The sequence below is a fragment of the Vitreimonas sp. genome, from assembly GCF_036392335.1.
Lineage (GTDB): Bacteria > Pseudomonadota > Alphaproteobacteria > Caulobacterales > Aquidulcibacteraceae > Vitreimonas.
This window is the reverse complement of record NZ_DASVYD010000046.1, coordinates 1-48,085: the sequence shown is the minus strand read 5'-3', so window position 1 is coordinate 48,085 and position 48,085 is coordinate 1. Positions and strand designations below refer to the sequence as shown.

Sequence of the window (48,085 nt, the reverse complement as noted above, 5' to 3'; positions counted from 1 at the left end):
CGCGGCCGGCGTCGGCGCAGGCGCTTGGGTCGCGGCCGGTCGCGGCGTCGCCGGCTGCGGCAGCGAACTGGGCGCTGCGGGGGCTGGCGCCATCGTTTCGCGGCCGATCACGGCCACGGACGAAGCGGCGTTGAGCGGCGGGCCCGCATCCTCTTCAGCCGCCGTCTCCTCTGGCGGCGCCACGCCAACGAAGGGGATCAAGCGCACGAAATCGATCGGCTGTTGCGCGGCGGCAAGCGCAACCCGCCAGGAGCCATCGCCCTGCCGACGCGCCACGCCGACCGGAATACCACGCGGATAAAGGCCGCCATCGCCGGAGGTGATGATCCGCTCGCCCTCGCGCAGGCTCTGCGCGCCGACGATGAAATCCAGGCGCGGCGCTTGCAGCTGGTAGGGGTACATCACCAATTCAGGCGGCCGGGTCGCTTGCCCCGCCAGAACCGCGCGTACGCGCGAAGCCTCGCCCATCACTGGGATGCGAGAATTATAATCATCGAGCATCAGCACGCGAGATGAGCGCTGGCCTACCGACACAACGCGGCCAATCAGACCGTTCTCGTTCAGTGCGATGTAGCCCGAGCGCACGCCGTGGTCGGCTCCGGCATTGGCGACCAGCGTCCGCGTGAACGGGCCGCCGCTGTCGAGCACCAATTGCGCGGCGATCGAACTCTCGATGTCGGCGCCCTGGCCAAACGCATCGTCTGGCATCCGCAACAGCGCCTCATAGCGAGCGTTGCGCTCCGCTAGACGCTCGGCCAATTCGCGCCACGCCTGCAATTCGCGGTTCTCGCGCTCCAACACTTCAATGCGGTCCGTGGCGCTCCACATGCCGCCAAGCCGCTGGAAGAAATTCTCGCCTGCGCGTGCAGGACCGGTGGCCACGCGCCCTGCAGCCGCGGCGCCATCGTCGACGGCTTGCTGCGCGCCGCCTTCGCCCGGCATCCGCCCATTCTGCACGGCGACGAGGACCACTGCGCCGACGCCAAGCGCCACCGCAAGCAAAACGCCCGCGGGAATGCGACGCCCGCCGCCCGCACGTCGCACACTGCTTCTGCGTCTAGCCACGAATGGACGCCCTTTGCTTCAGCGCGGGAGCTTTAGACTTCTTCGGTCAGCAACCGCCGCGCTTCGGACGAGTTTATGGTCTCCAGCGCGATTCCGCAGCCTTTGACCACACAGCGCAGCGGATCATCCGCAACCGAAACGCGGATCGAAATACGTTCCTGTAAAACCGTGTCGAGATTACGGAGCAGCGCACCGCCGCCCGTCAGCATCAGGCCGTGATCATAGATGTCGGCGGCCAATTCCGGCGGCATTTGCTCGAACGCTTGACGCACAGCGTCGACAATCCGGGTAACGGGTTCCGCGAGCGCATCGGCCACCATCGCCTCGGTGACGATGATCTCCTTCGGCACGCCTGAAAGATTGTCGCGGCCCTTGATCGGCATCGACATGCCCTGGCCGTGGTCCGGCGCCTTGGCGGTGCCGATTTCCTTCTTAATGCGCTCGGCCGTGCTGTCGCCGATCATCAGATTTTCCTGGCGGCGCAGATATTGGATGATCGCCTCATCCATCTTGTCGCCGGCTTCCCGCAGCGAGCGCGACCAGACCAGGCCGCCCAGCGAAAGCACGGCGATTTCCGTCGTGCCGCCGCCGATATCCACCACCATGCACCCCGACGGATCGTCGATTTGCAGGCCAGCGCCGAGCGCTGCGGCCACCGGTTCTTCGATCAGTTTCACGCGCCGCGCGCCCGAGGCCTGCGCGCTCTCCAGAATGGTACGGCGCTCAACCGGCGTCGCGCCCGTCGGCACGCAAATGACGATCTGCGGCGAAATCAGCGCCGGGCGCGGCAGCACCTTGCGGATGAATTGCTTGATCATCTCCTCGGCCACGTCGAAATCGGCGATGACGCCGTCGCGCAGCGGGCGGATGACTTCCATATTGCGGTGGGTCTTACCGAGCATGGTCTTCGCTTCGGAGCCCACGGCGTAAACCACCTTGCGGCCGCCTTCATTAACGTACGCCACCACCGACGGCTCGTCCAAAACGATGCCACGGCCCTTCACGTGGATCAGCGTGTTCGCGGTCCCGAGATCAATCGCCAAATCCGGCGCAACAAGACCGAACATATTGCCGAGCATGCCTATGAAACCCTCGCCGCTGAGTACCCGCCGAATCGGCCCTGAACAGGACTTAATGCGGCAAGCTTAACAATCTTGAGACGGCGGCAACCATGTGGCTGCAGTAGGGGCGATGGGGCGCAATACGCAGGGAACACACAACGTTCCCGCGTCCTGCCGCCGAACCGCCCCCGTCGCCGACGGATTGCACTTGCCGCGATGTTGAAGGCGATGCAAGGGCCACGCCGCGCGTCATCGCTTCGCCATGTTAATTGCGGCAAAGACACACTTGGCTGCCGGACTGGCGCGCGCGCTTGCGGCGACCGTTGCGGCGCCCGATTATTTGGAACGGGGCGGCGGAACCCGGGCGGGGATTTTCTTGGTCATCAAGGCGTTAAGACTCCTGGCTGCGGCCTTGTTCGTGGCCTTTGCGGTACCGGCGGCGGCGCAAACCAGCGTCGACGAAGCCGAACGCGGGATCGTGCGCGTTGTCGTCATCCTGCAAACCAGCGAAGGCCGTATGCTCTACGGGTCCGGTTCCGGCTTTGTGGTCGGCCCGAACCTGATCGTGACGAATGCGCACGTGGTCGCGCCCGCGCGCCAACGCGCGGAATACGGCGTCGCCATCGTCCCGCCTGAAGGCGACGGGCTCATTCCCGCGACGATCATTCGCTACTCGCCACTGTCCGAGCTGGCGCTGCTTGAGGTGCGGGGCGGTCCTGATCTGCCGGCCCTCACGATATCCACAGTCGAACCGCATCCCGGCGACGGCGTCGTGGCGCTCGGCTACCCGGATGTGGATTATCAGGGAACCTCCGGTTCGGACTTGCTGCGCCCGTCACCGCCGTCGCGCACCTCGGGCCAAATCGCGTCCTTGCGCGACCGCGCCCCCACGGGGGACGAAATCCCCACCATCAATCACCAGGCCGTCATCTCCTCGGGCTCTTCGGGCGGACCGCTTTTGGACGAATGCGGCCGCGTCATCGGCGTCAATTCCTGGCATGTCTCGGGACAGGACACGCGCGAGACGCGCGGCGTCTCCACCCGCGCCGTCCAATTGCTCCAATTCTTGGACGAAGCCGGCGTCAGCCCCACGCTGAGCGACGAGCGTTGCCTTTCCTTTACGGAGCGGATCGAAGCCGAGCGCGCCCAAACGATCCAGGCGTTGCAGGAGCAGAACGAAGAATTGGCCTCGAAACTCGAGACCGCCGACCGCCTGACTCGCATCGCTGTCGTCATTCTGATCGGCGGCACGTTGGCGCTGTTCGTGGCGGTGTGCGTCCTGGGCGCGTTCGTGCTCTCGACCCGCCGCCGCAACGGCCACGCCGCCGCTGCGCATCCCGACCATCCGCAGATCCACCACGATCCCGAACCGTTCGAGGCGCCGCATCGCAAGCGCCACGGCGTCCTGGCGATCATGGGCGCGGCGGCCATCGCCGTGATCTTGATCGTTGCGGTCGGAATCGCCCTCTTGCGCATGGGCAGTCAGGGCGGTGAGAGCGCGCAAATCGCGATCGCACCGGAATTCAGCGGCTCCATCGTCTGTACGCTCGATCGCGCCGCCAGCACCGGCGCGCAAGGCGTCTCCGATATGAGCTTCACCGCCAGCGGCAATCTGTGCGTCAACGAACGCACGCTCTACGCTCCACTCGACAATGGCGCCCGTTATCGCCGCGCCATCGTGCTCGGCGAAGCCCGCGCACTCGACATTCTCACGATTGATCCAAACACCGGCGAATTCCTGCGCGAGCGCTACCCGCTCGACGACCAAGCGTTCGCGGCCGCCAACGAAGCGGTATCGAGTTCAGCCGCGGGGCGCGGCTGCCAAGGCGATCCGCAGATCGTCGCCACCCGCAACGAGACGCTGATGCAATTCGCCCAAGGCGAACCTAGCCAGCGCCTCGTCTGGCATTGCGAAGCGCGCAATTAATTACGGCGTCGCGGCCGCCGGCGCGTCCGGATACGCGACGCGCCAGACGATGTTGCCGGCGTCATCAGCAACCAGCAGCGCACCGGTTTGATCCATCGCGACGCCGACAGGCCGGCCTTGCGCTTCGCCACGCGCATTGAGGAAACCGGTCAGGAAATCCTCCACCTGGCCACTCGGACGCCCATTCGCGAACGGCACGTACGCCACGCGATAACCAACGGGCTCGCTCCGATTCCAGGAGCCATGTTGGCCAATGAACGCGCCGTTCCAATAACGCTCCGGCAGCGCATCATGCTGGTAGAAGAACAGGCCGAGCGAGGCCGTGTGTGCGCCCAGCGCATAATCCGGCGTCAGCGGTTCGCGCAGGCGCACGTTCGCTGGAATCTCCACCCGCTCATCGCGGTTCGCACCCCAATAATAATACGGCCAGCCATAGAAGCCCCCATCCTGCACGCTGGTCATGTAGTCTGGCACAAGATTGTCACCGAGCATGTCACGCTCGTTAACCGCGACCCAAAGCGCGTTGGCGTCGCCGCCGCTCCAGCCCATGCCGACAGGATTGCGCAAGCCCGACGCGAACACGCGCGCTTCCGATCCATCCGGATTCATTTCCCAAATGGCGGCGCGGCCCTCTTCGATCTCCATGCCCTGGTCCGCGATGTTCGTCACCGAACCCACCGCGACATAAATCTTCGAGCCGTCCGCGTTGGCGATCAGATTGCGCGTCCAATGGCCGTTGCCGCCCGCGTGGTAGGGCAGCTCCAGCACCACTTCGCCGGCGCCTTCGACGCGCGTCGCGCCCTCAATGTAGGGGAAACGCACCACGGCGTTGGTGTTGCCAACATAGAAATAACCGCCCACCAGAACCATGCCGAAGGGCTGGTTCAGATCCTCGGCGAACACGTGCGTTTCGTCGACATCGCCATCCTTGTCGCTGTCGCGAAGCAGGGTGATACGATCGGCGCTAACTTCAGGCGCGCCACCGCGGCGCATCATCATGTTGGCGATCCAGCCCTGCAGACCGCCGCCGCGCGTCGGCGTGGTTGAACTCTCCGCGACCAGCACATCGCCATTCGGCAGCAGATAGATCCAGCGCGGGTGATCCAGTCCCTCAGCATAGCGTGTCACGACGAAGCCTTCCGGCGCCGTGGGCGCCGCGCCATCCGGCCAACCGACGGCGCGCGGGACATTGATGGTAGGCAGGCCGCCGCTCGCGGGCGGCGGCAATTGCGGATCAGAGCCATAGGCGAGATCGGCCGGCGGCGCGGGCTGCGCGCAAGCGGCGATCGACACAAGAAGGGCGGCGAGAACAAGCTGCTTCATGCGCGCCAATCTAGAGCGTTTCACGAGCAGGTCGAGCAACACCGCGCCAGACAGGCGTCTAATCAGCTGCCGCTCTGCGGACGCAGCCATTTGCGTACGATGACCGCCACCACGATCCACAGAGCAATCGCCACGGCGCCAGCGATCGCGGCCGAGCCCCATTCGCCTTCGAGCGCGTCCATGATGCCGTCGCCGGCGAACGCCACGATCGCGGTCTTCGGCAGCACGCCCAACGCCAAACCGCCGATAAAAGCCCAGAAACCGACCCGCGCCGCGCCAAACGCCATGTTCACGACCACGAACGGCGCAGTCGGCACGAAGCGCACGATTAAGCTCGCCAGAAAGCCGTTCTTGCCCATGAAACGGGTGAAGCGCCCGCCCGTCGCGCCGCCGAAGCGCCTCTGCGTCGCGCCGCTGGCGAACCGCCCCGTGTAATAGGTGGCCGCGCCTGACACGATCGTGGCGATCCAGGACCACCAGAAGCCCTCCTCGGGCCCGAACGCCACCACGCAAGCGCCGATCAGAACGATCTGCGGCGCGCCGACATAAGCAGTCAGCACAAACACCAGGATCGTGACCGGCAGGCCCAAATGGGTGCGGCGCGCTTCCCCCAGTGTGCTGTCGATAAAGGCCTCGATCTCGGCCCCATAATAGAGGCGACCGATCACGAGCATTGCCGCCACGATGACGACCATGCCGATAGACACCGCGACCGCCCGCCAGGCGCGCGCGTCCATGTTGTTCACAAAGTCCGCGAACCTCGCCGACAAACCTTGCGGCGCCGCAGGGGGCACCTCGGGCTCTATCTGGTCTTCAGGCGGCTCGGTCATTGGCCCCGCCTCTCGCCTGCCGGCGCGGCGGGGTCAAGCGGTCGCGCTCAGGCAGCGCGGCGCTTCAACAACGCCCCCATCGCGTCGGCCCGCACGGCTGCGGCGCGGCGCTTCGGCTTGGCGACCTCGGCTTGGGGGATTTCCATGTCATTCATGCGCGGTTTCAAGGACTTGATCAGATCCTCTTCGACGCGCCGACGATCCACCTCGTCGCGGATCGGCCCGAGCACGTAACGCTCGGTCGCGCCATAATACCAATAGGCCCTCCCCCACTTCTCGTGGCCTAGCAGCCGCGAGCGCAGGTCAGCGGCCTTGCCCACGTAGAGCGCTTCCAGGAAGAACACCCAGCGTCGGCGCACGAAAATGTAGATACCGCCCACACCTTCTGGCGGCAGACCCTTCTTCGTCAGCACGCATTTGAACCGGTAGCGTTGGCCGCTTTTGCCACGCCACGAATGCGCGCCGAATAGGAACATGGGCCTCTCCTTGTGAGGCGGCGACGCTCGGCCCCGAATCGTAAACGCGCGATTAACCGATTGCGGCAGGCCGGGGACGGTTTTGCGCCCGCGCAATTCCCGCCCCCGACGCGCTTGCTAGCCCGGGCGCCGTCGCCCGCTTGAGAGCGTCGGCATTCGGAGGCAAACACATGGCCATGGCCCTCGACGCACTGCCCACCCTCACGATGCATGACCGCCGCGCGAAGCCAGAGGCGTTCGCCAAGGCCATGGGCGAGAGCTATGCCGAATACGGCTTCGCGGTGGTCCGCGACCATGGCCTGGACCCCGCTCTTATCGATCGCGCCCTCGCTGCGACCAAAGCCTTCTTCGCGCTGCCCGAAGATGTGAAGCGCCGCTACCACGTCCAAGGCGGCGGCGGCCAACGCGGTTATGTGCCGTTCGGCGTCGAAGCGGCGAAAGGCGCCGATAAAGTCGATCTCAAGGAATTCTGGCACGTCGGTCGCGAACTGCCCGCCGGCCACCGCTACCGCGCTGAGATGCCGGAAAACCTCTGGCCCGCCGAAATCGAAAATTTCGAGCGCGACGTCTATGCGCTCTACACCGCGCTCGACAGGCTTGGCCTCGAATTGCTCGGCTCAATCGCGACCTTCCTCAAGCTGCCGGAGAATTTCTTCGAAGCGCCGGTGAAGGACGGCAATTCAATCCTGCGCCTCCTGCACTATCCGCCGACGCCGCCGAACCCCGAAGGCATCCGCGCCGAGGCGCACGAAGACATCAACGTCATCACGCTCTTGCTCGGCGCCGAGGAGGCGGGCCTGCAATTGCTGACGCGCGAAGGCCAATGGCTCGACGTCGCACCGCCCGAGGGGGCCCTCGTTGTGAACATCGGCGACATGCTGCAACGCCTCACCAATCACGTGCTGCCTTCCACCTCGCACCGCGTCCGCAACCCAAGCGCCGATCGCGCCCATCTGCCGCGCTATTCGATCCCGTTCTTCCTGCACTTCGCGCCGGATTATCTGATCGAGACGCTGCCCAGCTGCATCACGCCCGACAATCCAAATCGCTATCCCACGCCGATCACCGCGCAGGGCTTCTTGATGGAGCGGCTGCGCGAAATTCGCTTGGCGTAACGTCAGAGCTAGCGGCGGCGCACCGCGCGTGACACGCTGGTCCCAAGCGCTCGCCAAGTGCGCATTGGGGGAAATCATGAAACTCGTGCTTCGCATCGTGCTGGGCCTTGCCGGCTTGGTCTTCGTCGTCATGGGCTTGGCCTTTTGGGCCAATCCGGCGACGCCCGCCGCGCGTCTCGGCATCGAAGCCGCCAGCGCGCTCGGCACTTCATCCCTCCGCGCCGACATGGCCGCGTTTTTTGGCGTGGCCGGCGGCCTCACGCTTCTCGCCGCCGTGCGCGCCAACGCGCGCCTGCTCACCGCACCGCTACTGATGATCGCTATCGCCCTCACCGGCCGCATCATCACGGTAATTGTCGATGGCTACACGCCCGACATGATGCAGCCCATGGTGATCGAAGCCATTCTGCTCGCTCTACTCGCGGCAGGCCGACGCTTGATCTAGTCAACCATGCTATTTGCGCTGCTTGCCCTTCGATTTCTTGGCGGGCGGGCGGCGCTCCTCGGCGCCCTTGCGGTGCGGCTTCGGATTCCGCCGAGGCTGCTCAGCGCGCTTCGGCCGATCCGCGTGTTGCGGCTGTTCTGATCGTTCCGGCCGCTCCTGGCGTTTTGGCCGTTCCGTGTAGGGCGTCTCGATCTGCGGCGGGGCGTCGACGCGACGCGCGCTGATACCCTTCTCGATGTTGCCGGCGCGTCCGATGCGCTCGAAGAATGCATCGATGCTGGTCGCGCTGATCTCGACGAAGGTCTCGTTCTGCTGAATGCGAATCGTACCCAGTTCGCGCTTGTTGAGGCCGCCGGCCTTACACAGCATCGGGATCAACCAGCGGGGCTCGGCCCGATGCGCACGCCCCACCGAAAGCGAAATCCAAGACCCGCCAACAAAATTGCCACCCGATTCATGGCGCGCGCCGCGACGTTCGCCACGTTCCGGGCCTTCATTCCAAGCTGGCGCCGGCGCCAAATCTTCGGGCGCTGCCTGCCCCTTGCGGTAGAGCCGCACGAACGCCGCCGCGATCTGTTCTGCGCCATGTCGCACCACGAGTTCGCGTACGATGTGTTGTTCTGCACTCTGCACCGGCTCCTGCAGCAACGCATCGCCAAGCAGACGCTCGTCATCGCGCTTCTTGATCTCGTCGGCGGTCGGCGGGTCGCCCCATTTCGCGCTGATCTGCGCTTCGCGCAGTAACCGCTCGGTCCGCCGCCGCGCCGAATACGGCACGATCAGCACGCTGGTGCCCTTGCGCCCCGCGCGGCCGGTGCGCCCGCTTCGGTGCAGCAGCGCTTCGGTATTCTTCGGCAGGTCGGCGTGGATCACCAATTCCAGGTCCGGCAAATCGATGCCGCGCGCGGCGACGTCGGTGGCGATACACACTTGCGCACGGTGATCGCGCATCGCTTGCAGCGCGTGCGTCCGCGCCGATTGGCTGAGTTCGCCCGAGAGCGCCACCACCGAAAATCCGCGATTGGCGAAGCGGCTCTCCAGCCGCGTCACCGCCGCTCGCGTGCTGCAAAATACGATCGCATTGGTCGCGTCGTAATAGCGCAGCACATTGAAGATCGCGTTCTCGCTCTCGTGGCTCGCCGTCATCAGCGCACGATACTCGATATCGACGTGCTGCTTCTTCTCACCGACCGTGTTCACGCGTTCGGCCGCGTGCAAATATTTCTGCGCGAGATTCTCGATCGGACGCGGCATCGTCGCGGAGAACATCAGCGTCCGCCGTTGCTCCGGCGCCGCGTCGAGAATGAATTCCAGCTCTTCGCGGAAGCCGAGGTTCAGCATCTCGTCGGCTTCATCGAGCACGATGGCGCGCAGCCCATACATTTCCAATGAGCCGCGGCGGATGTGATCCACCAACCGCCCTGGCGTGCCGACAACAATGTGCGCGCCCTGATTTAGCGCGCGGCGCTCGTCGCGCGTATCCATACCGCCGACGCACGAGGCGATCCGCCCGCCTGCTTCAGCGTAAAGCCATTCCAGCTCACGCCGCACCTGCATCGCCAACTCGCGCGTCGGCGCGATGATCAGCGCCAGCGGCGCGCCGGCGGGGCCAAACTTGTCCTGCCCCTGCAGCAAGTCCGCCGCTAAATTCAGCCCGAACGCCACTGTCTTGCCCGAGCCGGTCTGCGCCGAGACAATCAGGTCCGCGGCCTGCAGATGCGGCGCGAGCACGGCTTCTTGCACCGGCGTCAGCGTTTCATAGCCGCGCTTGGATATGGCCCGCGCAAGCGCGGGAACGACGTTTTGGAGGGTAGGCATCGCGAGGCTCTAGGCGATATCGCCTGATAAAGCGATGCCTGGGCGTGCGGTTTCGCGGTTAATTGGCGCGCTTTACTCAGCGCGCCAGCAATGTCCGCAGGAAATCCGCGTCAGACCAGCCGTTTCGATCCCGCCGGCGTTGGCGCAACGCTTGAAGAATGCCAGTCGCCTGACGCGCGATGACGAGATCGAGCCCCGGCAGCAAATAAAGCCGCTGATCGCCCGCGCCCGCCGCCATGACGATGCCGCCGACGCTTTCCGCCATCGAGGTGTCGATGCTGATCCCGCCGGCGCGCCCCGGCGGCACGAGGCCTTCGCGCAACAGCCACCACGAAAGCCCGTATCCGGGATTGGCGCGCGATCCGACGAAGCACTGCGCGAGCGCGTTCGCGTCCACGCGGCCCTCGCCGTCACGCAATACGAACCAGCCGAACCGCGCCCAGTCGCGCGCCGTCAGGCCCGCCCCCGATGGCAGATGCGGCATGCCGTCGGCGCCGCGTCGCCAATGCGTGGGGCGGATGCTCAACGGATCGAAAACCCGGCGCTGCAGATAGTCGAGCGGGTCGCCGTCGGTCTTGCGCCGGATGATCTCTCCGAAGATTTGAAACGGCGTCGGTCCATATGCAAAGCGTTCGCCCGGCGCCGCCACGGCGTGCTGCGCGATCGCATCGGCAAAGGTCGGCGGTCGTGCAATCGGTCCGCCTTCGATGCCGCTGGTCAGAGACAGCAAATGGCGGATCGTGATCGACCGCCGCTCGTCGCCGCGCCATTCGCGCAGCGTGTCCGCCGCCAATTCGTCCCACTCCAGCAGGCGATCCTGCACCGCCGCCGCCGCCATCACGCCGGTGAAACTCTTCGTCCCGCTGGCCAATTCCCAGCCGCGCGCGGCGCCGCCGCCATTCGGATAATCTTCAAACAGGATGCGGCCGCCCTGCATGACCAGCAGGGAGACGCCGCGCCGTTCGGCGGAATAGGCCGCCGCCGCGCCAAAATTGAAAGCGGATTGCGCCAATACCGGCGAGGCGACACACGCCGCCCCGGCGGCCAGGAGAAAGCTTCTACGGTCCATGCGCCTTCAACGCGCGGGTGCGGCCGATCCGTCGCTCAAGCCGCGCGTACTTCCTCAGCGCGCTTCTGCTCGGTGATATCCTGGTACATGCCGAGCACACCCCAGATGTGGCCCTCTGCGTCGCGCAACGGGAATTTGTTGGTCTCGAGCCAGCGCACCGAGCAATTCACGTGCGTCAGTCGCTCGATGATGCGGAGCTTCGGCTGACCCGTATGGATCACGTCCGCATCGTCGTCGCGGAAAGCGGCCGCCTGCTGCGGCTCGAAGAAGAAATAGTCCGACTTGCCGATGAACTCAGCCGGGTCAGCGATACCCGCGTCGTCGGCGAACAATTGGTTGCAGCCCAGGAACCGCGAGTCACGGTCCTTCCAGAAAATCCGGATCGGCAGGGCGTCCAGTATCTGGACGAGCACTTCGGGAGGCAGCGCATTGATCATGCGCGTAAGCATTCCGCTAACATGGCTTAAATAGCGCTAATGCAACTGCAGTTTGCAGCTCTGCTTCACGGCCTATGCCGAAAGCTCAGACCCGATGATCGCTTCACGCCGCATGCTTTCCAGGCGACGCCTCTCCTCCGTGATATGCTCGTACACGCCAATGAGGCCGATGACGCGGCCGTCCGAATCGCGCAACGGCGCTTTGTGCGTACGCACCCACCGCACCTGGCCGTCTGGCATGGTCAATTGTTCTTCAAGCGTGGACGGCTCGCCCGTGTGCATCACCTCCGCATCGTTGAAGCGGTAGAGCTCGGCGTGATGAAAGGGAAAGAAGTAAAAATCGGTCTTGCCGACGAAGATTGCGGGATCGGCAATGCCCGCGTCGTCCGCAAACAGCTGATTGCAGCCCAGATAGCGGGACTCGCGATCCTTCCAGAATATCCGGATGGGCAGCGCTTCCAACATCTGCTGGAGCGCACTCAGAGGCAGCGTATTGATCATAAAGACTCTCGCGCAGCCTGACAAAGCGTCACTTATAATGCGCTAATAGAACTGCGCCGGACACTCTGTCTTAAGGCATAGGCCATGTGGGCGCTTGGCTACCCAATGGGATAGTGCCTGTTAAAGGCGTCGATTAGGATTTGCCGGTCGGCCGGCTGTCCCTGAACGCACAGAGCGTCCGGCGTGAACGGGTAAAGCGGGTCGCACTCGACCCAAATGTGCGACGCCGGCACGAACCAAGACGTATCATCCAGCGTGCCCGCGCAGATGAACACAAAGTTCGTCGCCGAGAGGCTCTCGTGCCAGAGGCGCGTCCCGCAATTTGCGCAGCGCACGATATCGACTTCGCGTCCGCTTTTTGCGCGTTTGCGCCAACGTGCGAGGTCGCCGGCCTCATGTGTGAACGCCGCACGGTCGGCGATCAGCATTTGAATATGCGAACCGCCCGACAGCTTCTTGCAATCGCTGCAATGGCATGCATTCGCCGCAAGCGGACGCGCATTGTAGCTATAACGCGCCGCACCACACAGGCAGCCGCCGCGATGCGGCGGATTGGGAAGCGGTGGACGTATCATGCGGCCTCGAATTTCACGCCCGTCATGCGCTCGCTCAGCGCCCACAATTTATCAGCGAGTGCGTGATCGATCGCCCAGGGCCGCACGCCAGCAAAGCTTGGATCATCCGGCGCAACTGCGATGGCAATATCGCAATCCTCGCAATAGACTCCGCCTTGACCGTCGAGCTGCGCATTGGTCGCGCACCACACGCTCGTCGCAGCGCCCTGGCTCGGCGTCTTGAAGCGCTCGTTCACGTTGCCGTGCTCGTCGATCCATCCCATCGCGCGCTTCTCCTCCTCAGGCATAAAGCGCTGTAGATCCGTCATGATGCCGCCCGGATGCACCGCGAACGCACGCACGCCATGCGCCGCGCCGCGTTGATCCAGGCCAATCGCGAATAGCGCGTTCGCCGACTTCGCGCGGCCGTACGACACCCATTTATTGTATTCGGTGCGCTCGAAATTCGGATCGTCCAGATCAGGCGGCGCAATCCGATGCCCAATCGACGACAGCGACACCACGCGTGCATTCCCCGCCGCCTTCAACGCCGGCCACAGCCGCGCCGTCAGCTGAAAGTGCCCGAGATGATTGGTCGCGAATTGCGCTTCGTAGCCCCGCGCATCGCGCATCAAGGGCGAAGCCATGATCGCGGCGTTGTTGATCAGAATATCGAGCTTCTTGGTGCGCGAGAGAAAGCCGCCCGCGAACGCGTCGATGCTCGCGGGATCAGCCAGATCGAGCGCGGCTTGTTCGACATTGGCGATCCCCACCAGCGCCTTTTGCGCCTTCTCCGGCGTCCGCGCTGGCACGATCACAATCGCACCCGCCCCCGCCAGCGCCTTCGTTGTCTCCAAGCCGAGCCCCGAATAGCCGCCGGTGACGATCGCAACCTTCCCCGTTAAGTCGCGCCCACCGATCGCATCACGCGCCTCCGTCCGCGCGCCATACCCCGACTTGATCGGCTCCTGTTTCGTCATCGCGCGTCTCCCTCGTTTTGCGAGACGCTAATCCGCCGCCACTGGTTTGACCAGCGACGCCGAACGCTTCGCCCGAGCGCGCGCTTCGGTCGTATCCGCGCCGCGCGCCAGGGCCACGCCCATACGCCGCTTCGCGAAACTCTCGGGCTTGCCGAACAGGCGCACTTCGCTCTGCGGCACGGCAAGCGCTTCAGCGACACCCTCGAACGCAATGCCCTTGGCTTCCATGCCCCCATAAATCACCGCGCTCGCGCCCGGCGCACGGAGTGACGTATCGACGGGAAGCCCAAGGATCGCGCGCGCATGCAGCGCGAATTCGCTTTGCACTTGGCTCACCAAGGTCACCAACCCGGTATCGTGCGGACGTGGGCTCACCTCGGAGAACCACACCTCATCGCCCTTCACGAACAGTTCGACGCCGAAGATGCCGTGCCCGCCAAGCGCTTCCGTCACCTTGCCGGCAATCTCACGCGACCGCTCCAGCGCCAGCGCGCTCATCGCTTGCGGCTGCCAGCTCTCGACATAATCGCCATCGACCTGCACATGGCCGATCGGTTCGCAGAAGTGCGTGCCAGACGCCGCGCGCACCGTGAGCAGCGTGATCTCGAAATCGAAATGCACTTGGCCTTCGACGATCACGCGCGGCTGCTTCACCCTTCCTGCGCTCATCGCATAGTCCCAAGCTGGTGCGACATCCGCTTGCGCTTTCAGCCGGCTCTGGCCTTTGCCGGACGAGGACATCACCGGCTTCACGAAGCACGGAAAGCCAATCTTATCGATGCCCGCCTGCATCTCCTCTAGCGAAGATGCAAACGCATAAGGCGACGTCGGCAGGCCAAGCTCCTCAGCCGCCAGCACGCGAATACGTTCGCGATTCATCGTGACATGCGCCGCGTTCGCTGTCGGGATCACGCGCGCCAAGCCATCGGCTTCGATGCGCACCAATTCGTCCGTCGCGATCGCCTCGATCTCCGGCACGATCAGATGCGGCCGCTCCTGCTCGATCAACGCGCGCAGCGTCTTGCCGTCCGTCATGTCGATCACATGCGCGCGATGCGCCACCTGCTGGCACGGCGCGTCCGCGTAGCGATCGACCACGATCACCTCAACGCCAAGGCGCTGCAGCTCAATGACGACCTCTTTGCCCAACTCGCCCCCACCCAAGAACATCACCTTGAGCGCGGAAGGAGAAAGCGGCGTGCCGATGCGGGTATGGCTCATGAGTCTTTTCCTAACATCGCCCGAACTGCCCGTCCCGCATCCTCAATCGGATGCGCCGCCGCAGCTTCGCGCATCCGCGCCAAGTTCGGCCCGCCGGCGCGGTGCTCCGCCATCCATTCGCGCGCGAATTTGCCCGATTGCACATCGGCCAGCACGGCGCGCATCGCGTCCTTCACGTGCGCATCGATCACGCGCGGGCCGGTGACGTACTCGCCGTATTCGGCCGTGTTCGAGATCGCCAAATGCATCCCGGCGATGCCGCGCTCATGGATCAAGTCCGAGAGCAATTTCACTTCATGCAAGCAATCGAAATAGGCCAGCTCCGGCGGCGTGCCGGCTTCCACCTGCACCTCCCACGCCGTGCGGATCAAATGCGTGAGCCCACCACACAGCACGACCTGCTCGCAATAGAGATCGCCCTCCGTCTCGATCTTGAACGAGCTTTCGATCATGCCCGCGCGCCCACAGCCGATCGCCGCGCCGTATGAGTATGCCAAATCCGCGGCGCCGCCGCTCGCATCCTGCGCCACTGCCACAATGCACGGCAGCCCGCCGCCACGCGTGAACGCCTCGCGCAACGCCTTGCCCGGTCCCTTAGGCGCAACCATCGCCACATCGACGCCCGCCGGCGCGCTGATAAAACCAAAGTGCACGGCAAAGCCATGCACGAACATGAGCGTCTGCCCGTCGCGCAGATGCGGCGCGATCTCGGCCGCATACAAATCCGGCATCACCTCGTCCGGCGCGCACATCACCAGCACGTCCGCGCGCTGCGCCGCCTCCGCCACGCTCACGATCTCAAACCCATCGTCACGCGCTTGCGCTTCGCGCCGCGCACCCGCCTGCAACGCCACGATCACGTTTACGCCAGCATCCCGCAAATTCAGCGCATGCGCATGCCCCTGCGCGCCGTAGCCGATCACGGCCACGCTTTTCGCGCCGATCAGCGCTGGGTCTGCATCTTTCTCGTACCGGACTTGCATCTTGCCCTCGTGACGCGGGTAACGGCCCGCGGTCGCGGCCCAGTGTCTAACCGCCCGCCTGGCCTTCCGCCAGCTTTGGAGCCTGACGAGAAACATTATGCGCTACGACCTCATCTTCATCACCGCCGCCCTGGCCTGTCTGCTGACCGGCGAATCCCTCGGTATCTGGATGGGCATCGCGCATGATTTCACGCTTTCCCCGGTACACGCGCATTTGAACCTGCTCGGCTGGGTCACGCTCGCGATCTACGGCCTCGTGCACCGCGCCTACCCCGCGCTCGGTCAGTCGCGCGCAGCGCTTGCGCAATGTGTGCTGGCGATCGCTTCGTCGATCACCATGCCGGCCGGCATCGCGATCGCCATGCTGGCGCAGAACCCGTTCGTGGCCATCATCGCGGCGTTCGGCGTGTTCATCGCCACGCTCACCTTCATGACCATGTTCGTGCGCCGCGCTCGCGCGCCCGCCTGAGCTTGCACTCGCCCGCGCATGCCTTACGTTTCGTCGAGGAGACGAACATGGCGAGTGCGGGCGAGATTGTGCGCTTCTGGCGCGATGCGGGGCCAAAGGCGTGGTTCGCGAAGGACGAAACCTTCGACGGCCGCTGCCGCGGCTACGAAGCCGAACACCATGCCGCCGCGCGTCGCGAACTTTCCAATTGGGAGCGTGACGCCGAAGGCGCACTCGCGCTCGTCCTGCTGCTCGATCAATTCCCGCGCAACATCTACCGCAGCAGCGCCCACGCCTTCGCCACCGATGGGCTCGCCCAAGCCGTCGCCGCGCGGGCCATCGCCAATGGCTTCGACGCCGCCACCGATTCAGCCTTGCGCGTGTTTTTCTATCTCCCCTTCGAGCACGCGGAGGATTTGGCGCTGCAAGATCGCAGCGTGACGCTCATCACGGCGCTTGGCGACCCGGAATTCACCCGCTACGCCGTCGTCCATCGCGACATCATCGCCCGCTTCGGCCGCTTCCCGCACCGCAACCCGGTTCTTGGCCGCGTTAGCACCGAGGAAGAGCTTAAATTTCTAGCAGAAGGTGGCTTTTCAGGTTGAGCACACACCCTTCGGTCATCCCGGCCGACCGAAGGGAGAGCCGGGACCCAGGGGTCATAGAGCTGTGTGTTTGCCCCAGGTCCCGGATCACGCTCCGCGTGTCCGGGATGACGGAGTGAATATTCAGCGGATCGGCGCGTCGAACGCGTAGCGCCAATTGCCCTCGTAATCGCGCGTCCACACCGACACATATCGACCGTTTGTGCGGGTCCCATCAGCGCCTGTGTACACGGAATTACCCCACGTCCAGGCCATATCGCCGCGCGCTGACACGCGTCCCGTTTCCGGCGCCCATTCCAAACGCGCCGTGGCGGGCCAGTTCGCATACGCCTGGACCACGCCGTCGCGACCGCTGATGATCTCCCCTGAAGTTACGATGAGCGCGTCCGACGCCGCATAATGCGCGAACGCCGCCGGCACGCCTTCGCTCTGCGCCATCGCCGCGAATGCGCGATCCGCTTCCATCACTTCGTTGACCGCGGCTGCCGCGAGTTCTTCTTCGGTACGTGATCCCGCAAGCTCCGACAGGCGCAAAGCCAAGCGTCCGCCTGCATCGGCGTTCGCGACGCAGGCGCGCGCCAAAGACGTCGAGCGGCCGCCAACAGCCAATTCAATGTAGGCCTGCTCGCCTGCCGAGCAGATTTCCGTATCCCCGCCGATGGAACCTGCAACGCCGGCCGCCGCGCGCGCCAAATTGCCAAGCTCAGTGCGTTGCGCGGCGCTGAGCGTCGCCACATACGGCGCATCCCCGCCCCATAGCCACCAACCCGTGCTAGGGTGCCCCGTGAAGCGCCGAAGATAGAGCTTCCCATCTTCACCGCGCAGGTCGTAACGGATCACGCGCGCGACCCCGCCGCGCGTCGGCGCCAAAGTCACACGCACCGACATATCCACACCGTCGGCCGCAAGCGCCGCACGCCCGCCCGTCGTCGGAATGATGTCGGCAGCGACAAGCGACTGCGCCCAAGCCGGCGCCCGCAGAGACAAATTCTGCGCGAACGCCGCTGTGCTCGCCAGCAACACCGCGCCGCACAAAGCGGCTGCGCGTAGCAATTTCATTATCCCCACCTTGTGGCGTTTGATCCCTGGGCGGCAAGTTTAGGGCGCCGCGCGGGGCTGAGGGAAGCCTCAGCGGGGCTGGTTACGCACAGGCTGGCCATCACGCAGCACCCATTGTGCTGCGCCGGCGACACGATCGATCTCGGCCTGCAGCGCGCGCACGCTCTCCGGCATGCCCGCGCCGGTTCCGCCATAATCCAGCACCGATTTGCTGCGGCCGTCGCGGATGAGCTGGATCGTCGTCGACGGCAGGTCCGTCACGCCCGCGCGGTATTCGTTGTGCAACTCGTCAAAGCCGATCGCATCAAAGCGCGCGAGCAATGCCTGCACCTGAGCCGGTGCAATGTGCGCCTCAGCGCGACCAACAACATTCACGAAACGACGGCCTTCATAGACCACATGCCCATCGCCGCTGATCGTCACCGTATAGTCGGGGCAAAAACCGAAGCAGGGCGTGCGCGTCATGCTGATTTCGACGGGCCCAGCGTTTTCCGAGTTCGGCGCGGGCCCAGCGCTCGCGCAAGCGCCCAGCGCCAAAGCCGCGAACAAACCAACGAAAGCACGTCTCAGCATGGATGATCCTTCAAACACACCGCGCCTCTCTCGGCGCCGATCGTGTCAAGCTTGCGGCAGAGCCAACGCCGCAGCGACCCGGCTCTCCAAATCGTGATCCGCGACGCGCGGCCAATCCGGCATTTGTCCGCCAATCCACGTGAACTGGCGCTTGGCGTAACGCCGCGTGTCGCGTTTGCCGATTTCGGCGGCCTCCGCCAGCGTGAGTTCCCCGCGCAAATGCGCCATCAATGCCGGCGCGCCATGCGCTTTCATCGCCGGCAATGCGGGATCGAGCCCGCGCGCCGCGAACGTCCGCACTTCGTCGAGCGCGCCTTGCTCCAGCATCTTGTCGAAGCGCGTGTTGATCGCTGCATAGAGCGCCTCGCGCTCCGGCGTCAGCGCCAAGCCAACCCAATCCTCGCGCGCCAACGCCGGCCTCGTATTCGCCTGCAAGGCGCTAATGCTCTCGCCTGTCGTCTCCAACACTTCGAGGGCGCGCAAAATTCGTGGCGCATCGTTCGGCTCCAGCCGCGCCGCCGTCACCGCATCGCGCGCCGCCAATTCCGCATGCAGCGTCGGCGCCCCCTCTAGCGCAACGCGTTCACGCAACGCCGCGCGCGTCTCTTCGTCCGCAGCCGGAATATCCACCAAGCCTTGCGTCAGCGCTTTGAAATAAAGCCCCGTGCCACCCACCAGAATTGGCGTGCGCCCACGCGTGCGAACATCCGCAATCGCCGCCAGCGCATCTTCCAGCCATCGCCCCGTCGAGTAGAGCCGCGCGGCGTCCACATGCCCGTACAAATGATGCGGCGCCTGCGCCTCTTCTTCGCGTGTCGGGCGAGCCGTCAGCACGCGAAAATCCGCATAGACCTGCATCGAGTCGGCGTTGACGATTTCGCCCCCGATACGCTCGGCCAGCGCCAACGCCAGAGCGGATTTACCGCTGGCGGTCGGACCCATGATGAGGAGCGCAGGCTTCATGGCCGCTGCAGTAGCGCAAACGCCGCCTCTGCCCTAGAGGGGTGCGGCTTCCTATCTAAGCTGGATTCCATGACCGCCCACGCCCTCGTTTTCGTCGCCTCGCCGGAGAACAAGCCCGCTTACCGCGAGGCGCTCTTGATGCTCGGTCGCGTGGCGCTGAACCGGAAATTGCCGCCGCCGGAGGTGCTGTCCGGCTGGGAAAGCGCGCAATGGATTTATGAGCGCGTCGACGGCGAACTCCGCCAAGAGGCCGCGGCCGCTGTCGCGGAAATCCCGGTCGATTGGGCGCTGGTGCCGGTCGAAGGCCGCCGCAAGAAGCTGCTCGTCGCCGACATGGATTCCACCATCATCAATGTGGAATGCCTCGATGAGCTCGCCGATTTCGCCGGACTCAAAGCCGAGATCGCCGCCATCACCGAACGCGCCATGCGCGGCGAATTGGAGTTTGAGCCAGCGCTGATCGAACGCGTCTCGAAGCTCAAGGGGCTGGCGCTCGACGCTCTGCAACGCACCTATGATGAACGCGTGCGCCTCAATCCAGGCGCCGCCACATTCGTCAAGACCATGGCCAAGCACGGCGCGCGCTGTGTGCTCGTCTCCGGCGGTTTCACCTTCTTCACCTCGCGCGTCGCCGAATCGGCAGGCTTCCACGCCAACCGCGCCAATGTGCTGCTTGATGATGGCGCAGCCCTTATTGGCGAAGTGCAAGCGCCAATCCTCGGCCGCGCCGCCAAACTCGATGCGCTCCGTAGCGAAGCCGCCGCCATCGGCGCCACCGAGCAAGACGCGCTCGCCATTGGCGACGGCGCCAACGATCTCGACATGATCAAAGCCGCCGGACTCGGTCTCGCCTATCGCGCCAAGCCCCTCGTCGCCGCCGAAGCCGACGCCAAGATTGATTATATGAGCCTGGAAGCGGCGCTCTTCTTCCAGGGCTATCGCCGGGAGGAATTCGCGGTTTGACGCTGCCACGCCCCAAAGCCGTCGTCTTCGATCTCGATGGCACATTGATCGATTCTGAAGCGCTGGTGCGTGAATCGCATTTTCACGCGGCCAAGACGCTGGGCTATGAAATGAGCGACGCGCAATTCCTGAGCCTCGTCGGCATGCACCGCGAAGCCAACGATCTGCAGCTCAGGGCCTATTACGGCGACGACTTCCCGCTCGAAACCTTCATCGAAACCACCCGCGCCTTCGTCGGCGATCGCTCGGCCCCACTGAAAGCCGGCGCGCTCGAACTGATGGATGCGCTGGACGAACTCGGCCTCACTTACGGCCTCGCCACCTCATCGCGCCGTCCGTGGGTGGAGCGTCATTTCAAGACTTACAATCTCGCCGACCGTTTCCGCGCCGTCGTCACGCGCCAGGACGTCGTCAACGGCAAGCCCGATCCGGAGCCCTATCTCAAAGCCTCTGAATTGCTCGGCTTTGCGCCGTTGGACGTGTTGGCCATTGAAGATTCCCACGCCGGCGTCCGCGCCGCGCACGCCGCCGGCTGTATCACAGTGATGATCCCGGATCTGCTTCAGCCTGACGACGAAATGCGCAGCAAAGCCCGCGTGCTCGCATCGCTCGCTGACGTGCAGGCGCTTCTCGCCCGCTAGCTCCGCGCCCGCAGACGCCGATACGTCACCGCGCCATCACGATTGATACGCACGACGATGTTGCGCTCACCGTCCGCCGCTAGCCCTGCCACTGTGCGCGCTGCGTTCAGCGTATCGACGCGATGGAACGCCATCGCCTCGATCACATCGCCCGGCCGCACCACGTTTTCGTTTGCGCTATCGACATCGGTGGCTAGCACCACAAGCCCCTGCACGTCCGGCTCGATCTGAAACTCTTCGCGTAAGCTCGCGTCGAGTTCCGACAGCGCAATACCGAACAAACGCCCACCGCGCGGACCGCCATCATTGCGGCGCGACGGAGCAGCGCCGCCAGAGGGCGCGCGCGCGCCGCCTGTCATTTCTTCCAGACGTTCAATCGTCGCCGTTACTGTCATGCGGCGGCCGTCGCGCACGATTTCAACCGGTGCCTGCGCGCCGACTTGTGTCTCACCCACCATCCGCGTCAGCGAACGGCTGTCGGCGACATCGCGGCCGTTAAACTTCAGCACCACATCGCCCGGGCGCAGACCCGCCGCCGCCGCCGGCCCGCCCGGCGTGATGCGCGTGATCACAACACCGCTGTCGCCATCATAGCCCGCGCGCTGCGCCGCCGCGCGATCGAGGTTGGCCAGCCGTACGCCCAGCCAGCCGCGCCGCGTTTCGCCATAGCGCAGCAACTGATCCACCACCGGCCGCACGATCGATGTGGGTGTGGCGAAGCCAATGCCGACCGAATTGCCGGTCGGCGAAAGGATCGCCGTATTCACGCCAATCACTTCACCATCGCTATTGAAGAGCGGACCGCCGGAATTGCCACGATTGATGGCGGCGTCGGTCTGGATGAAATCATCATAGCGCCCGGCCTCGATATCGCGATTGCGCGCGCTCACCACGCCGACGCTCAACGAGCCGCCAAGCCCGAACGGATTGCCGATCGCCAGGACAATATCACCCACACGCGCCGTATCGCTGTCGCCCATGTTCACATAGGGCAGCGGCTGGCGCGTGTTCATGCGCAGCACCGCGATATCCGTGGCTGGATCGCGGCCAACCACAACGGCTTCGAAGCGTTGTCCGTTCTGCAGGATCACTTCGATCGCATCGGCCGCTTCGATGACGTGATTATTGGTCACCACCACGCCATCGGCGGAAATGATGAAGCCCGAACCCAACGACGTCACCTGCGCGGCGCCATCGCCCTCCGGCGCGCGACCGACGCCTGGTGGAAAGCGCGGCATATCCTCGAGGCCCTCGACGCGCTGGGAGGTCGCAATGTTGACCACGGCGGGCGAAAGCCGCTCCACGAGATCCGCATACCCTTGCGTCGGCAAACGCGATTGCGCGCCGGCTGGCGTGGCGGCCAGCGCGATCAGGGCCAGTGCCGAAACGATCGACCGAAAACGAAGCATAAGGTGACACTAGCGCGCCGCCCCGCCCGCGCAATCGCTGGCGTCAGGCGCTGGACCAAGTATTTATGCGCTTATGTCGATGTTCACGGACCGCCGCGCCTTGCTGGCCGGCTTCGCACTCTCCGGCTGCGCCACCGCGCCCGTTCCCGCAGGCGCCGCGCTTGAAGCAGCGCTTCGCGACACACCGCCCGACGCCATTATCCCGCTCTGGCCGAGCGGCGCCCCGGGCGGCGAAAACGTCAGCGTCGTCGAGGAAGAAATCTCGCGGCCCAATACCGAAGGTCTGCCGGATCGTATCGTCCGTTTCGTGCGCACGCCGCATCTGTCATGCTTCCGCGCCGCGCGTCCGAACGGTTCGGCGCTTTTGATCATTCCTGGCGGCGGCTATCGCCATGTCGTCATCGACAAGGAGGGCTACGAGGCGGCGCGTTGGTTCGCGGCGCACGGCGTCCATGCCTATGTGCTGCGCTATCGCTTGCCCGGCGACGGCTGGTCCGCTGGTCCGGACGTGTCACTGCAAGACGCGCAACGCGCCATGCGCGTCATCCGCGCGCAAACTGGCGTCGAGCCCACGCGCGTTGCGTCGATCGGCTTCTCCGCCGGCGGCCACGTCGCCGCCTCGCTCGCCACCCGCTTCGACTGGCCGCTTGCGCCAGATGGCGACGACAGCAACGCCAGGCCGGACATCTCCTGCTTCATGTACCCGGTGATCACGATGGGCGAAGCCGGCCACGCCGGGTCACGCTCGTATTTGCTCGGAGCCACGCCGACACCCGAAGCGCTCGCCCGCTACTCGCTCGAAAATCATGCCCGCGCGGACATGAGCCCCACCATGGTGATCCACGCCGCCGACGACGAAGCCGTGCCGCTGGCCAACGGACTGGCGATGTACGACGCCATCCGCCGCGCAGGCGTGCGTAGCGAATTGCATGTGTTTGAGGAAGGCGGCCATGGCTTTGGCCTGCGCTTCGTCCGCGACAAGCCGGCAGGCATTTGGCCCCAGCTGCTTTTCAACTGGGGCCAGCGCCACGGGATATTCGTTTCAGCTTAGCGGTTGCCGGTGCGGCGCTGCATGTAGCGGAAGAAGTCGCTGTCCGGCGCGACCACGATCGGGGTGCCGTCTTCCAGAGCGTAATCATAGGCGCGCATCGAGCGATAGAACGCCGCAAACTCCGGATCGCGACCATAGGCTTGCGCGAAGATGCGCGCGCGTTCGGCGTCGCCTTCACCGCGCAGACGTTCGCTTTCTTGCTGCGCCGTCGCGCGGATAATCGCCGCCTCGCGCTCGCCTTCCGCGCGCAGACGCCCCGCGACCTGCGCACGTTCTGAGCGCATGCGCTCATAGACACGCTCACGCGTCGCATCCGGAAGATCGGCCTGGCGGATGCGCACGTCCACCACGCGCACACCGAGTTCGGTCGCGGCCGAAGCGTTCAAATCCGCTTCGATGTTCTGCATCAATTGGGCGCGGCGGCCCGAGATGATGTCGTTCGAAGTCGCGCCGCCTAACGCGCGGCGCATCGCCGCTTCGGTAAACGTTTCGAGACGCGACGCGCCGCCATCTTCGGTCAACGCGCTTTGATAGAAACGGCGCGGATCCGTGATCTGCCAGCGTACGATCGCATCGACACGCAGCTGCTCTTGGTCGGACGCCACGATCGGCTGCCCCTCCAAGGTGAGGCCGATATTGCGGCGATCGTAACTCACCACGCTGTCGACGAACGGCATTTTGAAATAAAGCCCCGGCTCGTTCGTGCCGGGCGGATTGATCACGCGCACGTATTCGCCGAAGCGCAGCACGATGGCCTGCTCCGTCTGACGCACGATGAACATTGTGTTGGCGACGAGCAACAGCACCACGAAGACGGCGCCGAAGATGAAGGGAAGATTGCGCTGCATTAGCGTGCTCCCTCCGCTTGCGGCTGGGTGGGCGCGTTGCGACGCACCATGCCATCGAGAGGCAGATAAGGCACAGCGCCACTGCGCGAGTCGAGGATCACGAGATTGCCGTTCCGGTACACGCGTTCCATGGTTTCCAGATACAGGCGATCGCGCGTCACTTGCGGCGCCTGGCGATATTCATTGTGCACCGCGATGAAGCGTTGCGCTTCACCGGTGGCTTCACGCACCACGCGCTCGCGATAAGCCTGCGCTTCATTGACGATGCGCGACGTCTCACGCTCGGCGTTGTTGCGCGCCGTTTCAGCGTCTTGGCCAGCGTTGACGACATCGTTGAAGGCTTCGATCACCGCCGCCGGCGCCGCCGCGCGCAGCAATTCCACCTGCAGCACCTGCACGCCGGACTGATATTCGTCCAGCACTTGCTGCATCAACGTCTCGACGTCTTGCTCCACCGCGCCGCGCTCCGTGGTGATGATCGGCTCAAGCTGACGACGGCCAATCACTTCACGCATTGCGCTTTCCGCGACTTGGCGCACGGCGTTGTCCGGCTCGCGCACCTGGAAGGCGAAATCCGAGACTTCCTTGATGTTGTAATAAATGCGGAAGTGCACTTCGACGATATTGCGGTCGCCCGTGATCATCAGGCTTTCGTCTGGCACGTCCGTGCTTTGGTTGTTGCGCGTGACGAGACCGATTTCCGTCGTGCGCTGACCGGTGACATTGATCACTTGGCGCGCCTCGAACGGCGGCGGCAATTGAACGTGGATCCCCGGGCCGGTGACGCGATTGAAATCGCCAAAGCGCGTGATCACGCCGCGTTCGCCCTCATCGACAATATAGACGCCCGTGCCCAGCCATCCGATGACCAGGATGCCCGCGATCAAGGGCCAAGAGAAACCACGCCCGCCGCCGCTGCCGCCCGAGCCGCCGCCGAAGCGAAAGCGTTCGCGCCATTGACGGAGCAAATCTTCGAGGTCGCCGCCTTGCGGCCCGCGCGGGGGTTGTTGGCGGGGCGGTTGGCCCCAAGGCCGCCGCGGCCCGCCGCCGCTGCCCCATGGCCCTTGGCCACCGCCGCCCTGATTTTGGCCGCCGCCGCCCGACTGGTCATTCCAAGGCATCAGAACTTCTATCCCGCCATCTGTCCGGAGGTGCGCGCCATTCTTGGCCGGCTTGAAGCCCTCCGTGCGCGCCGATATGTGGCTCATGTGTTATGGGATCAAGCATGAACAACCAGTTGGCGGCCATCAAAGAAGCGGTCGAAGCGCAGCTGAATGCGATCAAAGACCCCGCCACCGGAAAGGGTTTGTTGATTTCTGGCCGTGTTTCTGGGCTTGAAGTGCGCGATGGCGGCAAGGTCTCGTTCACCATAGAAGCCCCCGCTAATGTTGCGGAACATTATGTCGCGCTGCGCGAGCGCGCCGAAACCGAGGCGCGCAAAGTCTCCGGCGTCACCCAGGTGCTCGCGGTTTTGACCGCACACGAAGCCAAGCCGGTCAGCGCCGGCGGCGTCGGTCGGGTGAAGCACATCATCGCTGTGGCCAGCGCCAAAGGCGGGGTGGGCAAATCCACCGTCGCGGTAAATCTCGCCGCCGCTTTCGCCTCGTTGGGGTTGAAGACCGGCCTGCTTGATCTCGACGTTTACGGGCCTTCCGCACCCACTCTGCTCGGAACCGGCGACCGCCGCCCGCAAATGAGCCGCGACAAAATCCTCGATCCGCTCGACGCGCACGGCCTCAAAACCATGTCGATCGGCTACCTCGTCGACGCCGCCTCGCCAATGATCTGGCGCGGCGCAATGGCGACAAGCGCGGTGCGGCAAATGATCGATGAAGTCGCCTGGGGCGATCTCGACGTGCTGTTGCTCGATCTCCCGCCCGGCACCGGCGACGTGCAGCTCACGCTTGTACAGCGCGTGCCGCTGGCTGGCGCCGTGATTGTCTCGACGCCGCAAGAAGTGGCGCTTGCCGACGTGCGCCGCGGCCTCGCCATGTTCGACAAGGCCAAAGCGCCGATCCTCGGCGTGGTCGAGAACATGGCCTATTTCGAAGCGTCCGACGGCAAGCGTACGCACATCTTCGGCGAAGGCGGCGCCCGCCGCACCGCCGAAGCCGCCGGCGTGCCATTCCTCGGCGAAATCCCAATTGATGTAGCTTTACGCGAAAGCTGCGACGCCGGCGCGCCGCTGGTGACAACACAACCAACCAACGCCGTCTCGCAACGCTTCATCGCCATCGCCCAAGCCGCGCGCGCCAACGTCGCCCGCCTCAGCAAACCTGCGCCGACCATCCGGGTGATCTAGTCGACGCGCCTCAGGTAGCGACCCACCGACTGGCGCACACGCTCCAAATTTTGCGCGAGCGACGCACTGGAGAGCAATTGCACAGAGCGCACACGCCCCTCCGCGTCGACATCGAGCATGTCGCGGTCAATCAAGCGTTGCACCTTGCGCCGCACGGTTTCGCGCGGCAGGCCGGTGCGCTCCGCGATCAAGCGCCTGGAAATCCAGCCGCGATCTGCGTCGGCCGGGAACTCCGCGCGCAGCAATTCTTCTTTGGCGCTGACGACGATCGGGCGCATCGTCGCTTCGGCGACGCACACCAGGATAACGACCTCTTCGATCTCAAGCCCATCGTAAAAGGCGCGCGCCTCTTGGAGCACCTCGAAGAGAAGAGTTTCGGCTGGGCTGGTCATCAATCAAACTGTGCAACTGCTTTTACGGCGGCTTGATTGCGTTAGATCAATCGGTAGAGCTTCGCTGCCGTCACAGATAGAGCCCGCACCCAAATTGGGTCGTCGCGCTTTGGGAGAATTGGGCTTGCAAAGACGACAAGCGCCCGTCGACGCCGGCGCGCAAATTCCGATTGAACGCCGCCCCCTCGCGTTCGCGACCACTGAACTCATTCTGGATTTGCTCTACGTCGCCAGAGACCGCTTCAGCGGCGATTACGAGCGCATGTGGCTCTATTTCTGCGCCGCCCACGCATGTGAAGCGGGCGTTACACGTCGAGACCTCGGCGCCGTCACGGGTCTTGCGCGTGAAACCGTCCGCCGCAAGGTGACGCAAATGCTGGCCTCGGGCGAACTCAAAGTCGGCCAGCGCGGCCGGCTCTATGCGGCCGCCGACCAATCCGATCCGCATGTCGCCGCATTCAACCGCGAAGCCAAACGCGCCGCGCAAAGCTACGCCCGCCGCGTCGCCAAATTTGGCGTAAGCGTGGATTGAGCTCGGGACAGAGCGTCCGCGCGTTAGTCGGTTGTGGACCCGACAATCACAGTGTGCCGCCGCCAATCCGGCACATAAATCGTGAACAGAAACACGCCCCACCATTCCATGCCCTGCTCGAAGATGGGCGAAACCTTCACGAGCTCCGGACTAGCCCAATCGCGAATGATGTGCGGCAAGCGCGGCGGCAGGATCACATGCCTGACCTTATCGAAGAGCTCTTGAACTTCCACGGGGCTTGCGCGCAACCCATAAGGCGTAAAGGAAAACGCGTGCGCGAACTCTCCTCCCAGCCCCGGCTCCGGGATTAATCCGCCTCCGGTGAGAAGGAGACTCTCCAGATCACGCAGCCGGGGATTAATCAGTCGGCCTTGCGCGCCCCAATTTCCCAGCTTCAAGAGAGAGTCGCTCGTCGCGTCATACGACCCACCGTAGAATTTCTGGTCGTCGATCTCTCTGAACCCGAGATCACGTAGCGCATCGAGGTCCGCATCGGGCACGGCCTGCTGGATCAGCGCGACCGCCTCCTCGACGCCGCCATCGGCATCCTCGAACACATGAAACTCAAGCGCGCCGCCGATAGCATCGTAACGTGCAAACGCAGCGGGCAGAGGTTCGAGCCGATGCAACTATTCCACCCGAAACACGCGGATCGTATTCGTCTTCCCCGGCCGCCCGAACGGAATGCCCGCGATCACCGCAACCCGATCGCCGGTCTCGGCAATGCCCAGCTTGCGCACCGCCACGTCCGCTTTCGCCACCATATCTTCCACGTCCGTCGCGTCATCCACGACGACCGTGCGCACGCCCCAGACCAACGCCAAACGGCGCGCCGTTTCGCGGATCGGCGTCAGCCCCACAACGCCGCAGCGCGGCCGCTCACGCGCGACGCGCAGCGCCGTCGAGCCCGTCGATGTGTACGCAACGATCGACGCCGCGCCCAACGTATCGGCGATGTGCCGCGCCGAAAGCGCGATCGCGTCCGCGGTCGTGGCTTGCGGCGGCGTCATATCGCGCGGCAGCGACGCCCAATATTCCTCGTCCTCTTCCACCGCGCGAATGATGCGATCCATGATCGCCACAGCGCTCTGCGGATGGCGGCCGACCGCACTTTCCGCCGAGAGCATCACCGCATCCGCGCCCTGATACACGGCCGTCGCCACATCGGACGCTTCGGCGCGCGTCGGCGTCGCTGCTTCCACCATGCTCTCCAGCATGTGCGTCGCCACGATCACCGGCCGGCCGGCCGCACGCGCCGCTCGGATGATCTTCCGCTGCGCGATCGGCACTTGCTCGGGCGGCAGCTCCACACCCAAATCGCCGCGCGCCACCATCACCGCGTCCGACAGCTCCACGATCTCCTCGATCTGCGTCAACGCGCTCGGCTTTTCGATCTTCGAAATGATCCCCGCGCGATCACCGATCAACGCGCGCGCTTCGCGCACGTCCTCGGGATGCTGCACGAACGACAGCGCGATATAATCGACGCCGAGATCGAGCGCGTAGGCCAGATCCTCGCGATCTTTCTCCGTCAGCGCCGAAATCGGAATGCGCCGCGTCGGCACATTCACGCCTTTCTGGTTCTTCAACACGCCGCCGAAATCCACGCGCGCCTTCAATTGCGTGCGACCAACTTCCGTCACTGTGATTTGCAGCTTGCCGTCATCGAGCTTGAGGATGTCGCCGGCTTCGAGCGAGTTCACCAATTCCGGATGCGGCAGACGAATGAGCCCTGCCTCACCCGGCTCGTTCGACGCTTCCAGCGTGACGATCTCGCCATATTTCAGCTTGATCTCGCCGTCTTTGAACATGCCGACGCGGATTTTCGGCCCCTGCAAATCCGCGAACACGCCGACCGCCGCGTCCGCCTTCGCTTCCGCCTCGCGGATCGCCTGCATGCGCCGCGCATGATCCTCGCGCCCGCCATGACTGAAATTCAGTCGGAAACAATCCACGCCCGCCTGGATCAGCATGGCCAGCCGTTCCGGCGGATCGCTCGCCGGGCCCATCGTGGCGACGATCTTACAATCGCGTGCGCGCATGCTGTTGTGACTCCGCTTTTCGCAGCGTCATACAAAGCGCGTCGCCCGCAAAGTCCAGCCGCAAAGGCTGAGTTCAGGCGCCCATTTTGTACGGCCCGCCCTTTTCGAGCGCGCGCTGATACGCCGGGCGGCTTTGGTAACCGGCCCTGACCCGGACAAGGTTGGGATAATGCTCCAATCCGCCCCGCCCCGCGGCCGCGTCGAGCACGAAACTCATTTCGATGTCGGCGGCGGTAAAGCGATTGGCGACAAAGAAATCCTTCCCCGCCATCGCCGCGTTCATGAAACTCAAATGATTGGCGATCTCGGGATCGATGCGCATCTGCATCAGCGGCGCGCCGTTCTCGCCGAGCATGCCGACATAAAGCTTCAGCAACAGCGGCAACATCGCCGAGCCTTCGGCGAAATGCAGCCAATACAAATAATCCGCCCGCGCCGGATCGCCCGGCAACACGGCGAGCGCGCCATGCGCCTCGGTTTCGGCGAAGAATTCAACGATCGCGCCGCTCTCGGCATAGATGCGCCCGTTGCGTTCAACCACCGGCGACTTGCCCAGGGGATGCAGCGCCTTCAGCTCGGGCGGCGCCAGCCGCGTTTGCGCATTGCGCGCATACCGCTTCACCTCATACGCCAGCCCCAATTCCTCCATCAGCCACAACACACGCTGCGACCGGCTCTCTTCGAGATGGTGGACGATAATGCTCATGGCCTGCTCTCTTTCATCCTCCCCCGTTTACGGGGGAGGTGTCGTCACGGTTTACCGGGACGACGGAGGGGGACGTAAAACCCTGATCAGTACGACGCGAAATTCAGCTTCAGCCCCGGCTCCGGCCAGCGCATTTTCGCGAGCTTGCCCGTACCCGACAGCGTCACATACGCATCGCGCATATCCGCTCCGCCAAAACAAATGTTCGTCACCAGCGGATCAGGAAACGCCGTATGTGTGGAAACGCCGGCTGGCGTGATCGTGGTGATGCCGCCGTTCAAAATCGTCGCCACGCACACATCGCCATTGGCCTGCACCGCAAGGCTATCAAAGAACACATGCATGGGCTGCACCGCGACGCACCGCCCCTGCGATCCCAACATGCCCGGCGCGACTTCGCCTTCGCCGGTGATATCGAACGCCCAGAGCTTTCCGGTTTCCGTCTCGGCCGCATAGACGACCTTCTCGTCCGGCGAGAGGCCAACGCCATTCAGCCCGACAAACCCGTACGCCGCTTCCTTGATCAGCGACCCATCGGGCTTGGCGTAATAAAGCCCGCCGCGATCGCGCGACCGCGCATAGCCCTTGCCCAAATCCGTGAACCAAAAGCCGCCGCTCTTATCGAACACGAGATCGTTCGGCCCGCGCAGTCTAAACGCCTCCGCGCTCTCATACACGCGCTCGACCTTGCCGGTGGAGAGATCGACACGCTCGATCCGCCCCGTCTCATAATCCGCCGCTGCGTGCCCTGGGATCGTCAGCCCGCCCATGTCGTGCCACGCAAAGCCGCCATTATTGGTGACGTACATCGCGCCGTCCGGCCCAAGTGCTGCGCCATTTGGCCCGCCGCCAATCTTGGCGATCACTTCGCTCTTGCCGTTCCACACGCGTGTCAGCGTCTGGCGTTTGATCTCGACCAAAATCACGCTGCCATCCGGCATCGCGACAGGCCCCTCCGGAAACTCAAGTCCTTCGGCGATGATTTCGATATTGCTCATGCGCGCGAGCTTATGCGCGCGAAGCGCAAACGCCAGCGCAATCTCACATGACGCAACGGCGGCTATCGAAAGCGCTAGGCGCGCTCCAACACGCGCACGACAAAATCCGCATCATCGTTCGCAGACGCAGCAACGTGCTCCGCGCTCAGCTCGCGCCAATCGGAAAGATCGAGCCGCAAATGCGCGTCGCCCTCCGGCGCCAAATTCACTTCGGTCAGCACGATGCGCTCGGCTTGCGGCAGCAGCGCCTCATAAAGCTGCGCCCCGCCGATCACGCACACCTCGTCCACGCTGGCCGCTTCCGCCATCGCGCGCCCCGCCGCGACGAGGGCGGCCGCATCGGTATAGACCCACGCCTCCGGCGCTTTGAAATTCGCATCGCGCGTCAACACCAAATTCGGACGCCCCGGCAGCGGCCGTTTCGGCAAGCTCTCCCAGGTCTTGCGCCCCATCAGCACGGGCTTGCCCATCGTGGCCGCCTTGAAGCGCGCCATGTCGGATTTCAGCCGCCAAGGCAGCCCGCCGTCGCGGCCAATCACGCCATTCTTCGCCACGGCCACGACAAAAGTGAGTTTCGGCTTAGCCACAAAAAGCTCCGTCGCTCCCTCTCCCTCCAGTGGGAGCGAGAGGGTTGGGGTGAGGGTGGAGCGCCGTGATCGCAAAAGCACGCGCACGCGTACGACTGGGCGCCAGAAATTCCATCACCTGCGCCCCCTCATCCTGCCCTCTCCCCCTCCCGGGGAAGAGGGTTCTTCAGCGCGCTTCTAACCTTGGCGCCCGCGGAAATCATCACCTAGAGTAACCCAATGCCACGCAATCTCGTTCTCTACGGCCTCGCCGCCCTTGCTGGTCTCGTTCTTTATGGCGTGCTTCGCGCATTGCTGGGATTCGAGATCGTGATGCTGCTGTCGCTGATCGTGCTCGGCGTGGTCGGCGTGATCGTCTATCGCAACCTGCAGACCAACCGCAAAATCGCCGACGCCACGCCGGCCGAGCGCAGCACGGCCCTCGCCTTCACCCCCGAACCCGGCAAAGCCGCGCTCTACATTCTGCGCAACCAATTCGTCGGCCGCGCCGTGGGCGTCAATATCGAAGTGGACGGCAAGCAGATCACGCAACTCAAAAGCCCGCGCTTCATGCGCCTGACGCTCAATCCCGGCCCGCACCGCATCGTCGCTTACATGGGCACGCCCGACAAAAAGAAACCCGGCGAAGCCGTGCTTGAAGGCAACGCGCAGCCCGGCGAAGTGCTCATCCTCAAAACCGAGATCGAGCCGCAAATGGTCGGCGTCACGGTGAAACTTACGCCCGTCGAGCTCGACAGAATCCGCGCCGATTTTCAAAAGACGCGCATGGTCGCGAACGACGTGGCAGAAGTTTAGAAGATCACGCGCTTCGTTTCCGAGCGCGCGAACAAATACGCCGCTGCCGCATACATCGCCGCCAACAAGAAACTTCCGCCCAGCACGTCGAGCGGATAGCGCGCCGAATCATCGCCCCAGCCCGCGGCGACTGCCGCCACACCGATCAAAGCCGTCGCCGCCGCCACGCCGCCCACAGCGAACGCCATGCCGCGCGCCCGAAACCGCGCCAGCGCCGCCGCCATCAAGCCCACGCCCACGGCCAAGAAATAAAGCCCGTTCGCCGCGTGCCGCTCGCCGCCGACAATGCCAACCGCACCCGTCACCCACACCATCAACAACGCCGCGCCCACCGCCACGCCCACAGCCAAACGATACGGCAAATTGCGCGGCCCCCGCGCTACAAACCACACCGCCAAGCCCAGCCCCGACAACAAAGCCCCCGCAAACACAAAATCCGACAAAGACCAATCCATCGAAAGCCTCCACAAGCGGCATCGCTCAGTGGCGCGACTCTAACGTGGCCCACGCCGACGTGGTGGGGAGCTATTTAGGAGATGTTGTGCAGGCGCTTACTCGAGTCGCCTTAGAATCTGGTTCGCAATTAAATGCGGACCAACCCTGCGGTGATACTCTCTCACATCCCAATCAAATGCCCCACCCAACAAGGTGGTGGGCCTTGCGCCTTCTAATTGCTCTAAGTCCGCGCCAAGATTCCATCCCGCCAAGGCCTCCACTTTTAGGTACACGCGCACGTCGCAGTTCAACGAAATGCGCGCAGCTGTGTCGGCCAGACAGATACCTTCAACGATGAGCGGACCGGAGGCGCACTCAATCGCATCAGCCAGCTCATCAAGGCGTATGCCGTCAACATAGGGGATTGAGGGATCGAGAGACGCAAACCTGTCAGTCGAGAGCACAGTCGCCGCTAGCTGTGATCCCAAAGAGCGAGAAAACTTAGTCTTACCTGATTGTCGTTCACCTTCGACGAAGACAACCCGTCCTTGCCGATCGCGAATCATCTTTGCCGTAGGTTCCACGTCCCACACGCGCCTAAACCGCAATCGGCGCCTTGATCACCGGGTGCGCGGTGTAGTCCACCAGCTTAAAATCCGCATACTCGAACGCGAAAATATCTTTCCGCTCCGGATTGATCAGCATCTTCGGCGGCGCGTACGGCGTGCGCGAGAGCTGCAGGCGCGCTTGATCGAAATGGTTGTGATACAAGTGCGCGTCGCCGAACGTGTGCACGAATTCGCCGGCTTTTAGCCCCGTCACTTGCGCCACCATCTGTGTCAGCAACGCGTACGACGCGATGTTGAACGGCACGCCCAAAAACACATCGGCGCTGCGCTGATAGAGCTGGCAGCTCAGCTTGCCGTCCGCGACGTAGAACTGAAACAGGCAATGGCACGGCGGCAGCGCCATCTGATCCACCTCCGCCGGATTCCAGGCCGACACGATGTGGCGCCGCGAATTCGGATTGTGCTGGATCGAATGGACGACATTCGCGATCTGATCGATCACGCGGCCATCCTTGGCCTCCCATGAGCGCCATTGCTTGCCATAGACTGGGCCAAGCTCGCCTTCGCCATCGGCCCACTCGTCCCAGATCGTGACGCCCTGCTCCTGCAGCCAGCGCACATTGGAATCGCCGCGCAGAAACCAGAGCAGCTCCAGAATGATGCTCTTCAGATGCACCTTCTTGGTCGTCAGCAGCGGAAACGAATGCTCCAGATCGAAGCGAAGCTGGCGGCCAAATACGCCGCGCGTGCCCGTGCCGGTCCGGTCGCCCCGGTCGACGCCGTGATCCAAAATGTCCTGGAGTAGCCCAAGATAGGCGATATCCGCCTGGCTGGGTTCACCCGGAACAATCTTGGGGGCCGCTTCTGCGCTCATGGCTCCAATATGGGCCGACTCGGGCCCCGCGTCAGGTCGGGCACCGATCCAGCCCCTGGCGGCGCACCTGCTCCACCATCGGCCCCGCCATCCAGGCGGCGCGCGTATTCACATTCACGCCCGCCGCCCGCAACGCCTTGGCCATCCAATGATTGCAGACATTGAACAGGTGAAACGACCCGCGGGAGCGCAAAAACATCGAACGGCCAACGACTTTGCCCTGCGCCACCGGGATCGCGTCGCCCGCCGGGTCGAGCGCCAAATACTTATCCACAAGCGCGACAAACGCCGCCGCCCCCTCAGCGCTCACCGCGACCGCCGTGTCGTCGGTCGGGCCGAGATACACCGAGCTTGGCGCGGCGTTGTAGGCGATGTGGAACACGGTCGGGCTTGGCGGGATGATTGCATCCAGCCCCAGCATCAGATCCGTGCCCGGCGATTGGTAGAAATGCTCCTCGCCCCAGCCGATCAGAAAGCTGCGCGCCTCCGGATAAAGCCGCCGCAGCGCATGGTCGTCGGGAAAGATCGAAGCCGGCGCGCCGATGTCGCTGTGAAAACCGTTCGAATAGAGGTGCAGCTCGACGCAATCGCCCACACGCGCCGGCGCCACGTCGGGCGCCGGCATCGGGAAATAGAGATACGTGAACAGCGCACAGATCGCGACGAGCGCACTCGTCAGGATCGGCCGCTTCACGACGCTTCGTCGCTCGCCAGCAATTTCGCCCGGAACGCCCATCCCGCGAGCCCTGCGCCCACCAGCGGCGCGACGATAAACAGCCAGAGCTGGCTCAGCGCCTCACCGAGCACCCACACCGCCGGCCCCAGCGACCGCGCCGGGTTCACCGAAACGCCCGTCACCTGGATTCCCACGATGTGGATCACGACCAACGTCAAACCGATCGCCAATCCGGCGAATTGCGACGGCGCACCCTTCTGCGTAACGCCCAGAATGGTCACCAAAAACAAGAACGTCGCCACCACTTCGAACACAGCGCCCGCGAGCAGGCTGTATTCGCCAGGCGAGCCCGTGCCGTAACCGTTCTGCCCAAGCCCCGCATCGATCGAATAGGCCGGAGCGCCCGACGCGATGAGGTAGAGCACGCCGGCGCCGACGATCGCGCCAACGCATTGCGCCGCCCAATAGCCCAGCATTTCATTGAGCCGCATCCGCCCGGCGACCCAGGCGCCAAAGCTCACGGCCGGGTTCACATGGCACCCCGATACGGGCCCGATTCCGTAGGCCATCGCCACGATCGCCAAACCGAACGCAAACGCGATCCCCAATTGGCCGACGATGCCAAACCCCGCCAGCACCGCCGCGCCGCAGCCGAACAAGACCAGCGTAAACGTGCCGACGAACTCGGCCACAAGCTTTTTGGTCATAGCGCTCTCCCCGGCTGTAACGTCATACCCTACGCGAGTCTGGCGCCCAGCGCACGCACAACGCTTGGCGCCGGCGCACGAAGCAACCTATATCCAAGGTGTCCGGGCAACCGGACTATGGCGATAAACGCGCAGAGATAGGCGGATCGGACCCGGGTGCGATGCCCGGCGGCTCCACCAGTTTCATCCTCGTTGGGGATTGTCTGGGGCCGAAATAGGATCGACGGACGTTGAAGGCTGATGCTTTTGCTCGGGTGGTCCCGTTACAGGCCAAACAGCATAGTTGCCAACGACAACAACGCTGAGGAATTCGCCCTCGCTGCGTAAGCAGTGCGGAGTTTTCCGAACCTAAGTCCTACCGAGTAGCATCGCTAGGCGGGGCCCCCCGGCGCCCGGCAACAGAAGCCGGGGACTTATTCCCTCAGTTCCACTCGCAAAATTGGCACACGCGCACGGACAAGCTTCGCTGGCGCATCCGTGTTCCTCACATTCACTTTATCCACAATGTGATCTGCATCACTTGCGCGGCGCAATTTGCGCGCGTCGCGCGTGTGTGGACGCCGATTTCCTTTACACCGCAAACGCTTGGCGAGTTTCCGCAACACACGCTCGCTTGCCGCGCGAGCAGCGGCGCCGCGTTTGCAGGCATGCGCGAACCTGTTGCATTGCACGCGCGTTTCGCCTGACGACGTTTGAATCGTCGCGATCTTTTCGCGCTCTGTGGATCAACAATTGACTGCCCGGAATGAGCCAGTAAGGGTTGCCGGAGCCAAGGAGGGGCGGCCGTGGCCGACGATTTGATTGGATATGAAAACTTGATGCAGGACGCGCTGCGCTCAGTCGTGCGCGCTGCGTTGCAAGAAGCTGCGTCGCCGCGCGGCATTCCCGGCAAGCATCATTTCTACATCACGTTCCGCACGCATGCGCCCGGCGTGGTGATCCCCGATCCGTTGCGCGCCCGCTACCCGGACGAAATGACGATCGTGCTCGAGCACCAATTCTGGGACCTCGAAGTCTACGCCGATCGCTTCCGCGTCATCCTGAAATTCTCGGGCCAGCCGCAACCGATCACCATTCCGTTCAAAGCGATCACCCGTTTCTTCGATCCGAGCGTGAAATTCGGCCTGCAATTTGAACAGCAGCACATCGAAGACGAAGCACGCATGGTGTCGGGCGACGACGCGGTCCCCGCCCCCCGCGAAGCGCCTGTCGCCGCCGCCGATGCGCCGCCTAAGCCCGCCGACGGCGCCGTCGTCAGCCTCGATGCGTTCCGCAAGAAATAGGTCGCACGACTTCGGAGTTTCGAAGGGCGCGTCGCAAGGCGCGCCCTTCGCGCATCAGGCCTCGCGCTTCACCGCCCGCACAGAAATCCGATCGCGCTCGCCCACGCGCCGCTCGCACAACAGACGCGCGATCTGGCTGTCATCCACAAACACGTGCCCCTTCAGCGCGTCGAGCAGCGCCTTGGCCAGATTGTCGAGATCGAGCGTTGGCGTTTCGCCGACATATTCCATGATCAGCTCGACTTCGAACTCGCCATAACGCGGCCGCAACTGAAACTCTTTGCGGAAAAACTCATACACGAGCGGCTTGTAATAGCGCGCCTGCGTGGTGATGCCGTCGATCGTCAGCTCAACACCGCCCGCGATCGTGCGCGCCCGCACCTTGCCGCGACCTGACCACTCGCTCATGCGCCGGCGGCGTGCGTCGCGCGCATCGCCTCAAGCATCGCGGCGCGAAATTGCGAACGCCTTTGCATCTCACCATCCGGCGCATACGGGAAAACCCGCTGCGAAAGCCCCGCCGCCCGGAGCGCCGTTTCCGCCTCCTCCAACCGCCCCCACAACGCCACGAACACGCACCGCTGCGCCACGCCCTCGGCTTGGATCGCCGCCAGCGCCCAGGAGCCGCCGTCCGACAAATCCACGACAATCGCGTCGCTCGAATCCAGCAACAGGTTCAACACCAATGGCCGCCACGCCGCGTTGGCGCTCAGCGCCACCGTCTCGCGCCGGGTGCCCATATTGACGAGATTGAGCCCAACCCGATTGCCCAATTCCAACGCCCGCGCGCGATAATCGGCCGCGCATTTCACCACTAGGCCCTCGGCGCCGTGCGCGAGACTCACGACGTGCCCGTAAGGACGCAGCTCGCCCGCGATCGCACGACGCAGCGGCGCGCGCGCCGCATCGAGCGCCGGCCGCACCACGCAAACACGCGCTGGCTTCGGTCGCAAGACGAGCGCGATGATCCAGAATGTCAGCGCCGCGACGCCCACGCCCAGCACAGCGCCGCTCAACGCCGCCGGGCCGAGGCTCAGCGCGCCCCCGCCGGCAAGCGCCAGCGCCGCAAGCGCCGCCAAGGCCCCGCGCAATTTGCGCGGCCAGCCCCAGAACAGCGCGTCGCCCTTCTCCAAGTCCCGCCCGCTCAGAAAGCTCGGCACGCGCACGCGCCACGGCTCCGCCGACAAGCGCCGCGCTCGCAGCGCCTCCGCGGCAGCCGCCCGCGCCGCCTCGCTATGGTCCGGATTGAGCGCGGCCGCCCGCAGCGCGCGGTCCGACAGCCGCTCCACCTCGTCCGGGTGCGGCGAACCGGCGCGCATAGCGCTGATCGTACGCATATCCTGCAGCTGCACGCGCCAATCGCCCCCGCTATCGGCTTGATCGCTCGATTTCATCCCCATATCCCCTACCGGGACAACGCGTCACTTTTACCCAAGGCGTCTTTCCCATGACCACCCGCACAGAAACAGACACTTTCGGACCGATCGCCGTCGAGTCTGACAAATATTGGGGCGCCCAAGCGCAACGGTCTTTGGGCAATTTCAAAATTGGCTGGGAAAAGCAGCCCGAGCCGATCGTCCGGGCGCTCGGCATCGTCAAGCGCGCCGCCGCGGAAGCCAACATGGCGCTAGGCAAGCTCGACCCGACCCTTGGCGAGGTCATCATCCGCGCCGCCAACGAAGTGATCGAGGGCAAGCTCAACAGCCACTTCCCCCTCGTCGTCTGGCAGACGGGCTCCGGCACGCAATCGAACATGAACGCCAACGAGGTGATCTCGAACCGCGCCATCGAGATGATGGGCGGCGAGATGGGCTCCAAGAAGCCGATCCACCCCAACGATCACGTCAATATGAGCCAAAGCTCGAACGATTGCTTCCCGACGGCGATGCACATCGCCGCCGCCGAGGAAGTGACGCATCGCCTGCTGCCGGCGCTGCAAATGCTGCACAACGCGCTGAATGACAAAGCGCAAGCGTGGAAGGACATCATCAAGATCGGCCGCACGCACACGCAGGACGCCACCCCCGTTACGCTCGGCCAAGAATTCTCCGGCTACGCCAAGCAGATCGAAAACGGCATCAAGCGCATCGAGATGACGCTGCCGATGCTGATGGAACTCGCGCAAGGCGGCACCGCCGTCGGCACCGGCCTCGCCTCGCCCGTCGGCTTCGCTGAACTCGTCGCCGACAAGATCGCGCAGATCACCGGCATGAAATTTACCAGCGCGCCAAACAAGTTCGAAGCGCTCGCCGCACACGACGCAATGGTGATGACGCACGGCGCGATCAACACGGTGGCCATGTCGTGCTTCAAGATCGCCAACGACATCCGCTTCCTGGGCTCAGGCCCGCGCTCCGGTCTCGGCGAACTCGCGCTGCCAGAGAACGAGCCCGGCTCCTCGATCATGCCGGGCAAGGTGAATCCGACGCAGTGTGAAGCGCTCACCCAAGTCTGCGCCCACATTCACGGCAACAACGCCGCCATCGGCTTCGCCGGCAGCCAGGGCCATTTCGAACTGAACGTGTTCAATCCGATGATGGCCTACAATTTCCTGCAGAGCGTGCGTCTGCTCGCGGACGCCGCCGTGAGCTTCACCGAGAATTGTGTCGTCGGCATCGAACCGCGCTTGGACAACATCAAGAAGGGCCTCGAAAACTCGTTAATGTTGGTGACGCCGCTCAAGGAAAAATATGGCTACGACCGCGCCGCCAAGATCGCCAAGACGGCGCATAAGAACGGCACCACACTGCGCGAGGAAGCCATCAAGGACGGCATCGATCCCGCCGATTTTGACGCCATCGTCCGCCCCGAAAACATGATCTCGCCGGGCTGATATCTCAGTCTTGCACCAACGATCTATTGCCAAGGGAAGAGTCTCGCGCCGCTTTCACCAGCGGGGCGAGCTGTTTTCCGCGTCTGCCGACAAGCTTTGGCGTCACGATGAACCAAGCGTGATCGCCGGGACGGCCAAAGCACAACTTGTCGCAGCGCGGTATCGGCATAACGAAACCTACACTCTGCTCATCGAAAACGTAGCCGACGTTCAGACTTTGCTAGGCTCTTTGCAGTGACTTGCTTGCCATGCACTGAGCCCATGTGATGTAGCGCCTCGCGCTACACGGCTGGATCGGTCGATCGGCTGCGTTTCTTGCGCAAACATAAGGAAAAGGGAGCCCGTCTAGTCGCGGTACCACTTGCCGCCGTACGGCAACGGCTTACATCGACGCTATGAGTGAAATTGTGAACCTGCGGCGCGCGCGCAAGCACAAAGCGCGTGCGGAGGCTGAGGCGAATGCGAACGCAAATCGCATCCAATTCGGCCGCTCCAAAGCGGAAAAGCAGCTCACTGAAGCGGAGAAGGAGGCCGCCGAACGCAAGCTCGACGGGCACAAGAGAAATGATGACTTTGACGAGTAGTGGAGCACTTCAAAAGCGTTCAATGCGTATCGCGGGTCATCGCACCTCGCTCGCGCTTGAACAAGAATTCTGGGGCGGCTTGGAGCGCATCGCGCGCGCCCGTTCACAGAGCCTGCCCGTGCTGATCGCCTCGATCGACGAAAAGCGCGCCAAGGACACGCCGGAAGCCTCCCTGGCGTCGGCGGTTCGGGTCTTTGTGCTCGAAAACAAGCTTTAAGCGCGCGTGCGGCGGCCGCTGCTATTGCAGCGGCCGGCCATACAGCACCAACGCATAATAGCAGGGCTGCACGGTGCAATTGTGCATTTGCGCACGCACCGTAAACGGTCCTGTCCATTGCGGCGCGACCGACACCACCGGCGTGGCGTCGGTCATGTTGTCCTGCGAGACGACATTGCCGTTCTGATCATAGAGGATCAGGTCGAGATCGCCGCAATCGCTGTCGCACACGCCGATGATGCGATAATCGCCGCCGACTTCGAGTGTCGCCGGCGTATCGACATACGCGCCCTGCTGCAGCGACCCGCTCACGGGCTGGGCCATCTGTTGAAACCCTTCCGCCGCGAACGCCTGTTCGACTTGCGCGAGCCGCTCCAAGATCTGCTGCTGGTAATTGACCGACGGCTGCGCCGGCATGACGGGCTGCACGGCGCCTGGCGTGGGTGTCGCGATCTGCTGCGGCTCATCCGGAAGCATCGAGCCGATAATGCCAAGCACCACCACCGTCGCGACGACGGCCCCCACGACCCAAACCCAAACCGGCGCGCCTTTCTTCTTCTCGGCGGCGGCGGGCGGCGCGCTGAAACTTTGCGGCGGGGCCGGCGGCGGCGCGCTCCGCGGCGGCGGCTCCGGCGCGCGCGGCGTCGGCTGCGTGTCGGCGAAGCGCTTCACCGCGTCGACAAAGCGCCGCCAATTCGGGTGATCGGCCTCGCCCTGCCAATCGGCCAAATTGGCCGACTGCACCTCGCCGAAGCCGAACGGCGGGTTTGAATTGTCGATCATCACAGGGATCAGCACGCCCTTGTCGCGCCCCATGCGCGCTTCCTCACGCACCCATTGCGATGTCGTCGAATGCTGACTCCACAGCACGATCAGCGCTTTGCACTGCGCCAATTTCTGCTCGATGAAATCAGCCCACGTCGTGCCTGGCGGAATCTCGTTGTCCCAGAACACGTCGAGCCCGGCCGCCTCGAGAGCCTGCGCCATTTGCGCGGCCCGATCGCGATCTTCCCGCGCGTATGAAAGAAAGACGTCCGCCATATCCCCTCCTGCAGCCCTGCCAACCTAGCAGGCAAGGCCCAGGGTTCAAACGGACACTTGAGGGGTTATTGCCCCTTCGGGTTCGGCCCATATTGGTTTTCCCCGGGCTGCCCAGGGATGAAGATGAAGATGATCGCGATCAGCCAGCCCAAATACGGGATGACTGTCAGCGCCGCGAGCCAGCCTGATTGGCCGAAATCATGCGCGCGACGCGCCGCAACCGCCACGGTCGGGCAGATCAGCAACAAGCCCGCAATCAGCGTGACCGCGTTTGAGTTGGCGAGGTTCGTGTAAGGATTCAGTCCAAATATCGCGATATCGAGAATGGCGGCGGCAAAGCCGATGACGAACGCGAACACGAAAAACCAACCGAGTTCCGCGCGCCGCGCGCGTCCTCTGCCATCGACGTAGAGGCGCAGACATTTCATGAAATAGCCGATCGGCGACAACGTCTCTGCCGCGCTGCTCACGTGCGCGCCCGTCGGCCGTGGATCATTCCAACCGCTCGCGGCCGGCGGCGCCGCCGACCATGCCGCTTGCGGTTGTTGCGTAACGGGCGGCGGCGGCGCATCCCCACCGCGCGCGGTGCGATACGCGGCCTGCGCAAACCGCACCCAATCGGGATGGTTCGTATCGCCCGTCCACGCGCTCAGATCGGCCGCCTGCACCTCGCCAAAACCAAACGGCGCCGGCGAGCCATCGAGCATCACCGGAATGAGCTTCGCCTTCTCGCGACCCATGCGCGCCTCTTCACGCACCCATTGCGACTTGGTCGAATGCTGGCTCCACAGCACGATCACCGCACGGCATTGCGTGAGCTTGCCTTCGATGTAGTCGGCCCAGGTTTGGCCAGGCGGAATCTCGGTGTCCCAGAACACGTCGAGCCCCATCGCCCCAAGCCCGCGCGCGATCCGCTCCGCGAAAGCGCGGTCCTCCCGCGCATACGAAACGAAGATGTCGGCCATGGGCGTCTCCAATCGGGAATCGCCCAAACCTAAACGCCTTTTATGACGCGGCACTACTGTAAGACGCGGCCTGCTGGTTCAAAGGCGGCGTATCTGTGGGCAATGGCAGCCTGGGCGCTTCGAGCTTGATCGGCGGCTCAAACGACACAGACGGCGCCGCCCCCGGGGCGAAAGCCATTACCGTGAGCGCCAACATCAGCACGCACGCTATGAACCCTGCCAACAAGCCAAACCGGGATTCACTATCGCCAGCCACGAGCTCTGTTCCTTTCCTGCCAGGACAACAGCAGAGAGGACTCTCGGTTCCCAGGCCGGATGCTATAGGCCGCGGCAATAGACCAAGGCCGGCGCGGGATCCCACGGCCCGCCGGCCAGCGTCATGGCGCGCGCGGATTCCGCGAATGAAATCTGGATATTGTGCGCCACGGGCGGAGCCTCGGCGAAGCAGACGGCGTCGAGGTCGTAGCCCGTCGGCCTCGTCCGCACCTCGCGAAACTCACAATAGACTTCGCCCCGCGTGCTGATGCGGTCGCTCTCAAACCGCCACGCGGGATCAGCGCACCCATCCGCGGTCGTAGCCCACAACCCAACATAGCGCGGCAGCGGCAGCGGCGCCGCCTCGCCCACCTGCGCCGCAGCCTCCGGATCGGGTTCCGGTTCGGCTGGATCAGCGCATGCGATCAGCGCCAAGGAAACCGCGGCCGCCAAAGCGGCGCGCGCAAACAAATGGGAGAGCCTCATTTCGCTCTAACCGCCCGCGTAACGATCCGTTCCAGCATGACGCTCGAAACCTGCGCCACAAACGCCTATGTTCTCCCTTCGTGCTAAGATCGCGCGAATGGACGAATCGATGACCGACGGCGGAGAGAACCTCCCCATTTCCCAGCGCGCGATGGCGCCGCCGCCTTACCTCGCCGCGCTCAATCCTGAGCAACGCGCGGCGGTGGAGGCGCTCGACGGCCCAGTGCTCGTGCTGGCCGGCGCCGGCACCGGCAAAACGCGCGTGCTGACGACGCGTCTCGCGCACCTGCTGCAAACCGGACGCGCCAAACCCTGGAGCGTGCTCGCCGTCACCTTCACCAACAAAGCTTCGCGTGAAATGCGCGAGCGTGTCGAACATTTGCTTGGCCCTGGCGCTGGCGGCCTGCCCTGGCTCGGCACCTTCCACTCGATCAGCGCACGCATGCTGCGCACGCACGCCGAACTGGTCGGGCTCAAGAATAATTTCTCGATCATCGACACCGACGATCAGATCCGCCTGCTCAAACAAATCATCGAAGCCGAAGGCATCGACGAGAAGCGTTGGCCAGCGCGGCAGCTCGCCAATTTGCTCGACAGCTGGAAGAACCGCGCGCTGACGCCCGAGAAAGTGCCGAAAGGCGAAGCTTTCTCATTCGGCGATGGCGCGGGCGTAAAGCTCTACGCGATCTACCAAGCGCGGCTAAAAATACTGAACGCGTGCGATTTCGGCGATCTGCTGATGCACATGATCGACATCTTCCAGCGCCATGCCGACGTGCTGGAGACGTATCACCGCAAGCTCAGTCACCTGATGGTCGACGAGTATCAGGATACAAACGTCGCCCAATATCTCTGGCTCCGCCTGCTCGCCCAGGCCCGCAAAAATCTCTGCGTCGTCGGCGACGATGACCAATCGATCTATGGCTGGCGCGGCGCCGAGGTCGACAACATCCTGCGCTTCGAACACGATTTCCCTGGCGCGCGAGTGGTGCGCCTCGAACGCAATTATCGCTCGACCGGCCACATCCTCGCCGCAGCCTCGCATCTCATCGCCAACAATCGCGGCCGCCTGGGTAAAACGCTTTTCACCGACGACGAAGATGGCCAGCGCGTCAAAGTCCGCGGCGTCTGGGACGGCGAAGCCGAAGCGCGCCTCATCGCAGACGACATCGAAGCCTGGCGCCAATCCAATCGCTCCTACGCCGACGCCGCCGTGCTCGTGCGCGCCGCTTGGCAGATGCGCGCCTTCGAAGAACGCTTCCTGATGTTGCGCATCCCCTACAAGGTGATCGGCGGCCCGCGCTTCTTCGAACGCGCCGAAATCCGCGATGTGCACGCCTATCTGCGCCTCATCCGCTCCGAGGATGACGACCTCGCCTTCGAGCGCATCGTCAATCAGCCCAAGCGCGGCATCGGCGAAAGCACGGTGCAAAAGCTGCACGCCCACGCCGGAAAGCCACCCGTCCGCTTCGTCACCGACAACGGCCCGCTGTTCGACCAAGACACCGGCGAAGTCGTCGTCACGCAAGACGAAGCCCCCGGCGGCGCCACGCGCTTCCGCAGCCTCGTCGGCGCCGCGCGTGAGATGGTTCTCACCGACGATCTGCCGCTGAAAGCGCGCACGGCTTTGCGCAGCTTCCTCACTGATCTCGACCGCTGGCGCGAACAAGCGCGCACGATCAGCCACGTCGAACTCGCCGAAATCGTGCTCGACGAAAGCGGCTACACGGACATGCTGCGCAACGATAAATCGCCGCAAGCGCAGACACGGCTCGAAAACTTGAAGGAATTGGTCCAGTCGATGGCCCAATACGACACGCTCGAAGCCTATCTCGAACACGTCGCCCTCGTGCTCGACATCGAAAGCGAGAGCGAAGGCGAAAACGTCCAACTCTCCACGCTGCACGCGGCCAAGGGCCTTGAATGGCCGCTCGTCTTCCTGCCCGGCTGGGAAGAAGAGGTCTTCCCCTCCAAGCGCGCCGTCGAAGAAAGCGGCGACAAGGGTTTGGAGGAAGAGCGCCGCCTCGCCTATGTCGGCATCACCCGCGCCCGCGAAAGCGCGCGCATCTCCTTCGTCGCCAATCGCCAGATCTACGGCCGCTGGCAGAGCGTGCTGCCCTCGCGCTTCATCGATGAATTGCCGCCCAAGAGCGTCGATGCCGTGAGCGAGACCGGCTATTCGATGCAAGCCGGCAACGTCCGCGAAGGCGCCTCACGCTTTGACTCCTTCGCGCCAGGCGCCGGCTTCAACAGCGCCTATCAAAGCCCCGGCTGGAAACGCGCCCAAGAACGCGGCGCGTTTCAATCCAAGCCGCCGATGATCGAAGGCGAAGCCCGCCTCGTCGCGCGCTCCGGCGACGCAGACTCACACTTCAAACGCGGCGACCGCATCTTCCACCAAAAATTCGGCTACGGCCGCATCCGCGGCGTCGAAGGCAACAAGCTGACCGTCGATTTCGACAAAGCCGGCGAGAAACGCGTCATCGACAGCTTCGTCGTTCCAGCGAGTGCGGCTTAGTCGTCGTCATCATCGTCGTCATTATCGTCCGATGAGCGCGCAGGCGTCACGGGCGCCGCATTCTGCTGCGGAGCGGGCGCTGATGTAGCTCGCTCTTCCCGCGCGCCATCGCCCATCGCGAATGAGAGCACGCCCCAGTTTGATCGCGGCTCATCGGCTTCAGCCGCCGCACGCACACGCACCGGCGCATTCTCCGGCCGCGCGCTCGGCGACGCTAACGGCACAATCTCGGCCGCGTTCGCTTCGTCGACCACCACCTCACCCGGATGCGTCACCATATGCGCCACCCCCGCCGCGCCCACGGCAAGCAACACGGCGGTGCCCATACTGGCGGCGATAAAGCCAAGCTTCTTCATGTCAGCTCTCCCTCGCCGCCACCAAGGCGGCGCGCGCCTGAACCCAAGCTGAATTGGAGCACGGCGCTCGCCTATCAAGGTGTTCCCTTTTGCCGGCGCCGCCTCTAATCCAGCGCCATGCTTCTCCTCACCGCCCTCGGCACGTTGACCCAAGTCCGCGCCGCCGCCGACGAACTCGACCGCCACGATCCCTCGCCCGCCGACGCGGTGAGCTGGTTCGAGGAAGGCCCCGGCAAGTTCCGCCTGGAAGTCTACGTCCCCACCGATCAGGACGCCGACAGCGCCTGCGCCATCATCGGCGCCGCGGCGCCCGAACTGCACATGATCCGCGACGAGGTGAAGGCCGCCGATTGGGTGGCGATGTCGCTCGAAGGTTTGCCGGCCGTGCGCGCGGGCCGGTTCATGGTCGCTGGCGCACACGCGCTCGCGAACGAAGAGAACGGCCTTAGCAAAATCTGGATCGAAGCCTCTGAGGCCTTCGGCACCGGCCATCACGGCACCACCTGGGGCTGCCTCATGGCGCTTGAAGGCATTTTACGCAAACGCCGCGTGAAGCGCGTGCTCGATGTCGGCGCCGGCTCCGGCGTGCTGGCGCTTGCCGCCGCGAAGCAAGGCGCAACCGCCCTCGCGATCGAGATCGACGAACGCGCCGCCGCCATCGCCGAAATCAACGCACAGCAAAACAAGCTCGCCAATCGCGTTCAAGTCATAGCCGGAGACGGCGCGCGCTACATCGCGCAGCAAAAATTCGATCTCGTCTTCGCCAATATCCTGATGCGCCCGCTGATCCGCTTGGCGCCAAAGCTTGTGCCGACCGTCGCGCCCGGCGGCACGCTCATCCTCTCCGGCCTGCTGCGCTCACAAGCGCCGCTCGTCCGCGAAGCCTACGCCAATCGCGGCCTCATCCTGGAACGCCAGATTCCGAAAGAAGCGTGGATGACGTTAGTCTGGCGCAAGCCTCAGCGCGCGTAGACATTCACCGCATACCAGCACGGTTGCGCCCCGCACGCATACATCGACAGCTCGATCCGATACTGCCCCGTCGCGCGCGGGCGCACCTGCACGACAGGCACGCGATCCGCGAGCACATCCTGCGCGATCACACTATTGTTCTGATCGAACACACGCAGATCGATATCGCGGCAGCGCGAGTCGCACACCCCGACAATGCGATAATCCTGTCCGGCCCGAAGGGTGACATTGTATTCGCGCGAACTGCGCTGGCTTAGGCCGCCGGCAAAGGGTCCCGCGGCGCGGACATAGCCTTCATTCGCCAGGATGACCTCGGCCTGGGCCAGCTGCTGGGCCAGTTCGCGGGCGAACGGGTCCGGCACCTGCGCGCTGGCGGGCGCCGCCAACAGCGCAAGCGCGCAAACCGCGCCCAACGCCTTTTTCACCCAAGAGCCCATGCAATCTCCCCGGCGTCGGCCGGATTTCGGAAGTTCGCCTCTTAAACCTCCGGTACGAAACCCCTAAACTCAAACCACTGAACCCGCCCTGAACCAGGGCCTCAAAGGACGCACATCGTGTTCCAAACCTATGACGATCCGGGCGGCCCCGCCCTTGG

Annotated in this window: 53 protein-coding genes and 1 other RNA gene; 18 read left to right on the top strand and 36 right to left on the bottom strand. The window is 64.2% G+C overall.

Annotated elements, in window-relative coordinates; all coding sequences use genetic code 11:
* Both VF769_RS10990 and VF769_RS10985 read right to left on the bottom strand, forming a co-directional pair.
* The coding region (locus VF769_RS10990; protein ID WP_331008450.1) for a rod shape-determining protein MreC at nt 1-1,065 on the bottom strand (1,065 nt) is incomplete at its 3' end.
* Nucleotides 1,066-1,097: 32 nt separating this feature from the next.
* Nucleotides 1,098-2,144, bottom strand: coding sequence for a rod shape-determining protein (locus VF769_RS10985; RefSeq protein WP_331008449.1), 1,047 nt, complete (start codon nt 2,142-2,144; stop codon nt 1,098-1,100).
* Nucleotides 2,145-2,412: 268 nt separating this feature from the next.
* Between VF769_RS10985 and VF769_RS10980 the strand changes: the two genes are divergently transcribed.
* On the top strand, nt 2,413-4,053 hold the full coding sequence (locus tag VF769_RS10980; protein ID WP_331008448.1) for a S1 family peptidase: 1,641 nt from the start codon (nt 2,413-2,415) through the stop codon (nt 4,051-4,053).
* Here the strand turns inward: VF769_RS10980 and VF769_RS10975 are convergent, their stop codons facing one another.
* The 3 genes from VF769_RS10975 to VF769_RS10965 form a co-directional block, all read right to left on the bottom strand.
* Nucleotides 4,054-5,376 carry a sorbosone dehydrogenase family protein gene (locus VF769_RS10975; protein ID WP_331008447.1) on the bottom strand — a complete coding sequence of 441 codons (1,323 nt, stop codon included), beginning with the start codon at nt 5,374-5,376 and terminating at the stop codon, nt 4,054-4,056.
* Nucleotides 5,377-5,438: 62 nt separating this feature from the next.
* On the bottom strand, nt 5,439-6,206 hold the full coding sequence (locus tag VF769_RS10970; protein WP_331008446.1) for a TVP38/TMEM64 family protein: 768 nt from the start codon (nt 6,204-6,206) through the stop codon (nt 5,439-5,441).
* 47 nt (nt 6,207-6,253) lie between these two features.
* Nucleotides 6,254-6,682, bottom strand: a complete 429-nt coding sequence (locus VF769_RS10965; protein ID WP_331008445.1) for a GIY-YIG nuclease family protein — start codon at nt 6,680-6,682, stop codon at nt 6,254-6,256.
* Nucleotides 6,683-6,852: 170 nt separating this feature from the next.
* Here VF769_RS10965 and VF769_RS10960 point away from each other — a divergent pair, with 170 nt between their 5' ends.
* Both VF769_RS10960 and VF769_RS10955 read left to right on the top strand, forming a co-directional pair.
* Nucleotides 6,853-7,797 carry an isopenicillin N synthase family dioxygenase gene (locus tag VF769_RS10960; protein WP_331008444.1) on the top strand — a complete coding sequence of 315 codons (945 nt, stop codon included), beginning with the start codon at nt 6,853-6,855 and terminating at the stop codon, nt 7,795-7,797.
* Between the two features lie 76 nt (nt 7,798-7,873).
* Nucleotides 7,874-8,242, top strand: a complete 369-nt coding sequence (locus VF769_RS10955; protein WP_331008443.1) for a DUF4345 family protein — start codon at nt 7,874-7,876, stop codon at nt 8,240-8,242.
* Between the two features lie 9 nt (nt 8,243-8,251).
* Here VF769_RS10955 and VF769_RS10950 read toward each other — a convergent pair whose 3' ends face one another.
* From VF769_RS10950 to ilvC, 8 genes are all read right to left on the bottom strand, one after another.
* Nucleotides 8,252-10,060 carry a DEAD/DEAH box helicase gene (locus VF769_RS10950; protein ID WP_331008442.1) on the bottom strand — a complete coding sequence of 603 codons (1,809 nt, stop codon included), beginning with the start codon at nt 10,058-10,060 and terminating at the stop codon, nt 8,252-8,254.
* A gap of 76 nt (nt 10,061-10,136) precedes the next feature.
* Nucleotides 10,137-11,129 carry a serine hydrolase domain-containing protein gene (locus tag VF769_RS10945; protein ID WP_331008441.1) on the bottom strand — a complete coding sequence of 331 codons (993 nt, stop codon included), beginning with the start codon at nt 11,127-11,129 and terminating at the stop codon, nt 10,137-10,139.
* Nucleotides 11,130-11,164: 35 nt separating this feature from the next.
* Nucleotides 11,165-11,578, bottom strand: a complete 414-nt coding sequence (locus tag VF769_RS10940) for a PAS domain-containing protein (RefSeq protein ID WP_331008440.1) — start codon at nt 11,576-11,578, stop codon at nt 11,165-11,167.
* A gap of 60 nt (nt 11,579-11,638) precedes the next feature.
* On the bottom strand, nt 11,639-12,067 hold the full coding sequence (locus VF769_RS10935) for a PAS domain-containing protein (RefSeq protein WP_331008439.1): 429 nt from the start codon (nt 12,065-12,067) through the stop codon (nt 11,639-11,641).
* Nucleotides 12,068-12,165: 98 nt separating this feature from the next.
* Nucleotides 12,166-12,642: a GFA family protein gene (locus VF769_RS10930; RefSeq protein ID WP_331008438.1), complete on the bottom strand. Its 477-nt coding sequence runs from the start codon at nt 12,640-12,642 to the stop codon at nt 12,166-12,168.
* Entirely contained in the window at nt 12,639-13,601 is a 963-nt protein-coding gene (locus VF769_RS10925; RefSeq protein ID WP_331008437.1) for an oxidoreductase, read from the bottom strand. The genes VF769_RS10930 and VF769_RS10925 overlap by 4 nt, the downstream gene beginning before the upstream one ends.
* 27 nt (nt 13,602-13,628) lie before the next feature.
* Complete coding sequence (gene purT / locus VF769_RS10920; RefSeq protein WP_331008436.1) at nt 13,629-14,822, bottom strand: formate-dependent phosphoribosylglycinamide formyltransferase; 1,194 nt, start codon at nt 14,820-14,822, stop codon at nt 13,629-13,631.
* Nucleotides 14,819-15,805: a ketol-acid reductoisomerase gene (gene ilvC, locus VF769_RS10915; RefSeq protein WP_331008435.1), complete on the bottom strand. Its 987-nt coding sequence runs from the start codon at nt 15,803-15,805 to the stop codon at nt 14,819-14,821. Before ilvC ends, purT begins: the two co-directional genes overlap by 4 nt.
* Before the next feature lie 97 nt (nt 15,806-15,902).
* Here ilvC and VF769_RS10910 point away from each other — a divergent pair, with 97 nt between their 5' ends.
* A complete protein-coding gene (locus VF769_RS10910) occupies nt 15,903-16,274 on the top strand; it encodes a hypothetical protein (RefSeq protein WP_331008434.1) in 372 nt (123 codons plus the stop codon).
* Nucleotides 16,275-16,321: 47 nt separating this feature from the next.
* Nucleotides 16,322-16,858, top strand: a complete 537-nt coding sequence (locus VF769_RS10905) for a DUF924 family protein (RefSeq protein WP_331008433.1) — start codon at nt 16,322-16,324, stop codon at nt 16,856-16,858.
* A 123-nt stretch (nt 16,859-16,981) separates the two neighbouring features.
* Here the strand turns inward: VF769_RS10905 and VF769_RS10900 are convergent, their stop codons facing one another.
* From VF769_RS10900 to miaA, 3 genes are all read right to left on the bottom strand, one after another.
* Nucleotides 16,982-17,917, bottom strand: coding sequence for a nuclear transport factor 2 family protein (locus tag VF769_RS10900; RefSeq protein WP_331008432.1), 936 nt, complete (start codon nt 17,915-17,917; stop codon nt 16,982-16,984).
* Between the two features lie 69 nt (nt 17,918-17,986).
* On the bottom strand, nt 17,987-18,490 hold the full coding sequence (locus VF769_RS10895) for a DUF6438 domain-containing protein (protein WP_331008431.1): 504 nt from the start codon (nt 18,488-18,490) through the stop codon (nt 17,987-17,989).
* Between the two features lie 45 nt (nt 18,491-18,535).
* Nucleotides 18,536-19,453, bottom strand: a complete 918-nt coding sequence (gene miaA / locus VF769_RS10890) for a tRNA (adenosine(37)-N6)-dimethylallyltransferase MiaA (protein WP_331008430.1) — start codon at nt 19,451-19,453, stop codon at nt 18,536-18,538.
* Between the two features lie 69 nt (nt 19,454-19,522).
* Here miaA and serB point away from each other — a divergent pair, with 69 nt between their 5' ends.
* Together serB and VF769_RS10880 are read left to right on the top strand one after the other, a co-directional pair.
* Nucleotides 19,523-20,416, top strand: a complete 894-nt coding sequence (gene serB, locus VF769_RS10885; protein WP_331008429.1) for a phosphoserine phosphatase SerB — start codon at nt 19,523-19,525, stop codon at nt 20,414-20,416.
* The gene (locus VF769_RS10880; protein ID WP_331008428.1) at nt 20,413-21,057 is read left to right on the top strand and encodes an HAD family phosphatase; all 645 of its coding nucleotides are present in this window, start codon (nt 20,413-20,415) and stop codon (nt 21,055-21,057) included. The genes serB and VF769_RS10880 overlap by 4 nt, the downstream gene beginning before the upstream one ends.
* Here the strand turns inward: VF769_RS10880 and VF769_RS10875 are convergent.
* Complete coding sequence (locus tag VF769_RS10875; protein WP_331008427.1) at nt 21,054-22,466, bottom strand: Do family serine endopeptidase; 1,413 nt, start codon at nt 22,464-22,466, stop codon at nt 21,054-21,056. The genes VF769_RS10880 and VF769_RS10875 overlap by 4 nt on opposite strands.
* Before the next feature lie 73 nt (nt 22,467-22,539).
* On the opposite strand from VF769_RS10875, the gene VF769_RS10870 reads away from it, so the two are divergent.
* Nucleotides 22,540-23,517 carry an alpha/beta hydrolase gene (locus tag VF769_RS10870; RefSeq protein ID WP_331008426.1) on the top strand — a complete coding sequence of 326 codons (978 nt, stop codon included), beginning with the start codon at nt 22,540-22,542 and terminating at the stop codon, nt 23,515-23,517.
* Here the strand turns inward: VF769_RS10870 and VF769_RS10865 are convergent.
* Nucleotides 23,514-24,365: a protease modulator HflC gene (locus VF769_RS10865; RefSeq protein WP_331008425.1), complete on the bottom strand. Its 852-nt coding sequence runs from the start codon at nt 24,363-24,365 to the stop codon at nt 23,514-23,516. The two genes, VF769_RS10870 and VF769_RS10865, sit on opposite strands and share 4 nt — an antisense overlap.
* Nucleotides 24,365-25,573 (bottom strand): FtsH protease activity modulator HflK, encoded by a 1,209-nt coding sequence (gene hflK, locus VF769_RS10860; protein ID WP_331008424.1) that lies wholly within the window; start codon nt 25,571-25,573, stop codon nt 24,365-24,367. The genes VF769_RS10865 and hflK overlap by 1 nt, the downstream gene beginning before the upstream one ends.
* 17 nt (nt 25,574-25,590) lie before the next feature.
* Here hflK and VF769_RS10855 point away from each other — a divergent pair, with 17 nt between their 5' ends.
* Nucleotides 25,591-26,667 (top strand): Mrp/NBP35 family ATP-binding protein, encoded by a 1,077-nt coding sequence (locus VF769_RS10855; RefSeq protein WP_331008423.1) that lies wholly within the window; start codon nt 25,591-25,593, stop codon nt 26,665-26,667.
* Here VF769_RS10855 and VF769_RS10850 read toward each other — a convergent pair.
* Nucleotides 26,664-27,059, bottom strand: a complete 396-nt coding sequence (locus VF769_RS10850; protein WP_331008422.1) for a hypothetical protein — start codon at nt 27,057-27,059, stop codon at nt 26,664-26,666. The two genes, VF769_RS10855 and VF769_RS10850, sit on opposite strands and share 4 nt — an antisense overlap.
* Nucleotides 27,060-27,183: 124 nt before the next feature.
* On the opposite strand from VF769_RS10850, the gene VF769_RS10845 reads away from it, so the two are divergent.
* On the top strand, nt 27,184-27,591 hold the full coding sequence (locus VF769_RS10845; protein ID WP_331008421.1) for a hypothetical protein: 408 nt from the start codon (nt 27,184-27,186) through the stop codon (nt 27,589-27,591).
* A 23-nt stretch (nt 27,592-27,614) separates the two neighbouring features.
* Here the strand turns inward: VF769_RS10845 and VF769_RS10840 are convergent, their stop codons facing one another.
* The 5 genes from VF769_RS10840 to VF769_RS10820 all read right to left on the bottom strand — a co-directional run bounded on the left by VF769_RS10840 (nt 27,615) and on the right by VF769_RS10820 (nt 31,924).
* On the bottom strand, nt 27,615-28,220 hold the full coding sequence (locus VF769_RS10840; RefSeq protein WP_331008420.1) for a hypothetical protein: 606 nt from the start codon (nt 28,218-28,220) through the stop codon (nt 27,615-27,617).
* Entirely contained in the window at nt 28,221-29,633 is a 1,413-nt protein-coding gene (gene pyk / locus VF769_RS10835) for a pyruvate kinase (protein ID WP_331008419.1), read from the bottom strand.
* Between the two features lie 73 nt (nt 29,634-29,706).
* The gene (locus VF769_RS10830; RefSeq protein WP_331008418.1) at nt 29,707-30,339 is read right to left on the bottom strand and encodes a glutathione S-transferase; all 633 of its coding nucleotides are present in this window, start codon (nt 30,337-30,339) and stop codon (nt 29,707-29,709) included.
* Nucleotides 30,340-30,425: 86 nt separating this feature from the next.
* Nucleotides 30,426-31,337 (bottom strand): SMP-30/gluconolactonase/LRE family protein, encoded by a 912-nt coding sequence (locus VF769_RS10825; protein ID WP_331008417.1) that lies wholly within the window; start codon nt 31,335-31,337, stop codon nt 30,426-30,428.
* 74 nt (nt 31,338-31,411) lie between these two features.
* A complete protein-coding gene (locus VF769_RS10820; protein ID WP_331008416.1) occupies nt 31,412-31,924 on the bottom strand; it encodes a dihydrofolate reductase in 513 nt (170 codons plus the stop codon).
* A 219-nt stretch (nt 31,925-32,143) separates the two neighbouring features.
* On the opposite strand from VF769_RS10820, the gene VF769_RS10815 reads away from it, so the two are divergent.
* A complete protein-coding gene (locus tag VF769_RS10815; RefSeq protein ID WP_331008415.1) occupies nt 32,144-32,719 on the top strand; it encodes a hypothetical protein in 576 nt (191 codons plus the stop codon).
* On the opposite strand, the gene VF769_RS10810 is transcribed toward VF769_RS10815, so the two are convergent.
* The 4 genes from VF769_RS10810 to aqpZ all read right to left on the bottom strand — a co-directional run bounded on the left by VF769_RS10810 (nt 32,716) and on the right by aqpZ (nt 35,980).
* Entirely contained in the window at nt 32,716-33,174 is a 459-nt protein-coding gene (locus tag VF769_RS10810) for a hypothetical protein (RefSeq protein WP_331008414.1), read from the bottom strand. The genes VF769_RS10815 and VF769_RS10810 overlap by 4 nt on opposite strands.
* Nucleotides 33,175-33,751: 577 nt before the next feature.
* Nucleotides 33,752-34,597, bottom strand: a complete 846-nt coding sequence (locus VF769_RS10805) for a thymidylate synthase (RefSeq protein WP_331008413.1) — start codon at nt 34,595-34,597, stop codon at nt 33,752-33,754.
* Between the two features lie 31 nt (nt 34,598-34,628).
* Nucleotides 34,629-35,291, bottom strand: coding sequence for a DUF2459 domain-containing protein (locus tag VF769_RS10800; protein WP_331008412.1), 663 nt, complete (start codon nt 35,289-35,291; stop codon nt 34,629-34,631).
* Entirely contained in the window at nt 35,288-35,980 is a 693-nt protein-coding gene (gene aqpZ / locus VF769_RS10795; protein WP_331008411.1) for an aquaporin Z, read from the bottom strand. Before aqpZ ends, VF769_RS10800 begins: the two co-directional genes overlap by 4 nt.
* Nucleotides 35,981-36,041: 61 nt before the next feature.
* Between aqpZ and ssrA the strand changes: the two genes are divergently transcribed.
* Nucleotides 36,042-36,394: a transfer-messenger RNA gene (gene ssrA, locus VF769_RS10790) on the top strand.
* Between the two features lie 371 nt (nt 36,395-36,765).
* Nucleotides 36,766-37,263 carry an SspB family protein gene (locus tag VF769_RS10785; protein WP_331008410.1) on the top strand — a complete coding sequence of 166 codons (498 nt, stop codon included), beginning with the start codon at nt 36,766-36,768 and terminating at the stop codon, nt 37,261-37,263.
* Nucleotides 37,264-37,317: 54 nt separating this feature from the next.
* Here the strand turns inward: VF769_RS10785 and VF769_RS10780 are convergent, their stop codons facing one another.
* Nucleotides 37,318-37,671, bottom strand: a complete 354-nt coding sequence (locus VF769_RS10780; protein ID WP_331008409.1) for a RusA family crossover junction endodeoxyribonuclease — start codon at nt 37,669-37,671, stop codon at nt 37,318-37,320.
* Nucleotides 37,668-38,657 carry a hypothetical protein gene (locus tag VF769_RS10775; protein WP_331008408.1) on the bottom strand — a complete coding sequence of 330 codons (990 nt, stop codon included), beginning with the start codon at nt 38,655-38,657 and terminating at the stop codon, nt 37,668-37,670. The genes VF769_RS10780 and VF769_RS10775 overlap by 4 nt, the downstream gene beginning before the upstream one ends.
* 53 nt (nt 38,658-38,710) lie before the next feature.
* Between VF769_RS10775 and fumC the strand changes: the two genes are divergently transcribed.
* From fumC to VF769_RS10760, 3 genes are all read left to right on the top strand, one after another.
* Nucleotides 38,711-40,096 (top strand): class II fumarate hydratase, encoded by a 1,386-nt coding sequence (fumC, locus tag VF769_RS10770; protein WP_331008407.1) that lies wholly within the window; start codon nt 38,711-38,713, stop codon nt 40,094-40,096.
* Between the two features lie 395 nt (nt 40,097-40,491).
* Entirely contained in the window at nt 40,492-40,680 is a 189-nt protein-coding gene (locus tag VF769_RS10765) for a DUF4169 family protein (protein WP_331008406.1), read from the top strand.
* A gap of 22 nt (nt 40,681-40,702) precedes the next feature.
* Nucleotides 40,703-40,897: a ribbon-helix-helix domain-containing protein gene (locus VF769_RS10760; RefSeq protein ID WP_331008405.1), complete on the top strand. Its 195-nt coding sequence runs from the start codon at nt 40,703-40,705 to the stop codon at nt 40,895-40,897.
* A 21-nt stretch (nt 40,898-40,918) separates the two neighbouring features.
* On the opposite strand, the gene VF769_RS10755 is transcribed toward VF769_RS10760, so the two are convergent.
* From VF769_RS10755 to VF769_RS10745, 3 genes are all read right to left on the bottom strand, one after another.
* Nucleotides 40,919-41,938, bottom strand: a complete 1,020-nt coding sequence (locus tag VF769_RS10755) for a toll/interleukin-1 receptor domain-containing protein (RefSeq protein ID WP_331008404.1) — start codon at nt 41,936-41,938, stop codon at nt 40,919-40,921.
* 65 nt (nt 41,939-42,003) lie between these two features.
* Nucleotides 42,004-42,903, bottom strand: coding sequence for a DUF805 domain-containing protein (locus tag VF769_RS10750; protein ID WP_331008403.1), 900 nt, complete (start codon nt 42,901-42,903; stop codon nt 42,004-42,006).
* 318 nt (nt 42,904-43,221) lie between these two features.
* The gene (locus tag VF769_RS10745) at nt 43,222-43,644 is read right to left on the bottom strand and encodes a hypothetical protein (RefSeq protein ID WP_331008402.1); all 423 of its coding nucleotides are present in this window, start codon (nt 43,642-43,644) and stop codon (nt 43,222-43,224) included.
* 97 nt (nt 43,645-43,741) lie between these two features.
* Here VF769_RS10745 and VF769_RS10740 point away from each other — a divergent pair, with 97 nt between their 5' ends.
* The gene (locus tag VF769_RS10740; protein WP_331008401.1) at nt 43,742-46,162 is read left to right on the top strand and encodes an ATP-dependent helicase; all 2,421 of its coding nucleotides are present in this window, start codon (nt 43,742-43,744) and stop codon (nt 46,160-46,162) included.
* Here the strand turns inward: VF769_RS10740 and VF769_RS10735 are convergent.
* The gene (locus VF769_RS10735) at nt 46,159-46,518 is read right to left on the bottom strand and encodes a hypothetical protein (protein ID WP_331008400.1); all 360 of its coding nucleotides are present in this window, start codon (nt 46,516-46,518) and stop codon (nt 46,159-46,161) included. The genes VF769_RS10740 and VF769_RS10735 overlap by 4 nt on opposite strands.
* A gap of 117 nt (nt 46,519-46,635) precedes the next feature.
* On the opposite strand from VF769_RS10735, the gene VF769_RS10730 reads away from it, so the two are divergent.
* Entirely contained in the window at nt 46,636-47,490 is an 855-nt protein-coding gene (locus VF769_RS10730; RefSeq protein WP_331008399.1) for a 50S ribosomal protein L11 methyltransferase, read from the top strand.
* On the opposite strand, the gene VF769_RS10725 is transcribed toward VF769_RS10730, so the two are convergent.
* Complete coding sequence (locus VF769_RS10725; protein WP_331008398.1) at nt 47,478-47,927, bottom strand: hypothetical protein; 450 nt, start codon at nt 47,925-47,927, stop codon at nt 47,478-47,480. The genes VF769_RS10730 and VF769_RS10725 overlap by 13 nt on opposite strands.
* Nucleotides 47,928-48,085: the final 158 nt, after the last annotated feature.

What these genes read in the sequence shown, in the direction of transcription:
- VF769_RS10985 (WP_331008449.1), bottom strand. Translation starts at nt 2,144, where the DNA reads ATGCTCGGCAATATGTTCGGTCTTGTTGCGCCGGATTTGGCGATTGAT.
- VF769_RS10975 (WP_331008447.1), bottom strand. Translation starts at nt 5,376, where the DNA reads ATGAAGCAGCTTGTTCTCGCCGCCCTTCTTGTGTCGATCGCCGCTTGC.
- VF769_RS10970 (WP_331008446.1), bottom strand. Translation starts at nt 6,206, where the DNA reads ATGACCGAGCCGCCTGAAGACCAGATAGAGCCCGAGGTGCCCCCTGCG.
- VF769_RS10965 (WP_331008445.1), bottom strand. Translation starts at nt 6,682, where the DNA reads ATGTTCCTATTCGGCGCGCATTCGTGGCGTGGCAAAAGCGGCCAACGC.
- VF769_RS10960 (WP_331008444.1), top strand. Translation starts at nt 6,853, where the DNA reads ATGGCCATGGCCCTCGACGCACTGCCCACCCTCACGATGCATGACCGC.
- VF769_RS10955 (WP_331008443.1), top strand. Translation starts at nt 7,874, where the DNA reads ATGAAACTCGTGCTTCGCATCGTGCTGGGCCTTGCCGGCTTGGTCTTC.
- VF769_RS10950 (WP_331008442.1), bottom strand. Translation starts at nt 10,060, where the DNA reads ATGCCTACCCTCCAAAACGTCGTTCCCGCGCTTGCGCGGGCCATATCC.
- VF769_RS10945 (WP_331008441.1), bottom strand. Translation starts at nt 11,129, where the DNA reads ATGGACCGTAGAAGCTTTCTCCTGGCCGCCGGGGCGGCGTGTGTCGCC.
- VF769_RS10940 (WP_331008440.1), bottom strand. Translation starts at nt 11,578, where the DNA reads ATGCTTACGCGCATGATCAATGCGCTGCCTCCCGAAGTGCTCGTCCAG.
- VF769_RS10935 (WP_331008439.1), bottom strand. Translation starts at nt 12,067, where the DNA reads ATGATCAATACGCTGCCTCTGAGTGCGCTCCAGCAGATGTTGGAAGCG.
- VF769_RS10930 (WP_331008438.1), bottom strand. Translation starts at nt 12,642, where the DNA reads ATGATACGTCCACCGCTTCCCAATCCGCCGCATCGCGGCGGCTGCCTG.
- VF769_RS10925 (WP_331008437.1), bottom strand. Translation starts at nt 13,601, where the DNA reads ATGACGAAACAGGAGCCGATCAAGTCGGGGTATGGCGCGCGGACGGAG.
- purT (WP_331008436.1), bottom strand. Translation starts at nt 14,822, where the DNA reads ATGAGCCATACCCGCATCGGCACGCCGCTTTCTCCTTCCGCGCTCAAG.
- ilvC (WP_331008435.1), bottom strand. Translation starts at nt 15,805, where the DNA reads ATGCAAGTCCGGTACGAGAAAGATGCAGACCCAGCGCTGATCGGCGCG.
- VF769_RS10910 (WP_331008434.1), top strand. Translation starts at nt 15,903, where the DNA reads ATGCGCTACGACCTCATCTTCATCACCGCCGCCCTGGCCTGTCTGCTG.
- VF769_RS10905 (WP_331008433.1), top strand. Translation starts at nt 16,322, where the DNA reads ATGGCGAGTGCGGGCGAGATTGTGCGCTTCTGGCGCGATGCGGGGCCA.
- VF769_RS10900 (WP_331008432.1), bottom strand. Translation starts at nt 17,917, where the DNA reads ATGAAATTGCTACGCGCAGCCGCTTTGTGCGGCGCGGTGTTGCTGGCG.
- VF769_RS10895 (WP_331008431.1), bottom strand. Translation starts at nt 18,490, where the DNA reads ATGCTGAGACGTGCTTTCGTTGGTTTGTTCGCGGCTTTGGCGCTGGGC.
- miaA (WP_331008430.1), bottom strand. Translation starts at nt 19,453, where the DNA reads ATGAAGCCTGCGCTCCTCATCATGGGTCCGACCGCCAGCGGTAAATCC.
- serB (WP_331008429.1), top strand. Translation starts at nt 19,523, where the DNA reads ATGACCGCCCACGCCCTCGTTTTCGTCGCCTCGCCGGAGAACAAGCCC.
- VF769_RS10875 (WP_331008427.1), bottom strand. Translation starts at nt 22,466, where the DNA reads ATGCTTCGTTTTCGGTCGATCGTTTCGGCACTGGCCCTGATCGCGCTG.
- VF769_RS10870 (WP_331008426.1), top strand. Translation starts at nt 22,540, where the DNA reads ATGTCGATGTTCACGGACCGCCGCGCCTTGCTGGCCGGCTTCGCACTC.
- VF769_RS10865 (WP_331008425.1), bottom strand. Translation starts at nt 24,365, where the DNA reads ATGCAGCGCAATCTTCCCTTCATCTTCGGCGCCGTCTTCGTGGTGCTG.
- hflK (WP_331008424.1), bottom strand. Translation starts at nt 25,573, where the DNA reads ATGAGCCACATATCGGCGCGCACGGAGGGCTTCAAGCCGGCCAAGAAT.
- VF769_RS10855 (WP_331008423.1), top strand. Translation starts at nt 25,591, where the DNA reads ATGAACAACCAGTTGGCGGCCATCAAAGAAGCGGTCGAAGCGCAGCTG.
- VF769_RS10850 (WP_331008422.1), bottom strand. Translation starts at nt 27,059, where the DNA reads ATGACCAGCCCAGCCGAAACTCTTCTCTTCGAGGTGCTCCAAGAGGCG.
- pyk (WP_331008419.1), bottom strand. Translation starts at nt 29,633, where the DNA reads ATGCGCGCACGCGATTGTAAGATCGTCGCCACGATGGGCCCGGCGAGC.
- VF769_RS10830 (WP_331008418.1), bottom strand. Translation starts at nt 30,339, where the DNA reads ATGAGCATTATCGTCCACCATCTCGAAGAGAGCCGGTCGCAGCGTGTG.
- VF769_RS10825 (WP_331008417.1), bottom strand. Translation starts at nt 31,337, where the DNA reads ATGAGCAATATCGAAATCATCGCCGAAGGACTTGAGTTTCCGGAGGGG.
- VF769_RS10815 (WP_331008415.1), top strand. Translation starts at nt 32,144, where the DNA reads ATGCCACGCAATCTCGTTCTCTACGGCCTCGCCGCCCTTGCTGGTCTC.
- VF769_RS10810 (WP_331008414.1), bottom strand. Translation starts at nt 33,174, where the DNA reads ATGGATTGGTCTTTGTCGGATTTTGTGTTTGCGGGGGCTTTGTTGTCG.
- VF769_RS10805 (WP_331008413.1), bottom strand. Translation starts at nt 34,597, where the DNA reads ATGAGCGCAGAAGCGGCCCCCAAGATTGTTCCGGGTGAACCCAGCCAG.
- aqpZ (WP_331008411.1), bottom strand. Translation starts at nt 35,980, where the DNA reads ATGACCAAAAAGCTTGTGGCCGAGTTCGTCGGCACGTTTACGCTGGTC.
- VF769_RS10780 (WP_331008409.1), bottom strand. Translation starts at nt 37,671, where the DNA reads ATGAGCGAGTGGTCAGGTCGCGGCAAGGTGCGGGCGCGCACGATCGCG.
- VF769_RS10775 (WP_331008408.1), bottom strand. Translation starts at nt 38,657, where the DNA reads ATGAAATCGAGCGATCAAGCCGATAGCGGGGGCGATTGGCGCGTGCAG.
- fumC (WP_331008407.1), top strand. Translation starts at nt 38,711, where the DNA reads ATGACCACCCGCACAGAAACAGACACTTTCGGACCGATCGCCGTCGAG.
- VF769_RS10765 (WP_331008406.1), top strand. Translation starts at nt 40,492, where the DNA reads ATGAGTGAAATTGTGAACCTGCGGCGCGCGCGCAAGCACAAAGCGCGT.
- VF769_RS10760 (WP_331008405.1), top strand. Translation starts at nt 40,703, where the DNA reads ATGCGTATCGCGGGTCATCGCACCTCGCTCGCGCTTGAACAAGAATTC.
- VF769_RS10755 (WP_331008404.1), bottom strand. Translation starts at nt 41,938, where the DNA reads ATGGCGGACGTCTTTCTTTCATACGCGCGGGAAGATCGCGATCGGGCC.
- VF769_RS10750 (WP_331008403.1), bottom strand. Translation starts at nt 42,903, where the DNA reads ATGGCCGACATCTTCGTTTCGTATGCGCGGGAGGACCGCGCTTTCGCG.
- VF769_RS10745 (WP_331008402.1), bottom strand. Translation starts at nt 43,644, where the DNA reads ATGAGGCTCTCCCATTTGTTTGCGCGCGCCGCTTTGGCGGCCGCGGTT.
- VF769_RS10740 (WP_331008401.1), top strand. Translation starts at nt 43,742, where the DNA reads ATGGACGAATCGATGACCGACGGCGGAGAGAACCTCCCCATTTCCCAG.
- VF769_RS10735 (WP_331008400.1), bottom strand. Translation starts at nt 46,518, where the DNA reads ATGAAGAAGCTTGGCTTTATCGCCGCCAGTATGGGCACCGCCGTGTTG.
- VF769_RS10730 (WP_331008399.1), top strand. Translation starts at nt 46,636, where the DNA reads ATGCTTCTCCTCACCGCCCTCGGCACGTTGACCCAAGTCCGCGCCGCC.
- VF769_RS10725 (WP_331008398.1), bottom strand. Translation starts at nt 47,927, where the DNA reads ATGGGCTCTTGGGTGAAAAAGGCGTTGGGCGCGGTTTGCGCGCTTGCG.